The 57282-nt window shown below is 70.0% G+C and carries 46 protein-coding genes, 1 tRNA gene and 8 pseudogenes (1 of these 55 only partly in view); 23 read left to right on the top strand and 32 right to left on the bottom strand.

All coding sequences use genetic code 11. From position 1 onward, the window contains the following. Positions 1-6740 carry the 5' portion of a peroxidase family protein gene (locus ASF41_RS08040; protein WP_056492222.1) on the bottom strand. It extends 3124 nt beyond the left edge of the window, so only the first 6740 of its 9864 coding nucleotides appear in the window; the start codon lies at positions 6738-6740; its stop codon lies beyond the left edge, outside the window. A gap of 625 nt (positions 6741-7365) precedes the next feature. Here ASF41_RS08040 and ASF41_RS08035 point away from each other — a divergent pair. Continuing rightward, entirely contained in the window at positions 7366-8718 is a 1353-nt protein-coding gene (locus ASF41_RS08035) for a TAXI family TRAP transporter solute-binding subunit (protein ID WP_056492219.1), read from the top strand. Between the two features lie 68 nt (positions 8719-8786). On the opposite strand, the pseudogene ASF41_RS23600 reads toward ASF41_RS08035, so the two are convergent. After that, positions 8787-8930 (bottom strand): annotated as a pseudogene (locus ASF41_RS23600) (integrase core domain-containing protein); the annotation flags it as partial. 277 nt (positions 8931-9207) lie between these two features. On the opposite strand from ASF41_RS23600, the pseudogene ASF41_RS08030 reads away from it, so the two are divergent. Next, positions 9208-9521: pseudogene (locus ASF41_RS08030) on the top strand (IS3 family transposase); the annotation flags it as partial. A gap of 33 nt (positions 9522-9554) precedes the next feature. Here ASF41_RS08030 and ASF41_RS08025 read toward each other — a convergent pair. The 14 genes and pseudogenes from ASF41_RS08025 to ASF41_RS24685 form a co-directional block, all read right to left on the bottom strand. Then, positions 9555-10943: an MFS transporter gene (locus ASF41_RS08025; protein WP_082504172.1), complete on the bottom strand. Its 1389-nt coding sequence runs from the start codon at positions 10941-10943 to the stop codon at positions 9555-9557. A 448-nt stretch (positions 10944-11391) separates the two neighbouring features. Next, a complete protein-coding gene (locus tag ASF41_RS08020; protein ID WP_056492213.1) occupies positions 11392-12318 on the bottom strand; it encodes a molybdopterin-dependent oxidoreductase in 927 nt (308 codons plus the stop codon). Further along, entirely contained in the window at positions 12315-13133 is an 819-nt protein-coding gene (locus tag ASF41_RS08015; protein WP_056492210.1) for a cytochrome b/b6 domain-containing protein, read from the bottom strand. The genes ASF41_RS08020 and ASF41_RS08015 overlap by 4 nt, the downstream gene beginning before the upstream one ends. 140 nt (positions 13134-13273) lie before the next feature. Beyond that, a complete protein-coding gene (locus ASF41_RS08010) occupies positions 13274-13507 on the bottom strand; it encodes a hypothetical protein (protein WP_056216462.1) in 234 nt (77 codons plus the stop codon). Between the two features lie 410 nt (positions 13508-13917). Then, positions 13918-14352 (bottom strand): hypothetical protein, encoded by a 435-nt coding sequence (locus tag ASF41_RS24700; protein WP_156653235.1) that lies wholly within the window; start codon positions 14350-14352, stop codon positions 13918-13920. Positions 14353-14427: 75 nt separating this feature from the next. Further along, positions 14428-14763, bottom strand: coding sequence for a DUF6538 domain-containing protein (locus tag ASF41_RS08005; protein WP_348271626.1), 336 nt, complete (start codon positions 14761-14763; stop codon positions 14428-14430). A gap of 115 nt (positions 14764-14878) precedes the next feature. Further along, positions 14879-14952, bottom strand: a tRNA-Gln gene (locus ASF41_RS08000). A gap of 164 nt (positions 14953-15116) precedes the next feature. Continuing rightward, the gene (locus ASF41_RS07995) at positions 15117-15434 is read right to left on the bottom strand and encodes a hypothetical protein (protein ID WP_056216461.1); all 318 of its coding nucleotides are present in this window, start codon (positions 15432-15434) and stop codon (positions 15117-15119) included. Positions 15435-15501: 67 nt separating this feature from the next. Continuing rightward, complete coding sequence (rfbA, locus tag ASF41_RS07990; RefSeq protein WP_056492204.1) at positions 15502-16392, bottom strand: glucose-1-phosphate thymidylyltransferase RfbA; 891 nt, start codon at positions 16390-16392, stop codon at positions 15502-15504. 95 nt (positions 16393-16487) lie between these two features. Continuing rightward, positions 16488-17370: pseudogene (gene rfbD, locus ASF41_RS07985) on the bottom strand (dTDP-4-dehydrorhamnose reductase). Positions 17371-17612: 242 nt separating this feature from the next. Further along, positions 17613-18356: pseudogene (locus ASF41_RS07975) on the bottom strand (dTDP-glucose 4,6-dehydratase); the annotation flags it as partial. Position 18357: 1 nt separating this feature from the next. Beyond that, positions 18358-18754, bottom strand: a pseudogene (locus ASF41_RS25995) (GDP-mannose 4,6-dehydratase); the annotation flags it as partial. 53 nt (positions 18755-18807) lie between these two features. Beyond that, positions 18808-19213, bottom strand: a pseudogene (locus tag ASF41_RS24690) (dTDP-4-dehydrorhamnose 3,5-epimerase family protein); the annotation flags it as partial. Position 19214: 1 nt separating this feature from the next. Then, on the bottom strand, positions 19215-19462 hold a 248-nt coding region (locus ASF41_RS24685; RefSeq protein WP_162242106.1), incomplete at its 3' end, for a dTDP-4-dehydrorhamnose 3,5-epimerase family protein. Between the two features lie 220 nt (positions 19463-19682). Here ASF41_RS24685 and ASF41_RS07965 point away from each other — a divergent pair. Beyond that, entirely contained in the window at positions 19683-20261 is a 579-nt protein-coding gene (locus tag ASF41_RS07965; protein ID WP_056492198.1) for a hypothetical protein, read from the top strand. Positions 20262-20281: 20 nt separating this feature from the next. On the opposite strand, the gene hpxZ is transcribed toward ASF41_RS07965, so the two are convergent. From hpxZ to ASF41_RS07945, 4 genes are all read right to left on the bottom strand, one after another. Further along, entirely contained in the window at positions 20282-20662 is a 381-nt protein-coding gene (gene hpxZ, locus ASF41_RS07960; protein ID WP_056492263.1) for an oxalurate catabolism protein HpxZ, read from the bottom strand. 11 nt (positions 20663-20673) lie between these two features. Then, a complete protein-coding gene (locus tag ASF41_RS07955) occupies positions 20674-22086 on the bottom strand; it encodes an AtzE family amidohydrolase (RefSeq protein WP_407067266.1) in 1413 nt (470 codons plus the stop codon). Then, positions 22083-22283, bottom strand: coding sequence for a DUF4089 domain-containing protein (locus tag ASF41_RS07950; RefSeq protein WP_056270254.1), 201 nt, complete (start codon positions 22281-22283; stop codon positions 22083-22085). The genes ASF41_RS07955 and ASF41_RS07950 overlap by 4 nt, the downstream gene beginning before the upstream one ends. A gap of 246 nt (positions 22284-22529) precedes the next feature. Beyond that, the gene (locus tag ASF41_RS07945) at positions 22530-23204 is read right to left on the bottom strand and encodes a cysteine hydrolase family protein (RefSeq protein WP_056492193.1); all 675 of its coding nucleotides are present in this window, start codon (positions 23202-23204) and stop codon (positions 22530-22532) included. 629 nt (positions 23205-23833) lie between these two features. Between ASF41_RS07945 and ASF41_RS07940 the strand changes: the two genes are divergently transcribed. The 9 genes from ASF41_RS07940 (at position 23834) to xdhC (ending at position 35792) form a co-directional block, all read left to right on the top strand. Next, on the top strand, positions 23834-24832 hold the full coding sequence (locus ASF41_RS07940; RefSeq protein WP_407067265.1) for a hypothetical protein: 999 nt from the start codon (positions 23834-23836) through the stop codon (positions 24830-24832). A gap of 155 nt (positions 24833-24987) precedes the next feature. Then, positions 24988-26349 (top strand): 8-oxoguanine deaminase, encoded by a 1362-nt coding sequence (locus ASF41_RS07935; RefSeq protein WP_056492190.1) that lies wholly within the window; start codon positions 24988-24990, stop codon positions 26347-26349. A 1-nt stretch (position 26350) separates the two neighbouring features. Then, positions 26351-27946, top strand: a complete 1596-nt coding sequence (locus ASF41_RS07930) for an ABC transporter ATP-binding protein (protein ID WP_056492187.1) — start codon at positions 26351-26353, stop codon at positions 27944-27946. After that, positions 27936-29012 carry an ABC transporter permease gene (locus ASF41_RS07925; protein WP_056492184.1) on the top strand — a complete coding sequence of 359 codons (1077 nt, stop codon included), beginning with the start codon at positions 27936-27938 and terminating at the stop codon, positions 29010-29012. Before ASF41_RS07930 ends, ASF41_RS07925 begins: the two co-directional genes overlap by 11 nt. An 11-nt stretch (positions 29013-29023) precedes the next feature. Continuing rightward, positions 29024-29950, top strand: a complete 927-nt coding sequence (locus tag ASF41_RS07920; RefSeq protein ID WP_056216727.1) for an ABC transporter permease — start codon at positions 29024-29026, stop codon at positions 29948-29950. Between the two features lie 28 nt (positions 29951-29978). Continuing rightward, on the top strand, positions 29979-31055 hold the full coding sequence (locus tag ASF41_RS07915) for a BMP family ABC transporter substrate-binding protein (protein WP_056492181.1): 1077 nt from the start codon (positions 29979-29981) through the stop codon (positions 31053-31055). A gap of 60 nt (positions 31056-31115) precedes the next feature. After that, positions 31116-32627 carry a xanthine dehydrogenase small subunit gene (gene xdhA, locus ASF41_RS07910; RefSeq protein ID WP_056492178.1) on the top strand — a complete coding sequence of 504 codons (1512 nt, stop codon included), beginning with the start codon at positions 31116-31118 and terminating at the stop codon, positions 32625-32627. Next, a complete protein-coding gene (gene xdhB, locus ASF41_RS07905) occupies positions 32620-34977 on the top strand; it encodes a xanthine dehydrogenase molybdopterin binding subunit (RefSeq protein WP_056492175.1) in 2358 nt (785 codons plus the stop codon). The genes xdhA and xdhB overlap by 8 nt, the downstream gene beginning before the upstream one ends. Then, on the top strand, positions 34974-35792 hold the full coding sequence (gene xdhC, locus ASF41_RS07900) for a xanthine dehydrogenase accessory protein XdhC (RefSeq protein ID WP_082504169.1): 819 nt from the start codon (positions 34974-34976) through the stop codon (positions 35790-35792). Before xdhB ends, xdhC begins: the two co-directional genes overlap by 4 nt. Before the next feature lie 3 nt (positions 35793-35795). Here the strand turns inward: xdhC and ASF41_RS07895 are convergent, their stop codons facing one another. From ASF41_RS07895 to uraD, 3 genes are all read right to left on the bottom strand, one after another. Further along, positions 35796-36056, bottom strand: a complete 261-nt coding sequence (locus ASF41_RS07895; RefSeq protein ID WP_056492172.1) for a hypothetical protein — start codon at positions 36054-36056, stop codon at positions 35796-35798. 38 nt (positions 36057-36094) lie between these two features. After that, positions 36095-36292: a hypothetical protein gene (locus ASF41_RS07890; protein WP_056492168.1), complete on the bottom strand. Its 198-nt coding sequence runs from the start codon at positions 36290-36292 to the stop codon at positions 36095-36097. A 152-nt stretch (positions 36293-36444) separates the two neighbouring features. Then, on the bottom strand, positions 36445-37326 hold the full coding sequence (gene uraD, locus ASF41_RS07885; protein WP_056492165.1) for a 2-oxo-4-hydroxy-4-carboxy-5-ureidoimidazoline decarboxylase: 882 nt from the start codon (positions 37324-37326) through the stop codon (positions 36445-36447). A 166-nt stretch (positions 37327-37492) separates the two neighbouring features. On the opposite strand from uraD, the gene ASF41_RS07880 reads away from it, so the two are divergent. Beyond that, positions 37493-37861 (top strand): hypothetical protein, encoded by a 369-nt coding sequence (locus ASF41_RS07880; RefSeq protein WP_056492162.1) that lies wholly within the window; start codon positions 37493-37495, stop codon positions 37859-37861. Between the two features lie 267 nt (positions 37862-38128). Next, positions 38129-40684, top strand: coding sequence for an EAL domain-containing protein (locus ASF41_RS07875; RefSeq protein ID WP_056492159.1), 2556 nt, complete (start codon positions 38129-38131; stop codon positions 40682-40684). On the opposite strand, the gene ASF41_RS07870 is transcribed toward ASF41_RS07875, so the two are convergent. Then, positions 40675-42639 carry an alpha/beta hydrolase domain-containing protein gene (locus tag ASF41_RS07870; RefSeq protein WP_056492156.1) on the bottom strand — a complete coding sequence of 655 codons (1965 nt, stop codon included), beginning with the start codon at positions 42637-42639 and terminating at the stop codon, positions 40675-40677. The two genes, ASF41_RS07875 and ASF41_RS07870, sit on opposite strands and share 10 nt — an antisense overlap. Before the next feature lie 175 nt (positions 42640-42814). Between ASF41_RS07870 and ASF41_RS07865 the strand changes: the two genes are divergently transcribed. The 3 genes from ASF41_RS07865 to ASF41_RS07855 all read left to right on the top strand — a co-directional run bounded on the left by ASF41_RS07865 (position 42815) and on the right by ASF41_RS07855 (position 45695). After that, positions 42815-44188, top strand: a complete 1374-nt coding sequence (locus tag ASF41_RS07865) for a nucleobase:cation symporter-2 family protein (protein ID WP_082504166.1) — start codon at positions 42815-42817, stop codon at positions 44186-44188. A gap of 34 nt (positions 44189-44222) precedes the next feature. Further along, on the top strand, positions 44223-45065 hold the full coding sequence (gene pucL, locus ASF41_RS07860) for a factor-independent urate hydroxylase (protein ID WP_056270220.1): 843 nt from the start codon (positions 44223-44225) through the stop codon (positions 45063-45065). A 378-nt stretch (positions 45066-45443) separates the two neighbouring features. Continuing rightward, a complete protein-coding gene (locus tag ASF41_RS07855; protein ID WP_056492154.1) occupies positions 45444-45695 on the top strand; it encodes a hypothetical protein in 252 nt (83 codons plus the stop codon). 168 nt (positions 45696-45863) lie between these two features. Here ASF41_RS07855 and ASF41_RS07850 read toward each other — a convergent pair whose 3' ends face one another. From ASF41_RS07850 to puuE, 7 genes and pseudogenes are all read right to left on the bottom strand, one after another. Further along, on the bottom strand, positions 45864-46343 hold the full coding sequence (locus ASF41_RS07850) for a flavin reductase (RefSeq protein WP_056379327.1): 480 nt from the start codon (positions 46341-46343) through the stop codon (positions 45864-45866). 95 nt (positions 46344-46438) lie between these two features. Next, on the bottom strand, positions 46439-47218 hold the full coding sequence (gene rutD / locus ASF41_RS07845; protein ID WP_056492151.1) for a pyrimidine utilization protein D: 780 nt from the start codon (positions 47216-47218) through the stop codon (positions 46439-46441). A gap of 6 nt (positions 47219-47224) precedes the next feature. After that, positions 47225-47614 carry a pyrimidine utilization protein C gene (rutC, locus tag ASF41_RS07840; RefSeq protein WP_056216684.1) on the bottom strand — a complete coding sequence of 130 codons (390 nt, stop codon included), beginning with the start codon at positions 47612-47614 and terminating at the stop codon, positions 47225-47227. A gap of 126 nt (positions 47615-47740) precedes the next feature. Continuing rightward, positions 47741-48493 (bottom strand): pyrimidine utilization protein B, encoded by a 753-nt coding sequence (gene rutB / locus ASF41_RS07835; protein WP_056216682.1) that lies wholly within the window; start codon positions 48491-48493, stop codon positions 47741-47743. Then, a complete protein-coding gene (gene rutA / locus ASF41_RS07830; RefSeq protein WP_056492148.1) occupies positions 48493-49626 on the bottom strand; it encodes a pyrimidine utilization protein A in 1134 nt (377 codons plus the stop codon). The genes rutB and rutA overlap by 1 nt, the downstream gene beginning before the upstream one ends. A 253-nt stretch (positions 49627-49879) precedes the next feature. Continuing rightward, the gene (rutR, locus tag ASF41_RS07825; RefSeq protein ID WP_056216678.1) at positions 49880-50545 is read right to left on the bottom strand and encodes an HTH-type transcriptional regulator RutR; all 666 of its coding nucleotides are present in this window, start codon (positions 50543-50545) and stop codon (positions 49880-49882) included. A 90-nt stretch (positions 50546-50635) separates the two neighbouring features. Then, positions 50636-51526, bottom strand: a pseudogene (gene puuE, locus ASF41_RS07820) (allantoinase PuuE); the annotation flags it as partial. Positions 51527-51734: 208 nt separating this feature from the next. Between puuE and ASF41_RS07815 the strand changes: the two are divergent. Genes ASF41_RS07815 through ureG form a run of 6 tightly spaced genes read left to right on the top strand, consistent with a single transcriptional unit; the run spans position 51735 to position 56502 of the window. Beyond that, positions 51735-52355, top strand: a complete 621-nt coding sequence (locus tag ASF41_RS07815; protein WP_056216674.1) for an urease subunit gamma — start codon at positions 51735-51737, stop codon at positions 52353-52355. Between the two features lie 4 nt (positions 52356-52359). Continuing rightward, on the top strand, positions 52360-54087 hold the full coding sequence (gene ureC, locus ASF41_RS07810; protein WP_056216672.1) for an urease subunit alpha: 1728 nt from the start codon (positions 52360-52362) through the stop codon (positions 54085-54087). Between the two features lie 53 nt (positions 54088-54140). After that, entirely contained in the window at positions 54141-54623 is a 483-nt protein-coding gene (locus tag ASF41_RS07805; RefSeq protein WP_056492145.1) for a DUF29 domain-containing protein, read from the top strand. 49 nt (positions 54624-54672) lie between these two features. Beyond that, a complete protein-coding gene (locus ASF41_RS07800) occupies positions 54673-55182 on the top strand; it encodes an urease accessory protein UreE (protein WP_056216668.1) in 510 nt (169 codons plus the stop codon). Next, positions 55175-55849, top strand: coding sequence for an urease accessory protein UreF (locus ASF41_RS07795; RefSeq protein WP_056216666.1), 675 nt, complete (start codon positions 55175-55177; stop codon positions 55847-55849). The genes ASF41_RS07800 and ASF41_RS07795 overlap by 8 nt, the downstream gene beginning before the upstream one ends. A 23-nt stretch (positions 55850-55872) precedes the next feature. Then, positions 55873-56502: an urease accessory protein UreG gene (gene ureG, locus ASF41_RS07790; RefSeq protein ID WP_056216663.1), complete on the top strand. Its 630-nt coding sequence runs from the start codon at positions 55873-55875 to the stop codon at positions 56500-56502. 72 nt (positions 56503-56574) lie between these two features. On the opposite strand, the pseudogene ASF41_RS23595 reads toward ureG, so the two are convergent. Beyond that, positions 56575-57282, bottom strand: a pseudogene (locus ASF41_RS23595) (methyl-accepting chemotaxis protein); the annotation flags it as partial.

Raw genomic sequence — 57282 nt, 5'->3', positions numbered from 1 at the left:
GACAGGGTGCGGACACCGGTCGCCCCCTCCGTATCGTCGTCGCCCTCGACGGCGGGACGTCCCTGGATGAGGTTCTTGATGCCGGCGAGATCCGCCGCAGTCAGGGTGAACGCTCCGCCGCCGCCCGGCTGCTCCCCGCCCTGGACTGGTGTGGTGCCGAAGGCCGGCGTACCCGAGCTTGCGTAGGTGATGGTGTGAGACCCGTTGGTCAGGGTCGTCATGCCGTTCGCCTGGGTGGCCGTGTAGTCGGCACGCGTCGTGCCGGGGGCGAGTTCGATGACGTCCTGGGGCCGCAGCGTGCCGATGATGGTGTCGTGTCCGCCGTTCGACCGGAAGACGATGCGGTGGGCCGAGGTGAGCCCGGAGATGTCCACCGTATCGTCGCCGGCAGCGCCGTCGATGGTGATGGTGCTGAAGTTCAGGCTGGTCCCGGTGAAGTTGCCCGATACCGTGACGGTGTCGTTCCCGGCGGCACCCTGGTTCAGGCCGCCCCCATCGTTGGCGGTGACGTTGAGCGTGTTCACCTGGATCTCCTCGACGTTGTCGAGCTCGGCGACCACGGTCGTCGTCGTCCCCACGGTGCGGGTGATCACGATCTCGGTCGCGGCCCCGAAGGTCGTTCCGAGCGTGGCCGCGAGCGTGGCGTTCTGCCCACCGGTGAGCGCGTAGATGCCGAACGCTTCCGCCGCTGCGACCCCGTTCAGCACGTAGGTGTCGGTCCCGGCCCCTCCGTCGACGCGGTCGCGCCCGTCGACGCTGAGTTGTGTGATCCGGTCGTTGCCGGCACGGCCATTGATGATGTCGTTGCCGCCCCGACCATCCATCGTGTCGTTGGAGAACAGGAGGGCGTTGGCACCGTTGGCGATATCGTCGCCCGCCGTGCCGACGAAGTTCAGGCCGATGAGAGGGGCACCGGTAAAGTTGTCTCCCACGATGCCGGTCGGTGCGGAGAAGACTTCTTCTGGGTTGCCCTCGCCATCGGTGAAGCTGACACGGACCCTCAGGACTGCGCCGACTTGGGCCTGGGCGGGTGTGAATCCTTGGCCCGTGGCGCCCGCGATGGCGTTCCAGGTCACGCCGTCGGCGGCCAGGACCTGCCATTGGAAGGCGAAGGCGCCGAGGCCGTTGGCATCCGCGATGCCGACCGTTGAGACGCTGAGGGCCTGGCCCTCGGTCGGCGACACCAGCCCGTTCGTCGGCGTGGGGTCGACGATGGCCGGAACGCCGGTCGCCGCGGTGTTGACCCTGACGGCTTCGACGTTCTTCAGCTCCGCGATCACGACGCCGCCGCGGACCACCACCGACTGTGTGTCGTCGCGGAAGGTCAGGGTCGGGAACTGCGCGCGCGCGGCAGCGAGCCCGAGCTGCTGGACCGGAAGCGCGCCGTCGAGGATCCGGAAGGTGTCGGTCCCTGCGCCGCCATCGACGAAGTCGCGTCCGTCCCCGGGGCGCCACGTCACGGAATCGTTCCCGCCGCCCGCGAAGACGAGGTCGTCCCCTGCGCCGCCCGCGAGCGTCTCCGACGCGACGGTACCCACCACGATGTCGGCCCCGGCCGTCCCGGCCGCCCCGATGGCATAGACGTCGGTGTCGCCGACCTGCAGGAACTCGACCTCGGTCAGCGTATCGCGGCCGTCGCCTTCCAAGCCGAGGTTGTCGGTGACGGTGATGACGGCCCCGGTGCGCTCGAAGGCGTAGGCCTCGACCGGGCCGGTCACGATGGCCGTATCCGTGCCCGCATCGCCGTCGATGGCATCGTTGCCGTGTCCGCCCGAGAGCTGGTCGTCGCCGGCCCCGCCCCGGAGCGTGTTGTCGCCGGTCCGGCCGATGAGGACATCGTCGCCGTCGTTGCCTCGAAGGTCGTCGTCGCCGGCCCCTCCGTCGACCCGATCATTCCCGTCGCCGCCGTCGATGATGTCGTTGCCCACATCGCCTTCGATGTCGTCGTCGCCGGCAAGACCCAGGATGACGTTCGCAGCCGTCGAACCGGGAAGATCGTCGTCGCCGGCGGTGCCGACGAAGGCCGTCTCGACGGACAGCGTTTGCTGGGACTGCGTGACGCCCGGAAGCGTGCTCGTCCAGTTCGCGACGGCCCGGACCTCGACGTTCGGATTGGCCGGCGTGAAACGGTCGCCTGAAGGGCCGCCCAGCGCGTTGCCGACGAGACCGTCCCCGGGTCCGACGTTCCGCCAGGTGCCGTTGGCGTCGAGGACTTGCCACTGGACCGTCACCGGGCGCCCGGCGACGAGGCCGGTGAACACGGCGTCGAACCGGCCGATGTCTCCATCGGATGCGACGATGTTCAAGCGGTCGAAGGGTTGGTTGAGGATGAGCGCGACGGCGACCGGCCCGTCCGCGAACTGAAGGGCTTCGATGTTGCGCAGGGTGTCCGTGCCGTCATCGACCGCCGGATCGCTCAGGGTTACGTGCCGGACCGTGAGCGTCCCCGCTTCCGCACCGGTGCCGCGGGTGATGCTGTAATTGGCCCGCACATCGCTGAACACGGCCGTATCGACATCGGACGCGTTCGCGTCAGGCGACACGATCTCCCGCACGATGTGCATCTGGTCCGGCCGGACGTCCCGCGAGAGCAGGAGCTCGAACAGCGACTTGCCCACCCACGACGCCGGCAGGCCGTCGGTGGTGACCTGGCCCTGGGTGAAGGTGTGGCGCAGGCTGTCGACGGAGGTCAGCTGGTTGGCCTGGGTGTTGGAGGCGGACTCGATGGCCGGGGTCGAGGAATCGTCCGGCCGGGTGATGCGGATGCGGACGTTGAGCCAACGGTCGCCGTCCAGGATGTCGTTGCCGCCATTGCCCTGGAGGACGTCGCTTCCCGCGCCGCCGAGCAGGATGTTGCCGGCCTCGAAGAGCCCGTTCGAGCCGAGCGAGACGATCCGGTTCAATCCGTCGATGCGGGCGAGGCCGTCCGCGTCGAGACCGTCGTTGAAGAACACGCCCTCGTTGGCGCCCACGGTCGCGGCACCGGGTTCCTCCGCAAGCCCGTCAGCGGCGGTCCGGTCGTCGCCGATCAACGTGTCGTTGTTCTTCCACCCCGACAGGGCCTCGACCTTGTCGAAGCGGTTGCGCAGGATGTCGGCTTCCTCGGTCGTGAAGATCGGGATGCGCATGTCGGCGTGGGCGTCGCGGGCGTTGCCCTTGAAGATGGCCCAATCGAAGCCGAACATGCCCTCGTTGCGCATGACGCTCTCGCCCTGCACCATGATGTCGTCGCCGGACTCGCCGTCGAAGTCGTGTTCGTCGCCGCCGGCGAACATCACGTCGTGACCCTTGATGGCGGAGTTGAAGAACAGCTCCGAGTTGTCGCCGGCCGTGGTGTCGAAGCCGCCGCCGGCCTCCAGCCAATCGTCGCCCTCGTTGCCCATCAGCAGGTCGGCGCCGTCGCCGCCGATGACGAAATCGTCGCCGTCACCGGAGAACACCTCCGTGGAGTCCACGCCCACGAAGACCACGTCCTTGCCCGTGCCTCCGATCAGGATGTCGATGCCGTTCGAGTTGGCGATGACGTCGTTGCCGCCTTCGCCCTTGAGGAAGTCGCCGCTGTCGCCGGAATCGGTGATGATGTCGTCGCCGTCGCCCCCGTTGACGAGGTCGACGCCGGCACCGGACTCGATCCGGTCGTTGCCGGCATCGCCCCAGATCCCGTCGTCGCCGAAATCGGTGACGATGGTGTCGTTGCCGTTGGTGCCGCCGACGAGGACGTGCTCGCCGCCGGTGAAGCGGAGATAGTTGGCCTCGACGGCCGCGCTTCCGGGATCGTCCCGCATGACCTTGCCGAGGCCCATCGCCTCCAGGATGGCATCGGCTCCGGTCGGGTCGACACCGGGGGCGGATCCGTTCTGGTCGGATTGGTTGGCGGCGTTGACCTCAAGCTCGAAGTCGTAATCCGCGAAGGCGTCGACGCCGATGTGGCGCGGGACGATGTCGTCCCCGGTGCCGCGGATGCCGTCTGGTCCGGGCTCCGCCAGGTTCGTGTTGGCCATCATCAGCTTGGAGAAGGAGTTCTGCTCCAACTCGACCAGGAAGTTCTGACCCTGGGTGCGGGTGAGATAGTAGAAGCGGTCCGCGTCCTGCAGGTTCTCCATCTGCGCCTCGAACACGGCGTTGAAGGTCGAACCGAGAAGGCCACCGAAGGGCATCTGCTTCTCCGCGAGGCCGCCGATCCAGAGGTCGACCGCGTTGTAGCCGGTTTCCCGGCCCGCCCAGGCCCCCCGGGAATTCAGGTAGTCGAGGCGGTCCTCCGGAGCCCCCACCCCACCCAGGACGAGCGCTAGGGCCGCGTCGCGCTTGCCGTCGAGGGTCGTCGCCGCAACCACGGACGGATGTGTCCCATAGGCCGCCACGAAGTTCACGACCGACATCGCGTTCTTGAGATTGCCGGCCATGTCCGCCCAACTGGTATAGGGCGTCAGGAAGGTCGAGCCGGTGGCGGCGAAGAGCTGCGCGCGCGCCTCGTTCAGGGTGGGCGTCCCGGTCTCGCGACCGCGGGCGATGTTGAGGGCGGCGAGGTCGAGGGGCAATCCGAGCAGGTTGTTGCGCAGGGCGTCGACCACGAATTCGTCGATCTCGCTGCCACGCTCGACCGTCATGCCCCGGATGATGGCGGCCGCGGCCTCGTCGTGGCTCAGCCTTGGTGTGCCCGTGGGCGCGAGGTCGCCGGGGCTGTCAAACAGCACGGGGTTGAGGAAGGCCTCGATCAGCCCGAGGCCATCGTCGAGGGCAGCCCCGTCCACCCCGACGCGCGGCAGGTTTTCCGTGAGCATCGAGTGTCCGAAGCGGTAGACCGTATTGGCGAACTCCGCGAAGATGGCCGGGTTGATCTCCGTCACCGCGTTGAACACGAACGGGTCGATCTGGGGCTGCACCTTCCGGGCGAACTCCTCGAAGACGAGGTGCTGGTACTGCATCTCGGTGGCGAAGCGTCCGGCCTGAAACAGGCGCTCGCCGTCCCAATCGAGGCCGTTCGCAATCGTGGTCTGCTCCAGGGCCGAAAGCTGGGCGAAGCCCGCGGGTAACCCCGCGATGTCCGTCTCCAGCCACGCGTTGATGAAGGCGAGGTCGCCCGAGCGCAGGATGGTCAGCTTGTGGGCCTCGACCTGTCGGTTGTGCTCGGAATGGAAGATGTGGTGGACGGCGGTGAGGCCGATGTTCTCGTTCCCGCGTCCGTCGCCGGTGATGAAGTGCCGGTCGAGGAGCTCGTTGTCGTAAGCCAGATTGCGCCCCTGCGCGGTCAGGCCCGTCGTGGAACCGTCCGCGTTGGCGAAGCCCAGGGCGGTGTCTCCGTCCTGGGGAAGCGCGATCCCCCGCGAGGTGGTCGGCACGGCGTCGTTGGCGATGTCGTCGAGGAAGGCGTTGAAGGTGCGGGCGGCCGCGACCGTTTCGCCCGCCTCGATGGTGTTCTGGGTGCCGTTGGGGCCCGCGAGGACCGTGCCGACCGGCAACTGGATGGCGGAGAGGGAGAGCGGCGCCGCGAGGGTGCCGCTGGCATAGACCGGCTGCCCTCCGGGCGTGATCCCGACCATGACCTGGGGCATGCCGTCGGCGCCGGGGATGAAGGCGCCGTAGGGGTCTGTGAGCAATTGGGGGACCGCCGAGACGTCGGCATCGACGAGGTTGATGCCGAGCATCGTCCGCGCCTGTTCCTTGACGTCGGCCCAGGTCGCGAGCCCGCCGTTCACGCCGCCGAGGAGGAGCCCGGTCGCGACGGGCTTCCCGTCGACCAGCGCGTACTCACGCAGGAAGACCTGGTGGGAGGCGTTGGAGGTGTAGGTCTGGTTCTGGTCGACGAAGGGCGTCGTGACGTTGCGCTGTGAGCCCTCGACGGGGGTCGAACGGGTCAGCACCATGAATTGGGTCTGCGCGGTCACCTCGTCGCTCGTGCCGGGCATTCCGTCGGGGCCCTGGGTGACGAGCGGGTCGTCCGCGGTGAGCGGGATGTAGACCGTGCCGTTGCCGCCCTTGGTGATCAGGTCGAGCCCGTGGTCGAAGAACTGCCCGAAGAACGTCATCCAGGCATTGAAGGGCTTGGACAGGCCCTCGTCCGGAGCGACGTTGAGGACATCGATGGAGCCGTTCGTGACGGTGACGCCCGTCCGCTGGAGAATGGTATCCAGCGCGGATTGCAGCTCTGCATGCTCGCCGGCGGGATCCGCCCCTTGCGCCGTCCGCAGAGCCTCGTAGGCCGCCGTGATGAGTCGCTGGTCGCCGAGGATGTCCGTGGAGCCCGCGAGCCTGAGCGCGGCCGCGATGGCCGCCGGATTGTTGAGCGAGGCGTCGACGACAAGGTTGGAGATGATGCGTGGGTCGGCGTCGGCGACGCTGCCACCGGTGCCGTAGTCGGTGTTGGTGACCGCCGGTGCCGGTCCGGGGCCGTCCGGGTCGAAGGCGTCGCCGTCCTGGTCGTTCACGAAGCTTTTGTCGAGAAGCTGGGGCATGGGCTGGCCGGACGAGCCCCAGGTCTCGCGGCCGGGCACGATGTTGTTGAAGGTCCCGTCCACCGTGCGGAGCCCGTAGGGCACGTGCGGATCGGGGATGGCGCGCGGTGCGTCGGCCGCACCCAGCCAGAGGCCATCCGGGTTGTAGAGGCTGCGATCCGTCAGGATGTCGCCGGTGGCGGGGTCGACCCTGAGTTCCGTCAGGTCGATGCCGCTGGCGTGGGCCTCGGCGATCCTGATCTGCCTCAGGATGAAGGTCAGATCCTGCTGATTGAGATGAACCGCCATGACACCCTCCGCACGACATGGGCGGCGATGGCCGGCCCTGATCGGATGCGAGGAGTTCCCTTGTTTTCCGGGACGCCTCCTCCACTTCCGCGAAGGTTCCATGCCTGTGACCCTGCCGGAAGAGTTAAAAAACCCTTAAGGACATAGGAAATTTCCTCGCGTGTTGGTTTTTCCTACAGGATGCAACTTCGCGGGTACTGCTTAGGAGTTATCTTTTCCTCTTTTGTGCTTTGGTGGTCGACTTGCGTACTGCATTCGAGTCCCGTGGCACGTCAGAGAGCCCATAAAAATCCGCGGCAATAGGGTTTGATGCTCAGTCTATTTTGACCGACGTAACGAGGTCGAACCCCGATCCATGGAGCGATTCGTGAGCTTCGTGCCGCGGACGTGCCATCGGTCGAAACGAAGGGCGGCGGGACCCTACGGGAGTTCGTCGACCTCGGTTTCGACAGCCTGGTCTTCAAAGGACGCGGCCATCGCCTTGGCGGGGCTCCCTGCGTAAACAACCGTCTTGGATGGGCGCCCGAGTGCGTGGGCGGTCGGTCCGGTGCTGTCCTTCGAACAGGAAAGATCCCGCGATGGATTCCCAACCCGCGGGCGAAGCCGTCGGCAACGAGGAGCAGGCGTGTCCAGGATCAAAATCCCCGGTGGCCGTGAACAATGGCTCCTGGTGGGCCTGTTGGCCGTGCTCCTCCTTGTTACTCTGGCCACCTATCACCTGACGCGGCTGACGACGCTGACCGTCGCGGTTGCCCCGAAAGGCGGAAGCGAGCCAGCCTTGCTGCAGGCCTACGCGGACGAGTTGGCCCGAAGAAAGCTCGGGATTCGGCTGAAGGTCATCGCCTTCGACGGCGTTCGCGAGAGCGCCGAGGCTCTGAAGGCCGGTAAGGCCGACCTTGCCGTGGTCCGGCCCGACGTCGCGTTGCCCGGGAACGCCCTGACGCTTGCCGTCCTGCGCGAACTCTCGGCCTTCGTCGCGGCGCCCTCCAACGCGGGCATCAAGGGCTTCTCGGACCTGGCCGGCAAGCGCCTCGGCATGCTCGCGAGCCGCACCGCCGACCGAACCCTCGTCGGCACGCTCGTGGCCCACCACGACCTGGAACTCCTGACGGAGCCACAGACCGGGGCCCTCCCGAAGAAGGCCGTGGCGCTCGTGCCCCTGGAGGAAGCCGACGTCGGCCCTGCCCTGCGCGAGCATCGGATCGACGCGCTGGTGATGGTCACGACACCCACCTCGCCCATCGCCAGGCGGCTTGTCGCGTTCGTCAAGGACGAGAGCGAGGACGACGAGATCGCCCTGTTCGGGGTGCCGGATTCTACGGCCGTCCTGGCGCGCTGGCCACGTCTTCAAGCGGTCACGCTCCCGGCGGCCCTGTTCGGCGGCAATCCCCGGCTCCCCGCCGAGGACGTGGTCACCGTCGGCTCGTCCTATCGGCTCGTGGCCCGGGCCGACCTGTCGCGCAGTCTCGCCGCCGAGGTGACTCAGCATCTGTTCGAGATGCGCAGCGCGCTGGCCGACACGGTGTCGGCGGCCAACGCCATCGACAATCCCGCCTACGAGGACACGGCCGACGCCACCAGCGCGCACCTCCCCATCCATCCCGGGGCGATCGACTATTACGAGCGGGAGCAGGAGACCTTCATCGAGCGCTACGAGAGCTGGATCTACCTCGTGGCCATCCTGGCCGGCGGCGTCGGCTCAACGGTAGCCTGGCTTCGCCAGCGTCTGGGCCGCATCCGGCGGGAGCGGATCGAGGTGGCGACGAGCCGCCTGCTCGAACTGCGTGGGGCGGCGCGGCAGGAGACCGACCGCGCGCGTCTGGAGGCCATGGCGGCCGAGGTGGATGATCTGGCCGCGAGCATCGCCCGACAGGCCCTCAATCGACCGACCGAGCTTCGGATGCTCGGGGCGGCCAACGTGGCCATCGACGCCACGCGCTCGACGGTCAGGCGTGCGATGGTGAGCCGCCCCGATTGAAGGGGGCCGCCGTTTGGTATGGCTTTTGAGCCTGTTCGGAGTTGACTTGGTTTGTGGTCCAGGACCCATGCAAGTTCTCGGGCCGTGACAGCGTGGTTGTCGAAGGCTCGGGGCGTCAAGCCACCCAGGGCCGTGTGGGGTCGATCTTCATTGTCGTGGCACCTCCATTCCTCGATGCGCTCATGAGCATCCGCCAGCGATAGGAACCAAGAGGTGATCCTCTCTCGGTTTCACGGACACCCTCGATACTCTCGTTACGGGCGGGGAAGATGTTCGATGGCGAAGACGAGACAGCAAGTTCAAACGCGAGGCGGTGGCCCTGCTGGACAGCAGCGGCCGGCCGCAGATGTAGGTTGCAGCCGAGCTCGGAATCCAACCCTCGATGCTAAGGCAGTGACGCTCGGCGCTGATGGGTGGCTCTTCCCCACCACGGGCAGCAGGATCACCAGGAGCCACGGCTGCGGGCCCGGTGACTTCCCCCTCCCACCAGGCAGCCAGTACGCCGCCGAGGCCTACCGAACGCATTTCGCCGACATGACGGCGACGCCCTCCATGAGCCGGACGGGCTGCTGCGTCGACAACGCCCCGATGGAGAGTTTCTTCCACACCCTTAAGGTCGAACTCGTCCATCAACGACGATGGGCGACCCGAGACGAGGTCCGAGGCGACTTGTTCGTCGACAGCGAGGGCTATGACATCGGCAGCGCATCCGCGCGGCACTCGGTGACATCACGCCCGAGCAGGTCGAACGGAATGCGGGCCAATCCCGTGTCCGTGAGGTCGGGGGAGGATCGCACCGATAGCTCGCCCTCAGCCGTTCCGCACTCAGACGCCCACTATGTGTGCTGAACGCGCACGGCGAGGCGCAGGAAGCTCACTGCACTCGCGATCCCGGCGAAGGCGCCGCCGAGTCCGAGCGCCAGCGCCGGCCCGCGCGCGTCCGCGATGGCGAAGCATGCTGCCACAAGGGCCGCCCCCGTCGTCTGGCCGAGGAGGCGTGCGGTGGCCACGATCCCGCTCGCGCCTCCGGAACGCGTGGGCGGGGCGCTCGTCATGATCGCGCGTAGGTTCGGCGCCTGAAAGAAACCGAAGCCTGCGCCGCAGATCGCCATGCGCCAGGTGATGTCGAAAACGCTCGGATCCGCCGGCAGCGCTGCCAGGAGCGCCATGCCCAAAGCCAGGACGGCGAGCCCGATCCCGCCGAGCAGGCCAGGAGGATAGCGGTCGGACAGGCGACCCGCGAGGGGCGCCATCAACGCGACCACCACCGGCCACGGCGTCATCAGGAAGCCGGTCTCGACCTGCGAGCGGCCGAGCGCGTGCTGGAACAGGAACGGCAGGGAGACGAAAGCGAGGCCTTGGGCCGCGAAGGAGCAGACTGAGGTCAACGCGGACAGCGCGAAGAGCGGACGCTTCAGAAGGTCGGCTGCGAGCATCGGGGCGGGATGTCCGGCCTGTCGGCGCAGAAGCAGCGTGCCGCAGGCGAGCGCGCCGGCGAACTCCGCCAGGATGCGCCAGACCGGTCCCTCGTGGGCTGCATCCCCGAGTCCCAGGACGAGCAGAGCGAAGGCCACGGCGTTGAGGATGGCGCCGGCTCCGTCGAAGCTGTGGCCGGAGCGACCGGTTTCCGTCAGCGCTGTCCAGGCAAGGGCGAGGGCAGCGAGGCCGATCGGTACGTTGACGGCGAACAGCCACGGCCAAGGCGCGGCGACCAGGATCAGGGAAGCCACGGTCGGCCCCACGGCGAAGCCGACGCCGACGACGAAGGCATTGAGCCCGACCCCGCGCCCGAGCTGAGCGGCCGGATAGATAAAGCGGATGAGCGCGATGTTGACCGCCATCAGGGCGCTCGCCCCGACGCCCTGCAGCACACGCGCAGCCACCAGCGTCGGCAGGGACCAGGCAAGCGCGCAGACCAGGGAGGCGAGCGTGAAGAGGACGAGGCCACCGAGGTAGATCTTTCGCTGGCCGACGATCTCGCCCAGCGCCGCGATCGGCAGCAGCGTCGCCACCACGGCGAGCTGATAGGCGTTGACGATCCAGATGGACGCGCCCGGATCGACACCGAGGTCGGCGGCGATGGTCGGCAAGGCTGTGTTGGCGATCGCGGTATCGAGGGTTGCGAGGGCGACGCCCATCAGCACTGCGATCATCGCGCGCCCGCGCTGGCCCGGCGGCAAGCCGTCGCGCGGCGGCACGTCCGGCGTGAGGATTGGCGTTGGCATCGGAAGACAATCTCGCAGAGAGGCGGGTCTGAATGCGTGCGCTGCAGGCCGATGGCAATCCCAGTTTGTGGCTGGGCTTCACAACAACACTCCGGATGTTATGCCGGTGATCGGACAGGCGCCGTCGCTGCGCGCGGCCTGAAGCTTCCGAATTGAGCTTGACTGAGACGGTGGTGAGCAGCCCTTCCACCGGTTGCCTGAGCAGGTTTCGTAGCGCTCAAACACCGAACCTTCGCTCGCGAGGACGGTCCGGACCGGATTGTCCGGCGAGGTTGGGACGGGACCCATTTGTCCGTTCCATGACCGCTTCGGCTGGAGTTCTGCCCGTCCGCTCCTGGACAGAGAATGAAGCGAACAGCCATTCTTATTCGGCAAGCTTTGATCTTCCGATGGCGCCCGTCAGACGTTGATCGCGTTCACCTCCCGAAGCCGACAGCACACGGACGGCTTAGATGCCGGCATACCAATCGTAGTCCTGGTCTTCCCAGTAGCCGCCCTTGCCCTCGCCAAGACGGGCGAAGCTCTCGACCACCTCGATACGCATCACGTACTTGGCCTGTTTGTAGCCGAGATTGCGTTCGACCCGCAGGCGCAGCGGTGCGCCGTTGGACACCGGTAGCGCCTGCCCGTTCATGTCGTAGGCGAGGATCGTCTGCGGGTGGAACGCGTTCACGAGGTCGATGCTCTCGTAGTACCGGACCGGCGATCCGGCGCTGGCCGCAGACTCGTCCGATGCCTGCTGGCCGCCGGAATCCTTTCTGCTCTCGCCGCCGCCCGACTGCTTGGTCATGGCCGGGTTGGCGTTGCCCGCGGGCGCCGCCTCGTCCGTCTCCGCGTCGTCGCCCCCACCTTCGAGCGGATTGCCCTGGTCCATGGTGTCGGCGCAGTGGAACACCACGTAGCGTGCCTCCGGCTTGAGCTTGGCCCGGATCAGGAGGTCAGCGAGCGGCACCCCGGTCCACTTGCCGATGGCGCTCCAGCCCTCGACGCAATCGTGCCGCGTGATCTGAGTGCGGGCGGGAAGCGTGCGGAGGTCCGCCAGGGACAGCCGGAAAGGTGCCTCCACGAGACCGCCGACCTCCAGGTGGTACTTGACGAACTTGCCCGTCGCCAGGGCCTTGTACGCCCTGTCCGGCGGATCCTCGGTGCCGTTCGGCTTGAACCACGGGGAGATGTCGGCCTCGGCATATTCCGGTGCCAGCGCTTGGTCGGTGAGGAGCAGGCGTTGGACGAACAGGTTGGCATCCTCGCCGGTCTTGAGCATGCGCTGGAACCACGCCGCGTTGCCGAGGCGGTCGCATCCGCCGAGCATGGCCGCAGCGGCCGTCGCGGACGCCCCCGTCAGGAGGGTGCGTCGGCTGGGAAAAGGGCTCATGCCCGACGCTCCTCCGGGGCGCCGGTCGGTTCGATTTGGCGCTCGATGACGAACCAACCGGTGAGCATGCCGCGCATGTTGTTCCAGAAGCCCGAGAGCAGGACCAGGGCGACGTGCACGACGACGAACAGGACCAGCAGTGCCGCCACGACGAAGTGCACCGTGCGGGCCGATTGGCGCCCGTCGAACACCGTCAGCAGGAACGGGAAGGCCGCGTTCATCGCCGGCGACATCGCGAGGCCGGCCAGGACCTGCACCGGCAGGAGCACGAACAGAACGACGAGATAGGTGAGCTTCTGAATGACGTTGTAGCGCTTGGCCTCGTTCCCTTGCGGGAAGCGCAATGTCAGGTGCTCCCACACCGACGCGCCGAAGTGCCGAACCTGATCGCGCGACGGGATCAGGCGGAATCGAAGCTGTCCGCTGACCAGCCCGTAGAGCAGATAGGCGAGGCCGTTCAGGACGAAGGCCCAGGCGAAGAAGAAATGCCAGCTTCGGCCGCCCGTCAGATCCTGGTCGCTCGGCAAGGTCGCCCAGGCGGGAAATCCACGGTCGGCCGACTCGCCGTTGGAGCCCGTCGATGAGCCGAGCCAGCCCGTCGTTTCGAAACCTTGTCCGAAGACCGTCGTCACCCCTTTGGGCGGATCGTCCTCCGTCGACGCCATTGCCATCAGCGGTGTGTCGAAGGTCGAGACGTTGCCCCAGTACAGGGCCGGGTGAGCGTTGAAGATCTGCAAGCCGCTCATGAGCAGGACCAGGAGGCACACCGCATTGACCCAATGCGTGATGCGGATGGCTACGGGATGCCTGAACATCCATCGGCGACGCTCGACCTCACTGATCTCGGGCGTAGAGCGGATGGGGTCAGTGCGCGCCAAACGGTCTTCCTCGAAGTCGTCGCCGTCAGGGTGGAGGCCCCTGCGTCGGGACCTCCGGAAGCGTCAACGGCTTGAAATCACATGCCGCGGTTCATCATGCGCTTCTTCATCATGCGGCGCTTCATCATCTGCTTCCGCATCATGCGCTTCTTCATCATCATCCGCTCACTGCGGTCCATGCGGACCTGGGTGACGCCGCTCTCGGACTGAAGGCCGTTGACGGACATCGGGGCGGCCATGGCCGAACCGGCGGCGAGGGCGATGCCGCCGAGGGCGGTCAAGGCGGTCAGCGCAAGGGTGAACTTCTTCATGTGGAATCTCCTGTAGAGGTGAACATCATATCCAACCCACAGGGTAACAGTATGATTATGTTGTTGTTCCTCGAAAAATAAAGAATTACTTTTATATACTGCAATTTTTTAGCAAGAGACAGCCCGCGCTCACATCAAGGCTTTTGGCCTGGGCACGATTCCTATCCTCGCGTATCGTTACGGAACGGGCCGGCGAAAAGTTTCAGGCCCCCGGCGGGAGGCCGCCGAGTCCGATCTCGACCTTATGCACGCGGGCGACTTCGACCTGACAATATCAATGCTCGCCGTATCGGGGCTCGCTCTTGCACCGGAGGCGGCCCCTCGCCCGCTCGGGGGCAGGACCTGCAGATGTGGCGATGCTGCTCACCTCACGGATCGACGAACGACCGTGTGTGGACGCCCCATCGGATTCAAGGGGGTGTTGGAGAGATTTGTGCGCGCAGGATCAGGGGCTGCCGTGTGTCCGGCCTGTTGATGCAGCCATCATCACGGCTGCTGGCCTGTATGGAGAGCGCGGATCGGGTCCAAGTCGCTTTGGCGCGCTCGAGGCGCTTGGCTATAGTCGACAGGAGGGCAGCTGTCGCCCGGTGCGGCTTCGGGATCGTTGCTTGGCTCATCGGAACCGGCGGCGCCGATGTGATCGACGGCGGGGAAGCTTGTTCAGCGTGAGACGGTGTCAGCGTCTCGTGGAGTAGCTTGTCTTTGGGTTCGTGGTTGAAGTCACCGGCGTAGCGGGCTTGCAGGGCCTCGGCGAGGTCGATGCCGGCGCGTATGACGGCTTGGCGGGCACGCTGCCAGTCATCCGGTGCAAGGTCTGCGCAAATGATACCCTGCTTCTTGAGCATCGCCTCGGTGACGACACGCGCCTCGTCCAGGCGATTGCCGGCGAGCGCCCTGCGGGTCTTGGCAGCGACCTCGCCTTAATAGGCGCCGCGGGTCTCCGAGACGGTATCGTCGTGCGGTGGTGTTCGCAGCCGGATGGCGTTCTCACGCTTCAGCACGGTCGCGTAGAAGTCCTGCACGAGGCGGGCGAGTTGAGCATCAGTGAGCATGGGTGTCGCACGCACGGCGCCGAAGAGGCGCTCCGAGGCGACGTATAGCGTGGCGGTGTGGAGCTTGGCAGTCCGATGATCGACCGTGCCGAGGCTGCGCGTGAGTTCACGTCGTTTGATCAAACCGCGCAGCTCTGGCGGAACGGTCCGCCGGAAGTGCAACGTCCGAGCGCGCCGGACGACGTTCGTGATGGAGGTACCCACGCCGCTTGCCTGCCGCCTGGAGGCGGACTTTGTAGCAGCGGATTGTAGCAACCGGCTCAACCCGCAGGGCAGCGAGACGGAAAGCTGAGTGTTGAGAGTGACTTAGTTCTGGCAGTGGCTGGGGGACCAGGATTCGAACCTGGACTAGAGGAGTCAGAGTCCACTGTTCTACCGTTAAACTATCCCCCAACATCCTCGCGTGGCACGAGGCAGGATCCGGTTGTTCGTTTCAAGCGCTGCTGAGGGCTAGCGGTTGAGACCCGGTCCGTTCCGGTGCAGGGGCGATAGCATGGCTTTCCGGACCGATGCAAGCCCACATCTGAACGCCCGCCCGTGAGGCGATTCGCGCTGCCTCAGGCGCTGCCGGGCGGTTCCAGGCGGGCCTCGATCATGCCGAGGGTGCGCAGGATCGCCAGGGCGACGATCTCGCAATCGGTGTCCCCCTCCGGAGTAGCCGGGAGGATCGCCACGGTGCTGACTTCGTCGTCCGTCAGGAACCCCACCACCACCTTGTAGACATCGCCCTCCGGTGCGCCTTCGTCGTGGACGAGGCAGACCCGGCAGCCATGGGCCTCGCCGTACACGCGCTGGGTCAGGACCTGGACGCGACGGGGATCGGCTGGTTCCGTGCGGCGTGGGGCGCCGAAGGTGGGGCGAATGATGTTGTCCATTCTCGCTCCTATACCCGACCCTCCCCGCTTCGGGGAGGCCCCTGCCCGCTTCGGCCCCGTGCGGGCCTCATCGTACGAGGCGGCCGCTCTGGTCTTCGTGGGCGAGCTTGAGCAGGTTCTGGCCGTAGGCGGTCTTGGCAAAGAGCTTGCCGCGGGCGATGAGCTGGTCCTTGCCGATGAAGCCCTGCAGGTAGGCGATCTCCTCCAGGCAGGCCACCTGCAGGCCCTGGCGGTGCTGGAGCGTGCGGACGAACTCGGCCGCCTCCAGCAGGCTGTCATGGGTGCCCGTGTCGAGCCAGGCATAGCCCCGGCTCATGCGCTCCACGTGCAGCTGCCCGCGTTCGAGATACGCCTCGTTGACGCTGGTGATCTCGAGCTCGCCCCGGGCCGAGGGCGTCACCGCCGCGGCGATGTCGAGGACCTGGTTGTCGTAGAAGTACAGCCCCGTCACCGCCCAGGGGCTCTCGGGCGTGACCGGCTTCTCGACGAGGCGCAGGGGCCGCCCGTCCGGGCCGAGGGTCACCACGCCGTAGGCCGAGGGATCGTCGACGTGGTAGGCGAACACCGTGGCGCCGCTCGCGCGCGCCCGGGCCCTGCGTAGCATCTCGCTCATGCCCGAGCCGAAGAACAGGTTGTCGCCCAGCACCAGGGCCACGCTGTCCGCGCCCACGAACTCGCGCCCGATCAGGAAGGCCTGGGCCAGGCCCTCCGGCCGGGGCTGGATCGCGTAGCTGAAGGACAGCCCGAACTGCTCGCCGGTGCCGAACAGGCGCTGGTAGTTGTCCAGGTGCTCGGGGCTGGAGATGATCAGGATCTCGCGGATGCCCGCCAGCATCAGCACCGAGACCGGGTAGTAGATCATCGGCTTGTCGTAGACCGGCAGCAGCTGCTTGTTGATCGACAGGGTGGCCGGGTGCAGGCGCGTGCCCGTGCCGCCGGCCAGAACGATCCCCTTCATGCCTGTGTCTCCGTCGTTGTCCGTTCAGGGCCGACCAGCCGGTCGNGTGGCCGGGTGCAGGCGCGTGCCCGTGCCGCCGGCCAGAACGATCCCCTTCATGCCTGTGTCTCCGTCGTTGTCCGTTCAGGGCCGACCAGCCGGTCGAGGATGTCGTCGAGGGCCTGTTCCCAGGGGCGCGGCCTCAGGCCGTAGGCGGCCGTCAGGCTCGCGGTCGACAGCACCGAATGGGCCGGGCGCCGCGCCGGGGTCGGGAAGGCGCTGGTGGGAATGGCGTCCACCGGCACGGAATGGCCGCCGCGCCGCGCCGCGCCYGCCACGATGGCGCGGGCAAAGCCGCACCAGGTGGTGGCGCCCGCATTGACGAAGTGGTGCGTGCCGGTGGGGGCGGTGGGATCGCGCGCCAGCGCCTGRGCGATCRCCGCCAGGCCCGCGGCGAGGTCGCCCGCGCTGGTCGGGTTGCCGTGCTGGTCGTCGACCACGCTGAGGCGTTCGCGCTCGTTCGACAGGCGCAGCATCGTCTTGACGAAGTTGCCCCGGTGCGGGCTCACCACCCAGGCGGTGCGGAGGATGGCGTGGCGGGGGTTGGCGCTGCGCACCGCGATCTCGCCGGCCGCCTTGCTGGCGCCGTAGACGCTCCGCGGGTCGACCGGCGTGTCGGGGGTGCAGGGCGTGGACGAGGGGGATGCCGGCCCGGGCGGTGGCGGCGGCCAGGAGCGCCGGCGCCACCGCGTTCAGGGCCCAGGCCGCGGCGATCTCGCTCTCGGCCCGGTCCACGGCGGTGTAGGCGGCCGCGTTGACCACCGCCGCGTAGGGGCGCGCGCTCAGGGCGGCGTCGATCGCGGCGGCGTCSGTGACGTCGAGCGCCGTGCGGCTCGGGGCGTGCAGGCGGGTGCCGGCGTCCCAGAGCGCCGGGTTCTGCAGCTCGGTGCCGACCTGGCCGGCACCACCGAGGATGAGGATGTCGCGCGTCTCGGGCATCGGCTCAGGCGCGGCCGGTGGGGGCKGTGCCCAGGCCGAGGCGCTCGCCGGTGTAGCGGCCCTCGCGGATCGGGCGCCACCAGGCTTCGTTGGCCAGATACCAGCGCACGGTCTCCTCCAGGGCCCGCTCGAAGTCCTGGGTCGGGTGCCAGCCATCCGAGGTCTGGCGCCTCCTGACCGAACAATTCACCGTCNCCCACCAGGGCATAGCCGAGGAGCGTCGCCGGCCATCGGGCATCGGCTCAGGCGCGGCCGGTGGGGGCKGTGCCCAGGCCGAGGCGCTCGCCGGTGTAGCGGCCCTCGCGGATCGGGCGCCACCAGGCTTCGTTGGCCAGATACCAGCGCACGGTCTCCTCCAGGGCCCGCTCGAAGTCCTGGGTCGGGTGCCAGCCGAGCTCGGCCTCGGCCTTGGACGGGTCGATGGCGTAGCGCCGGTCGTGGCCGGGCCGGTCGGCCACGGAGGTGATCAGCCGGTCGTGGGGGGCGTGGTCCGGGCGCAGGCGGTCGAAGGCGGCGCAGAGCGCGTGGACGACGCTGAGGTTGTTGCGCACCGCGCGCCCGCCSAGCAGGTAGGTCTCGCCGACCCGGCCCCTCTCGAGCACSGCCACGAGGCCGCGGGCATGGTCCTCCACGTGGATCCAGTCGCGCTCGTTCAGGCCGTCGCCGTAGACGGGCAGCGGCTTGCCCTCCAGGGCGTTGAGGATCATCAGCGGGATGAGCTTCTCGGGGAAGTGGCGCGGGCCGTARTTGTTCGAGCAGTTCGTCACYAGGACCGGCAGGCCGTAGGTCTCGTGCCAGGCSCGGGCCAGGTGGTCGGAGGCGGCCTTGGAGGCCGAGTAGGGCGAGCGCGGGTCGTAGCGGCTGGCTTCGGTGAAGAAGCCGTCGGGCGGCAGCGAGCCGTAGACCTCGTCGGTGGAGACGTGCAGGAAGCGGAAGGCCGCCTTCTCGGCGCCTGCGAGCCCGTCCCAGTGGCTGCGGGCCCCGTCNGGCAGCGAGCCGTAGACCTCGTCGGTGGAGACGTGCAGGAAGCGGAAGGCCGCCTTCTCGGCGCCTGCGAGCCCGTCCCAGTGGCTGCGGGCCCCGTCGAGCATGACCTGGGTGCCGACGACGTTGGTGCGGATGAAGGCGCCCGGGCCGGTGATCGAGCGGTCGACATGGCTCTCGGCGGCCAGGTGCATCACCGCCTCGGGCCGGAAGTCGGCGTAGAGGGCGTGCACGGCCCCCGGGTCGCAGATGGATTGTCCGCCAGCGGCTGGAGCGAGATCGGGTTGGCCGCGTAGGTCAGCGCGTCGAGCGTCGCCACCTCGTGTCCGAGGTCCTGCACCAGGTGCAGAACCAGAGCCGATCCGATGAAGCCGCAACCGCCCGTCACCAAGATGCGCATGGGATGAAAGATCTCTCGAGAAATCGGATCGGGCCGAGCCCGGTGGAGAAGCCTCAGAACAGTGGCGGAAGATCGGCCAGGCGCGGGGCGACCCGGTCCTTGGCCGAGAGCTGGGCGTCGGCCTCGCTCACCGGCCAGGCGATGCCGAGCGCCGGATCGTTCCAGAGCAGGCCGCCATCGTGCTCGGGGCTGTAGACCCCGCCGGCCACCTTGTAGGCCACCATCGTGTCGGGCTCCAGGGTGCAGAAGCCGTGCCCGAAGCCGACTGGGATGTAGAGCTGCTCGCCGCCCTCGGCATCGAGCCGCACGGCCACGTGCCGGCCATAGGTGGGCGAGGCGCGCCGCAGGTCGACGGCCACGTCCAGGATGGCACCCGCGAGCACCCGGATGAGCTTGGCCTGGGCCATGGGCGCGCGCTGGAAGTGCAGCCCGCGCACGGTGCCGCGCGGGGCGGAGAAGNTCCAGGATGGCACCCGCGAGCACCCGGATGAGCTTGGCCTGGGCCATGGGCGCGCGCTGGAAGTGCAGCCCGCGCACGGTGCCGCGCGGGGCGGAGAAGGACTGGTTGTCCTGGATGAAGACATCCGCGATGCCGGCGCGCGCCAGGATGTCCGCCCGGTAGGTCTCCGAGAACCAGCCCCGCGCATCGCCGAAGCGCGTGGGAACCACCCGCCGGACCGCCGGAATCTCCGTCTCAATCACCTGCATGCCCGGAAGACCTCAAGATCACGAATCTGTCCCGTCCTTGACGAGCCTGAATCCCAGGCTGTCAAGGATCGGAGGGGGATTTTCAAAGGGGCCGCGATGCGTCGGAGCCGTCCCGAGCCCGCGGCCCTGTTTCCGACACAGGACTTCGCGACAGGAGACGGCGTTTGATGTTGACGGACCTCCTCCTCAGCGCGGGGGATGGTCCGGACGGAAAGTATCGATGATCGCCATTCAGATCATATCCGGAACGTTCGGCGCTGGGCCGGGATCTTACGAATTCGGCGTCTTCGGGCTGCCCGATGGAAGCCTGCGCGGAGTCGAGGACTTGGAGGCCTTGACGCTCGCGCCGCCGGAGCAGGCGGTGCCACGGCGCACCGGTATCGTCCAGGGATTGCGGCAGGCCCTGACGGCCACCGGTCCCCTGCCGAATCCGCTCGGCCTCGCCGCCTCCTTCATGCATGCCGGCCTCGACGTCCTCGGGTGCAACGCGCGGCCGGCCTGGTCCGTCGAGCTTCGATTCCGGGACGGGGTCCACGCTCTGGTCCGGACCGATGCCGAGACGGCCGCGCAGATCGAGCGGGACCGGGAGGTGGTGCAGCGCGCCAGCCTGCGCCTGCCTCCATCCCGCCCGGCAGTACCGCCGGCCGAGACCCAGCCCCAGATGCCCGAAGAGGCGGAGGGCGAGGCCGCCTCGATCGACGCGTCCGTCCCCGATGGGCAGACCCTGGCCTCCCTCTTCGCCTATGAGAAGCGCGGAGGCCGCGTGCGCCGCCTGTCCAAGGCACTCGACGGCGCCTGATCCGCCGCGAGGGAAGGAGATCAGCCCGTGATGATGCTCACATGGGCCGCAACGACCCTCCAGCCGTCGGGGAAGCGGATCCATGTCTGGCTCTGGCGTCCGATGCGCCCCGGGGTGCTCGACCGGGTGAACAGCGTCATGGCGATTCCGGTATCGGATCCGTAGGTGGTTATCACCGTGTCCCTCAGGTCGCGGGCCAGGCCCTCGGGTGACCGCGCCCGACGGAAGGCGCGGATTGCCTCCATGCCGTACAGGTTCTCGGCCCCGCCGTAGCGGATCGTGCGCGGATCATCGTGGAACAGGGCCTCCAGCGTCGGCACGTCGTTGCCCACCAGGGCCGCCTCGTAGGCCGCGAAGGCGGCCTCCACCTCGGCCTTCACGGCCGGATCGTCGATGATCATCGCGGTCTCGCTCACAGGTTCGCCACGGGGGCGCGGACGACGCCGTCCCGCTCCAACTGGTGCGCCACGCGCAGGGCGTGGTCCTCGCGCCAGGGGGCGGCGATGACCTGAACGCCGAGGGGCAGGCCGTCGTCCAGGCGCACGGGCACCGCCACCACCGGCAGGCCGATGAAGGATATCGGCTGGGTGAACACCCCGATATTGGCCCGCACCGGCAGGGTCACCCCGTCGAGGACGAAGGTGGCCTGGCCCGAACGGGGCGCGCGGCAAGGCGTGGCGGGGGCCAGGATCACGTCGACCTCGCGGAACAGATCGAGGACGGCGGACCGGTACCAGCGGCGGAAGCGCTGCGCACGCTCGACCAGCGGGGCCGGGATCATCGCCCCGGCGATCAGCCGGTCGCGTACGGCCGGATCAAAATCCTCCCCCCGGGTCCGGAGGCGGTCGAGATGGAGCGCGGCTCCTTCGGCTGCCGTGATGAGGTAGGCCGCCGCCCGGGCGCGGGCCGCCTCCGGAATCGCGACGCTGCGCGTGACGCCGAGGGCCCGGGCGATGGCGGCCACCGCCGCGAACGCCTCGGCGTCGCCACCGCGCGCGAAGTAGCCGCCCGCCACCGCGACGCGCAGGTTCCCGAGCCCGTTGGTGAGGTGAGACAGGGCCGGCTCTGCGGGGCGCGTCGTGGCCACCGGGTCGTCCGGGTCCGGCCCCTGCATGGCGTCGTAGCTCAGGGCGAGGTCCGTGACGCTGCGCGCCATGGGCCCGACATGGTCGAGGCTGCCCACGAAGGGAAAGCTGCCCGCCCGGGTCAGGCGGCCGTAGGTGGGTTTGAGGCCGAAGCAGCCGCAGAAGGTGGAGGGGACACGGATCGAGCCGTTGGTGTCGGAGCCGAGGGCGATCGGCACCAGCCCGGCCCCGACGGCCCCTCCCGAGCCTCCGGACGAGCCGCCGGACATGTGGCCGAGATCGTGCGGGTTCCGGGTCGGTCCGTCATGGACGTTCTCGCCGGTGAAATCGTAGGCGTACTCGCCCATGTTGAGGCCGCCGACGAGGATCGCGCCCGCCGCCTCCATGCGGCGCACCAGGGCGGCATCGCGCTCCGCCGGGGCCCGATCGCGGTTGATCTTCGCGCCGGCCCGGGTCGGCAGACCGGCGATGTCGAACAGATTCTTGACCGCAAAGGGAACGCCAGCCAGCGGCCCCAGGGGCTCACCCCGGCCCCGGGCCGCATCCAGGGCCTCGGCGCGGGCCTGGGCGCGCGCGGCGAGAATGTCCGTGAAGGCGTTCACCGCGCCGTCGACCCGCGCGATGCGCGCCAGGGTCGCGGCGACGTTCGCGCAGGCGCTGGTGGTCCCATCCCGAAACGCCGTCGCCAGCGCCTCAGCCGTCATCGTGCTCGGATCGTGCATCGTGTCCGGACCGCTCATGCTTCGTAGACCGGGGCGGCTTCCGCCTCGTCGGGCAGGGAAAACTCGGCCACATGCGCGGCGGCCGTGCGCAGGACGGCGAGATTGCTGCCGATGGCGCCGATCCAGGCCGGGTCGAGGGGAATCGCGAGCAGCCCGGCTGCCGCTTCGATGTAGGCGTCGAGGCCGCCGGTGGACGGGTCGTTGCGCTCCGACATGGGTTTTCTCCCAGTGATGTCCCTCCGCGCGACCGGAACGCCGGCGGCGTGGCGGGGAGTTCTTCTGCCGGCAGGGCGGCGTGGGTCGAGGGCGGGATTCGCGGCGCGATGGCCGCCGCCCGCGCGGCCCCAACGAGCTGCCCGGCAACCCGGGTGTAAGCAAGCGCCAGGCCGGGCGTCACCGCGGGCCTGTGCGGAAAGCCGGAAACGATGGGGGCCGAACAGCGCAGGCCGCGGCACCCGCCCTTAGCGTGCGCCGCCGAGGGCTTCGACCTCCGCCGCCGAGGAGGAGACCCAGCCGAAGATGCCGCCCTGGGCGGCGATCATCGCGAGGCCGACCCGGTGGAACTCGGGGCGGTAGGAGGCGCAGCCATCCCCGATCGCCACGCAGCGGTAGCCGCGGTCGTTGGCCTCGCGGATCGTCGTGTGCACGCAGACCTCGGTGGTCACCCCGCAGACCAGCAGGGTCGCGATGCGGCGGGCGGAGAGGACCGCGCCGAGATCGGTGGCGTAGAAGGCGCCCTTCCCGGGCTTGTCGATGACTACCTCGCCCCGGATCGGCGCCAGTTCGGGAACGATGGCGTGGCCCGGTTCGCCGCGGATCAGGATGCGCCCCATCGGACCCGGCGCGCCGATGCGCGCGGTGGGCGTCCCTCGCTCCAGCTTGGCCGGCGGCGCATCGGAGAGGTCGGGCTTGTGGCCTTCCCGCGTATGCACGATGAGGAGGCCGGCACTCCGCGCCGCCGCCAGCACCGCCCGGATCGGGGGCACCGCCGTCTGCAGCAGGGTGACGTCGTTGCCGAGGGTCTCGCCGAAGCCGCCCGGCTCCAGGAAGTCGCGCTGCATGTCGATGATGACCAGCGCGGTGGTCGCCGGATCGAAGGTCAGAGGGGCGGGGTCGGCCGCGATGACGGGAAGCATGCTCGGGGCACCGGGCCGGAGGGCGCGCGACCCGGGAGGGACGGCGTCGCGTTCCGCCCCGATCCCGAATCTTCGGTAATCATGGATGCAGGGTCCGCCGGAGACACGCCCAAATGATGCGCGGCGCTGCATCCTTCCCATGCAGGTTGGGCCGGCCCGCGCCTCGGCGCCTCAGGCGCAACGAGGCTTGCCCGCCGGGAGGCAGGACCGATTTCCGGACGGGACGCACCCACGTCGCGTTTCCCAAGCGGTCGCGTCCCGTCGGACGCGAGAGACCAGGCGGCGTATGGCCGCCAAGACCACTCGGCCGCGAAGGCGCGGAATCGGCGGTCCGGGGCGCGTGACCCGGGGCAGCGGCGCCGTGGGAGATGGACGCCGCGATGCCCAACAACGATGCAACCCTGGCTAGAAATTAGACCATATGGTCTAACTCGTATTCGTCCTGTGGCGCTTCCCCGTCGCGCGCCTGCCGATGTTCGAGCCCGCGAAGGGTCGTTCCCGCAGGGCGAACCAAGGCAATGTTGCGTCCATGCATCACCCCGTCTGGTTGTGCGGGAAGGCCGGGCGGGTGGCACATCGGTTGCGGTCAATTGCCCCAACGGGTGCTTAAACCCGGGGGGACTTTATCGATGATCGCGACATTCACACGACCGCTGGTGGCCGCCGCTCTGGGCCTTGCTACCCTGATGCCGGCCCTGGCCGCTGACCTCGCCAAGGAGAAGGCGCCGGTCGCACCCGCGGAGGTGCCCTCCGGGTTCTTCCTGTTCTCCGACACGCAGATCAGCTACCGTTACCAGTTCCCGACGGCCAGGCCCGGCTCCCAGGTCCAGCGGGCCGACGGCAGCTTCCGCAACCAGGACGCGCCCAAGAACATCCTCAACATCTCGCATGCGGATGCCTGGGCCTACGGCACCAACTTCTTCACCCTCGACATCCTCAAGTCGGGATCGCAGTTCTCGGCGGGCACCACCGACGGAACCGGTGCGCCGACCTTCTACGATTACGGGAACACCGAGGCCTACGGCCTCTATCGCGGAACCCTGAGCCTGAACGCCCTGACGGGGACGAAGGCCTTCGTGGTGCCCGGCATCATCAAGGACGTGTCGCTCGCCTACGGCTTCGACGCCAATGCCCAGAACGATGCCTTCGGCTCCAAGAAGCGCGACGTGGTCGGCGGTCTGAACTTTGCATTCGACGTCCCGGCCGGGTTCCTCAGCGCCTCGGTCCATGCCTACAAGGAGTGGAATCGCAACGGCTTCAACGTCGCTCCGAACCGGGATACCAGTTTCAACACGGTCCCGGAATTCGAGATCGTCTACAGCTTCCCGCTCGCCTTCACGGGTCTGCCGCTCAGCATCGCGGGCTTCAACAACATCGTCCTGCCCAAGGGGCGCGGTGTGAACGATCCGTCCGCCTTCGCCACCAACCCGAAGACGGGTCTCGAATTCCTGTCGCGGACCAACCTCGTCCTCGATGTCGGCAAGCTGATCTACGACCAGCCGAACCGGGTCGACGTCTTCATCGGCTTCCAGTACTGGCTCAACAAGTTCGGCAACATCGAGCGCGCCAACTTCAAGGGGACCGAAGAGAAGAGCTTCCTGGCCGGCGTCTCCTTCCACGTCTTCTGAGGGCTGGCACCTGTTCTCACGACGGGCCCCTTGCCCGGAACGACCATCCACGCAAGCGATGGTCTGCATGACGAGGCCGGATTTCCATCCGGCCTCCGGATTTCCGGACGGGCCATGGTGATGGCCGGTCCACATCGAGGGAACACCGGATCAGCATGGTCGAGACCCCCGCGACGCGACGTCTCTGGATCCGCAACCCGCTGGCGATCCTGGCGCCGGATTCCGCCGGGGGCCTCGTCGTCGCGGGCTCCCGCATCGTCGAGCGGGTGCCCGCGGGAGGCATGCCCGCCGCGCCCGTCGACGAGATCTTCGACGCCGGCCGCCACGTGGTCGTCCCGGGCCTCGTCAACACCCATCACCACTTCTTCCAGACGCTCACCCGCGCCCATCCGGCGGCGATCAACAAGCCGCTCTTTCCCTGGCTGAAGGCGCTCTACACGGTCTGGGATAGGATCACCCCCGAGGCGTTCCGGCTGGCGACGCGTCTCGCCTACACCGAGCTGCTGCTCTCCGGCTGCACCACGGCCGGCGATCACCATTACCTCTTCCCGAAGGGGCTGGAATCCTCCGTCGACATCCAGGTGGAGGAGGCCGGGCCTGTCGGGATCCGCGCCTTCGTCACCCGCGGCTCGATGAGCCTGTCCGAGCGCGACGGCGGCCTGCCGCCCGAATGCCTGACCCAGGACGACGACACCATCCTGGCCGACAGCGAACGGGTGCTGCGCCTGTTCCACGACCCCAAGCCCGGCGCGATGGTGCAGATCGGGCTGGCCCCCTGCTCGCCCTTCAACGTGACGAAGCGGCTGATGCGCGAGAGCGCGGCGCTGGCCGAGCGCCACGATTGCCGCCTGCACACCCATCTCGGCGAGACGCTGGACGAGGACCGCTACTGCGTCGAAATGTTTGGCCAGCGCCCGGTCGATTACCTCGAGGAGGTCGGCTGGATGGGCCCGCGCACCTGGCTCGCCCATGGCATCCACTTCAACGACGCCGAGGTGAAGCGTCTCGGCGCGGCCGGCGTCGGCGTCTGCCACTGCCCGACCTCGAACATGACCCTGGCCTCCGGCCAGTGCCGGACCTGCGAATTGGAGGCGGCCGGCTCGCCCGTCGGCCTCGGGGTCGACGGCTCGGCCTCAAACGACAGCTCGAACCTGATGGAGGGCGTCCGTCACGCCCTGATGATCAACCGTCTGACCTACGGCGCCGAGGCCGTGACCCATCTCGACGCCCTGCGCTGGGCGACGGAGGGGTCCGCGGCCTGTCTCGGGCGGAGCGACATCGGCCGGATCGCGGAGGGCTGCGAGGCGGACCTGGCTCTTTTCACCCTCGACGAACTGCGCTTCTCCGGCGCGCACGATCCGCTGGCCGCCCTGGTGCTCTGCGGCGCTCACCGGGCCGACCGGGTGATGGTGGCGGGGTCGTGGCGCGTGGTCGACGGCCAGCCTCTCGGGATGGAGACCGGCCAGCTGCGCGAGGCCCATACCCGCCTCGCCCACGCGCTGTTCGGGACGCTCTAGCGTGGCCCCCGTCGTCCCCCCTGCCCGCACGCAGGGGCCGACGCCTCTCTTCGGCGCGTACGGCATCGTCAAGCGCTTCGGCGCCTTCACGGCCAATGACGGGGTCGATCTCGAGATCCGGGCCGGCGAGATTCACGCCCTGCTGGGCGAGAACGGCGCCGGCAAGTCGACCCTGATGAAGATCCTCTACGGGCTCCTGGAGCCCACCGAAGGGGTCGTCACCCATCGGGGCGATGTCGTGCGCCTCGCCCATCCGGAGGCCGCCCGCGCCCTCGGCATCGGCATGGTGTTCCAGCATTTTTCGCTCTGCGAGAACCTGACGGTCGCCGAGAACATCGCCCTGGTGATGCCCAAGGGCCTGGGCGGCCGAGCCCTGAAGGCCCGGATCGCGGCGGTCGGGACGACCTACGGCCTGCACCTCGACCCCGACCGGCCAGTCTGGTCGCTCTCGGCCGGCGAGCGCCAGCGCATCGAGATCATCCGCTGCCTGCTGCAGGACCCCAAGCTCGTGATCCTCGACGAGCCGACCTCGGTGCTCACCCCAGGCGAGGCCGAATTGCTGTTCACCGTTCTGGAGCGCCTGCGCGACGAGGGCCGGGCGCTGCTCTACATCTCGCACCGCCTCGACGAGGTGCGCCGGCTGTGCTCGCGCGCCACCATCCTGCGTGGCGGCCGGGTGGTGGGGGCCTGCGATCCCCGCGCCGAGACCGCCCGCTCTCTCGCCGCCCTGATGGTGGGGGCACAGGTAGGCGCGGTGACGGCGCCCGCCGGCGTGGCGACCGGGCCGGAGCGCTTGGTCCTGTCCGGGCTCACCCTCCCCGCCCCCGGCCTGCACGGCACCGCCCTCGATGGCATCTCGCTGAGCGTGCGCGGCGGCGAGATCGTCGGCCTCGCCGGGATCGCCGGCAACGGGCAGGCGGAGCTGTTCGACGCCCTTTCGGGCGAGACCCTGGCGCCGGAACCCGGCATGGTGCGGTTCGACGGCGTCGAATCCGGGCGCCTCGGCATCACCGCCCGGCGGCGGGGCGGCGCCGGCTTCGTGCCCGAGGAGCGCAACGGCCATGGCGCCGTGCCGACCCTGAGCCTGTCCGACAACGCGATCCTGTCGCGCCACGCCACGGCGCGCCTGAGCCGCTTCGGCGTCCTGCGCCGCGCGGCCGCCAAGGCCCTGGCCCGGGACGTGGTCGCGGCCTTCGACGTGCGCAAGGCGGGCCCCGATCCCGCCGCCGGCACCCTGTCGGGCGGCAACCTGCAGAAATACCTGATGGGACGCGAGATCCTGGCCGAGCCCGGCATCCTCGTGGTCAACCAGCCGACCTGGGGCGTCGACGCCCTGGCGGCCGCCCATATCCGGCAGGCGCTGCTCGACCTCGCGGCCCGCGGCGCCGCCGTGCTGGTGATCAGCCAGGACCTCGACGAACTGTTCGCGATCACCGGCCGCATCGCCGTGCTGCATCACGGCACCCTGTCGCCGGCGGCGCCGGCCGCCGAGACCACCCGCGAGGCCCTGGGGCTGCGCATGGGCGGGGCGGCGCCGGCCGAGGATCCGGTGACGGGCGCGCCGGACCACGCCCGGGAGGCGGCCCATGCGCATTGACCTGACGCCGCGCATCGGCCGGTCGGCCCTGATGGACGCGCTCTCGCCTATCCTGGCCTTCCTGGCCGCGCTGGCGATCGGCGGGCTCGTCGTGGCCGCCCTGGGCCGCTCGCCGGCCGCCGCCTTCGTCACCTACTTCGTGGCGCCCCTGAGCGAGGTCTGGTCGCTGCAGGAGGTGGCCATCAAGGCCGCGCCGCTCGCCCTCATCGCCACCGGCCTCGCCTTCTGCTACCGCGCCAACATCTGGAATATCGGGGCCGAAGGGCAGTTCGTCGTCGGCGGCCTGTTCGGCGGCTGGATCGGCGTCGCCGCGCACGGGATCCCCGGCGACCCCCTCTGGGTGCTGCCCCTGATGCTTCTCGTCGGCACGGGGGCCGGCATGGTCTACGGGCTGATCCCCGCCCTCCTCAAGGTGCGCCTCGGCGTCTCCGAGATCCTCACCAGCCTGATGCTGGTCTACGTGGCCGAACTGCTGCTCGACTACATGGCGCGCGGCCCCTTGCGCGATCCGGCGGGCTTCAACTTCCCCCAGAGCGTCACCTTCGACGACGCTGCCCGCCTGCCCTACCTGATGGAGGGCGGCACCCTGCATGCCGGCGTCGCCCTCGCGCTGGCGGTCGTGGTCCTCGCCACCCTGGTGCTCGGCCGCACCCTGTTCGGCTTCGCCGTGCGGGTGGTGGGGGCGAGCCCGCGCGCGGCCCGCTTCGCCGGCTTCGGCGACGCACGCCTGACGCTCGCGGTCTTCGCCGTCTCCGGCGCCGCCGCGGGGCTGGCCGGCATCAGCGAGGTGGCGGGCCGGATCGGCCAGCTCCAGCCCTCGATCTCGCCGGGCTACGGCTTCACCGCCATCATCGTGGCCTTCCTGGGACGGCTCTCGCCGATGGGGATCCTGGTGGCGGCCCTGGTCATCGCCCTGACCACCATCGGGGGCGAGGGCGCGCAGATCGACCTGAAACTCCCCCTCGACCTGACCCGGGCCTTCCAGGGCCTGCTGCTCGCCCTGGTGCTCGGGGCCGACGCGCTGTCGCGCTACAGGGTCCGCTTCGTGCCGGGAGCGACCGCGTGACCGTTCATGGCCTGACCCTCGACATCGTCCAGATGGTGCTCGTCACCATCGTGGCCGCCGCCACCCCGCTGATGATCGCGGCGCTCGGCGAACTCGTGGCCGAGCGCGCGGGCGTGCTCAACCTCGGCGTCGAGGGCATGATGGTGCTGGGCGCCGCCGCCGGTTTCGCGGTGGCGGTGGAGACCGGCTCGACCTTCGTCGGCGCGGTGGCCGGCGCCGGGGCGGGCCTCGCCCTCTCGGCCCTGTTCGGCCTCCTCACGGTGGTGCTGAGCGCCAACCAGGTCGCCTCCGGACTCGCCATGACGATCCTGGGTCTCGGGCTCTCGGGCCTCGTCGGGGCCTCCTATGTCGGCCTCAAGCGCGATCCGGCGCCGCATCTCGCCCTGCCCGGCCTCACTGACCTGCCCGGCCTCGGCCGCCTGCTCTTCGGGCAGGACGGCTTCGTCTATCTCGCCTTCGCGCTGGCGGCCGGGGTGTCGTGGTTCCTGTGGCGCACCCGCGCCGGCCTGATCCTGCGGGCCATCGGCGACGACCACACCGCCACCCACGCGCTGGGCCTGCAGGTGCGCAGGGTGCGCTTCCGCGCGGTGCTGTTCGGCGGCGCCTGCGCGGGTCTGGCCGGGGCCTACCTGTCGCTGTCCTACACCCCGTTCTGGGCGCCCGCGATGACGGCTGGGCGCGGCTGGATCGCCCTGGCCCTCGTGGTCTTCGCCTCGTGGCGCCCGTTCCGGGTGCTGGCCGGCGCCCTGCTGTTCGGCGGCGCCACGGTGCTTCAACTCAACGCCCAGGCCGCCGGCCTCGGCCTGCCGGGGCAGGCGCTCTCCGCGCTGCCCTACCTTGCCACCATCCTGGCCCTGGTCTTGCTCTCCCTCGGCAGGCGCCGGGGCGGCTCCCTCGCCCCGGCGGCCCTCGGCCGGGTCTTCACCCCGCACCGGTAGGCGCGCACTCTCGAAGGATCTTTGAACGATGCGGATCGTGCAGGGGGCCCTGGTGGCCGTTCTCGCCCTCGGACTCGGGGGCGCGCAGGCGCAGGAGAAGAAGCCCGGCGAGAAGCTGAAGGTCGGCTTCGTCTATGTCGGCCCGGTGGCCGATTACGGCTACTCGTACCAGCACGACCAGAGCCGCAAGGCGCTCGCCGCGGCGCTGGGCGACAAGGTCGAGACCAGCTTCCTCGAGAACGTACCGGAGGCCGACAGCGAGCGCTCCATCGAGAGTTTCGCGCGCTCCGGCTACGGCCTGATCTTCACCACCTCGTTCGGCTTCATGGAGCCGACCCTCAAGGTCGCCAAGAAATTCCCGAAGGTGAAGTTCGAGCACGCCACCGGCTACAAGCGGGCGCCCAACGTCTCGACCTACTCGGCCCGCTTCTACGAGGGCCGCTACGTCTGCGGCGTGATCGCCGGGCGCCTCTCGAAGACGGGCACGCTGGGCTACATCGCCTCGTTCCCGATCCCCGAGGTGGTGAGCGGCATCAACGCCTTCATGCTCGGCGCCCAGTCGGTGAACCCCGACATCAAGATCAAGATCGTCTGGGTGAACACCTGGTTCGACCCGGGCAAGGAGGCGGAGGCCGCCAAGGCGCTGCTGGCCCAGGGCGCCGACATCCTGTCGCAGCACACCGATTCCGCCGCGCCGTTGCAGGAGGCGGAGAAGCAGGGCAAGCTCGCCTTCGGACAATCCTCGGACCAGATGCGCTTCGCCCCCAAGGCCCAGCTCACCTCCATCGTCGACGACTGGGACGGCTACGTCGTCGGCGAGGCCAAGGCCGTCCTCGACGGCACCTGGAAGAGCCACGACACTTGGGGCGGCATCAAGGACGGCATGGTCGTGCTGGCGCCCTTCGCCAACATGCCCGACGACGTGAAGGCCCAGGCCGAGGCCACCAAGAAGGCGATCGCGGACGGCACGCTCCTGCCCTTCCACGGCCCCGTCTTCAAGCAGGACGGCAGCGAGGCGGTGAAGGCCGGCGAGAACGCTCCCGATCCGATGATCCTCGGCATGAACTGGTACGTGAAGGGCATCAGCGACACGCTGCCGCGATAGGGGGTTCGAGAGCCCTCTCCCACCGCGGGGAGAGGGACCGGTGTTCGACGAAGAGGTCGCATGAGACACGCCATCCGCTTCCTCCTCGGGCCCGACGCGCGCACGATCGAGGCCTGCGACCCGACTCTGACGGTGCTCGACTGGCTGCGCGGTCCCGAGCAACTGATCGGGACCAAGGAGGGCTGCAACGAGGGGGATTGCGGGGCCTGCACCGTGGTGGTGGTCCGCCCCGAGGGGCCGTCCGGCGCCGAGCGCCTGCGCTACCGCGCGGTGGATGCCTGCATCACCTTCCTGGGGATGCTCGACGGCTGCCAGCTCCTCACCGTGGAGCACCTGCGTGGGGCCGACGGCACCCTCCATCCGGTCCAGCGCCTGATGGTGGAGGAGCACGGCTCGCAATGCGGCTTCTGCACGCCGGGCTTCGTCATGTCGCTGTTCGCGATGACCAAGGATTCTCCTACCAAGGACCTGCTCGCCGAGACCGGCCCGCTCCGAACCTCGGCGAGCCCCATCGACGACGCGCTCGCGGGCAACCTCTGCCGCTGCACCGGCTACGCTCCCATCGTGCGCGCGGCCGAGCGTGCGTTGGCCGCACCGGAAGCGGATACCTTCGATGCCGCCCACGACGCCACCCTCGCCCGGCTGCTGGCCCTGCGCGACGACGAGACCGTGGCGGTCTCCGGGCCGAAGGGCCGCTTCTTCGCCCCCGCCACCCTTCCGGCGCTCGTCGATCTCATGGCCGAGCACCCCCAGGCGACGATCGTGGCCGGGGCCACCGACGTCGCCCTCTGGGTGACCAAGGGCCTGCGCGTCCTCGACCCGGTGATCTGGCTCGGGCGGGTGCGAAGCCTGCGCGTCGTGGGCGAGGGCCCCGATCACCTGTATCTCGGAGCCGGCGTGAGCCTCTCCGAGGCCGGCACGCACCTCGCCGGCCTGCACCCAGATCTCGGGGAGCTCTTCCGCCGCCACGGCGCCGCCCAGACCCGCAATGCCGGCACCCTCGGCGGTAACATCGCCAACGGCTCGCCCATCGGCGACGCGGCGCCGGCCCTGATCGCCCTCGGGGCGAGCCTCCATCTCATCGGCCGTGGCAGCGAGCGCGAGATTCCCCTCGAAGACTTCTTCGTCGCCTATGGCCGGCAGGACCTGCGTCCGGGCGAGTTCGTCGCCGGGGTGCGGGTGCCGAAGCTCGGCCCGGAGACGGTCTTTCGCGCCTACAAGATCTCGAAGCGCTTCGACGAGGACATCTCCGCCGTCCTCGGCGCCTTCCGGCTGACCGTCGACGCTGGCACGACCCGGCAGGCCCGCATCGCCTACGGCGGCATGGCGGGCACCCCGAAGCGGGCCGTCCAGGCCGAGGCCGCGCTCATGGGCCAGTCCCTCGACCCGGCCGTCATCCCCGCCTTCAAGGCGGCGGTGGCCCGGGATTTTACGCCCCTCTCGGACATGCGGGCCTCGGCCGCCTACCGCCTCAAGGTCGCCGGCAACCTCATCGAGCGGCTGATCCACGAGGCCGCGCCGGAGGCCCCGGAAACCCGCCTTGCCACCGTCGGAGCGCCGGCCCATGCTTGATCGCACGCCTCCGGCCCCGAAGGTGGACGACCGGATCGCGGGCGGCGCCCACACGCCGCGCATCCACGACAGCGCCGCCCGACACGTCAGTGGCTCGGCCCTCTACATCGACGACATGGCCGAGCCGGCCGGCCTACTCCACGTCTGCCTGGGGCTGAGCGAACGCGCTCATGCCCGCCTCGTCTCGGTGGATCTGGCGCCCGTGCGGGGCGCCGAGGGCGTGGTCGCGGTGTTCACCGGCGCCGACGTGCCGGGCGTCAACGAGATCTCCTCCTCGCACCGGGACGACGAGCCGATGCTGGCCGAGGACACGGTGTCGTATGTCGGCCAGCCGATCTTCGCGGTGGCGGCCCTGACCCGCGATGCGGCCCGCCGCGCCGCCCGCCTTGCCGTGATCGCCTACGAGGATTTCGACCCCGTCCTCACCTACCGGCAAGCGCGGGCGGACGGAAAACTTGTCTGGCCGCCCATGACCCTGAAGCGCGGCGATTCCGACGCGGGGCTCGCCGAGGCCCCGGGTATCGTCCGCGGCCGGATGGCGATCGGCGGCCAGGAACACTTCTACCTCGAGGGCCAGATCGCCCTGGCGATCCCGGGTGAGGACGACGAGGTCACGGTCCACACCTCGACCCAGCACCCTTCCGAGGCCCAGGCCCTCGCCGCCAAGGTGCTGGGCACGGTGAATTCGGCCGTGACCGCCGAGGTCCGTCGGATGGGCGGCGGCTTCGGCGGCAAGGAGAGCCAGTCGAACCTGTTCGCCTGCGTGGCGGCCCTGGTGGCCAAGACGACCGGCCGCGCCGCCAAGATCCGGCCCGACCGCGACGACGACATGGTCATCACCGGCAAGCGCCACGATTTCGAGGTCGACTACCTCGTGGGGCACGACGCGGACGGGAAGATTCTCGCCGTCGACATGCAGCTCGCCGCCCGCTGCGGCTGGGCCGCCGACCTGTCGGGGCCGGTCACCGACCGGGCCCTGTTCCACGCCGACAACTGCTACCACTACCCGGCGGTGCACCTGACCTCGCGGCCCTACCGCACGAACACTCAGTCCAACACCGCCTTCCGGGGCTTCGGCGGGCCCCAGGGCATGGTGGCGGCCGAGCGGGTGATCGAGGAGGTGGCCTATGCCTGCGGCCTCGACCCGCTGGAGGTGCGTAAGCGCAACTTCTACGGCACCGAGACCGACAACGTCACGCCGTACCACCAGACCATTGCCGACAATTGCATCCGGGATCTGGTGGCCAAGCTGGAAGCGGACTGCGATTACGCCGCCCGCCGCGCGGCTTTGCATGCGGCGAACGAAACCAGCCCGGTGATCAAGCGCGGCCTCGCCCTGACGCCGGTGAAGTTCGGCATCTCCTTCACCTCCACCGCCTACAACCAGGCCGGCGCCCTGGTGCACATCTACAACGACGGCTCGGTCGGCTTGAATCACGGCGGCACCGAGATGGGCCAGGGGCTCTACGTCAAGGTCGCGCAGGTGGTGGCGGAGGAATTCCAGATCGATGCCGACCGGGTCCGCATCACCGCGACCACGACGGGCAAGGTGCCCAACACCTCGGCCACGGCCGCCTCGTCGGGGGCCGACCTCAACGGCATGGCGGCCCGCGCCGCCGCCCAGACCCTGAAGGGCCGCCTCGTGGCCTTCGCAGCCGAGGCCTGGAGCGTCGCGCCCGAGACGGTGCTGTTCCTGCCGAATCGGGTCCGGGTCGGCAACCAGGAGATCGCCTGGGCCACGCTGATCCACAAGGCCTACCTCGCCCGCATCCAGCTCTCGGCCACGGGCTTCTACAAGACGCCGACCATCCATTGGGACCGCGAGGCCGGCCGGGGCCACCCGTTCTACTACTTCGCCTACGGCGCGGCCTGCGTGCAGGCGGCGGTGGACACCCTGACCGGCGAGTACCGGATCGAGCGGGCCGACATCCTGCACGATTGCGGCCGTTCCCTGAACCCGGCGGTGGATCGGGGCCAGATCGAGGGCGGCTTCATCCAGGGGCTCGGCTGGCTCACCACCGAGGAGCTGTGGTGGGACGGCAAGGGCGCTTTGGGCACCCACGCCCCCTCCACCTACAAGATCCCGGCCTGCGGCGACCGCCCGCGCATCTTCAACGTGGCGCTCTACGAGAACCAGAACCGAGAGGCGACGATCTACCGTTCGAAAGCGGTGGGCGAGCCTCCGCTGATGCTCGGCATCGCCGGCCTGCACGCCCTCTCGGATGCGGTGGCGAGCGTCGCCGGCCACCGGTACTGCCCCCGCCTCGATGCCCCGGCGACCCCGGAGCGCGTCCTCGACGCCGTCGACCGGATGCGGGCGCTGGCAGACGCGCAATCTGCGCAGCCGTGAGCGCCGATTCGTCGGAGGCGCTGGCGGAAGCTCTGGCGACCGCCCTCGCGGCGGGCGAGCCGGCGGCCCTCGTCGCCCTGTCGGAGGCGCGGGGCTCGACGCCGCGCGGGGCGGGCACCGCCATGCTGGTGATGCCCGAACGGGTCGCCGGCACCATCGGGGGCGGCACCTATGAATGGGCGGGCATCGCCCGCGCCCGGGCGCTTCTGGCGGCGGGCGAGGCCGAGGCGATCCTGCGCAGGCCCCTGGGACCCGAGACCGGCCAGTGCTGCGGCGGGCACGTGACCCTGGTGATCCACCGGGCCGATGCCGGTACGCTTGCCGCCCTCCGGGCTTCGGAGGCCGAATCCGCCGCACGGGCGCCCCTGGTGATGATCTACGGCGCGGGCCATGTCGGGCGCGCCCTGGCCCTGGCGCTCGATCCGCTGCCCCTCCGTACGCGGATCATCGATGACCGGCCCGAGGAGATCGCACGGGTGTCGGGCGCGCGCGTCGCGCGGATCGTCGGCTCGGCCAGCGCCGCGGCGGAAGCCGCACTGCCCGGAGCCGCCCACGTGGTGGTCACCCACAGCCACGCCCTCGACAGCCTGATCTGCGCCAGCCTGCTGGAGGCGAACACCTTCGCGTATCTCGGTCTGATCGGGTCCGCCACGAAGCGGGCAACCTTCCTCGGCGCCTTTCGGGCGATGGGCCTGGACGAGGCAGCGCTGGCTCGCCTCGTCTGCCCGATCGGCGGGACGCCGGTCCGCGATAAGCGCCCCGCGGTCATCGCCGCCCTGGTGGCGGCCGAACTCCTCGCCGCCTTCGCGTCCTGAGCTTCAGGGACGTCCGGGCGGCGTCGAAGGCGCCTCGGTGCCGTGCACCGGCCGCTCCTCGATCGGAATGCCGCCGGCCCGGGGCGGAACCGGGATCGCATCGCCGCTGCGGATCGCCTCCGCCTCGTTGCGGGGGCCGGCCCGCCCCTCGGTTCCCCCCGGGGCGGTGGCAGCCTCCATGCCGGCGGGCGCGCCGGCGCCCTGGGCCAGGACCGGTCCGGCAAGGCCGAGGGAGAGGCTGAGAAGGCTGAGCATACGGATCATGCGGTCTGGTTTCCTGGAAGCGGATGGTCAAGGCCGTTTCAACGGTGGCGGCGGGTGAGCGCCGGCTGGTGGCGGGTCTTGTGCCGGTGTCGGAAGGCGGAGCGGCCGCGCAGGCCGCCTGGGGCGGTGACCCGGGGCTGGCCCCCCGGCGCGATCAGGGTGCCCTGGGCCCGGGCGGCCGGGGCAAACATCAGGGGACCCGTCAGGAGCAGCGCCGCGGCAAGACCGCGCGCCATCAGGGTCCGAACCGAAAGCCGATGCGTCAAATCCCATCCTCCCTGCGCCCCACGTGACCGGGGGCGATCAAGTTGCACGCAAAGGACATGCCGGAGCGGACTGAAATTCCAAGGCTTTGTCACATCGTGCCGATGCCGCGGTCTCGGACCGCTCAGCTGCCGCGATAGGTCTGGTAGCTCCACGGGCTCGCCACCAGGGGCACGTGGTAATGCCCTTCCGGATCGGCGACCCCGAAGCGCAGCGTGACGATGTCGAGGAAGGGCGGTTCGGGCAGGCCCGGACAGGTGGCGCGGAAGTGATCGCCGATGCGGAAACGCAGCTCGTAGGCGGCCACCGGAACGGGGCGTCCGCCGATCAGCGGCGCATCGGTGCGCCCGTCGGCATTCGTCACCGTCCGGGCGACCAGCACGGTCTCGGTCTCCGACACCCATTCGTGGAGCTCCACCGGGATCCCCGGCGCCGGCCGGCCCGCCACGGTGTCGAGGACGTGGGTGGAGATCCGGCCCGTGACGCGCGGCGCGCCCGGCCCGCTCACCAGGGTGCCGAGGCGAAGGGCGGCGATGCGGAACACCTCTGCGAGGGCGGTCCGGCGCTCGCTCTCCGGGTCGGCGGCGAGGCGTGCCTGAAAGGTGCGCAGCAACGAGGCGCGACCGTGGCGCTTGACGCAGAGGATGAAGGGAAACCCGAAGGTCCGGCCATAGGCCGCATTCAGCGCCGCGAACCGCGCGTCTTCCGCCTCCGAGAGCCGATCGAGGCCGGCGGCCGCCTGCTCGGCGATGGAGTCGGGGGCGATCGTGCCGGCGTGGGCCCCACGCCCGGCCAACTTGGGATGGTTGGTGAGAAGGGCGTGGCGGGCCGCCTCGGGCGCGGCGTCGACCGCCTCCTGCAGAGCGGCGAGCAGGGCCTCGACCGTGGAGAACGGCCGCTGCGCGGCGGCGGCCTCGGCGACCCAGGGCGCGTGCTCGAACACCGCCCCGAGGGCGGCGACGAAATCGCCGTGCGAGGCTTGGTTCAGGGCGTCGAGGGTCGGCATCGCGGATCCATCCTGCGTAAGGTCGGAGGGCCGTGGAAGCCATAGCAGGCAGCGGGCCATCCGGCGCGGGCGCGTCGCCGCGCAAGGATCGCCAGGCGCATGAAAATGTGGTCTGGCCGGCGCTCCCGCTCGATCGATGAATGCCGGACGGGCAGCGAGGCCAGCCATGATCCGCAAGACGCACCTTCCGCCCGACGCGACGCTGATCCAAGTCGCCGGTGAGCTCGCCGAGCCCGAGGAGTACCTGCGCCGGCTCCTCGGGAACATGCGATTCTGCCAGAAACGGCACGGCGACGCCCTGGTGCGGATCGGGGTGACCGGGAAGGGCAAGGGCCGGGGTCTCAGCCCCTCTTACCGGATCGACTACCGGGTGGACGGGGTCGAGACGGTCTTCAACGGATTCGGCGGCACCTCGCACAGCGCCTTCACCGAAACCAACGTGCGCGAGACGAACTGGAGCCGGTCCCACGCGACGATCCAGGAGGTCCAGCGCCTCTACGACGACCTGCGCAAGGGCCCTCCCCGCGCACCGTGAGCCTGCCGGAGACTCCCGTCCGTCGCCTGCCGATCCGGCTTCAGGCGAAGAAGGGATCGGCATTTGGCGGCACTGTATGACTTCATACGGTCGAAAGTCCGCTGTGTGAGATGAAGGAAGGCTCGATGCTCGATTCTAGACCAAGCGATCGGCTGTTTCGGGTCGATTAAAGGTTGCATGTCAGATCTCACGGACCAGAAACCCGTGGGTGTGATGAGAATGGCCGGAGTGTCGCCGTCTCGGAGTGAGCCAGTAGCTGTCGAGGTCTTGAGCCAACCTGCGCCGGACCCGCAGCTGGACGCCGTATGCCGGACAGCGGCCGCGCTCTTCGGCGTTCGCTACGCCTTCGTCTCGCAACTGGACGGCGCCTGTCAGTGGTTCCTCGGCCGCGAGGGCCTGATCCTTCCGGGCACGCAGCGGGAGATCGCGTTCTGCGCCCACACGATTCGCGGCGAAGCCCATGCGCCCCTGATCGTGCTCGATACCCGTCGCGATCGACGTTTCGCCGCCAATCCGCTGGTCACGGGAGCCCCGTTCCTGCGCTTCTATGCCGGCGTGTCGATCGCTCTGGGTGACGGCCGCCATGCCGGCACCGTCTGCATTGCCGACACCGTTCCGCGCACCGGCTTCAGTGCGGCCCAGGTCCGGCGCCTGTCCGACCTTGCCCTCTTCGTCGAGGCGACCCTGCGCGGGCGCGCCGCCGAGTCGGAGGCCTGTCAGGCGCGCCATCGGGCCGAGGCCTCGGACACCCTCCTCCGCACCACCCTGGAACGCATGGATCAGGGCCTCCTGATGACCGATGCCGCGGACCGGATCCGGATCTTCAACCGCCGCGTGGCGACTCTGATAGGTGTGCCGGAGGAACTCCTCTACGATGGTGCGCCCTTCGCGGCCGTCCGGGCCCACCAGGCGGCGACCGGCGAGTTCGCCCACCTGCCCGACGCCTTGCGAGCCTGGCTGGAGTACGGTGCACCGGAGGCCCGCATCTACGATTACGAGCGCGTCCGCCCCGACGGGACCGTGCTTCAGGTCCGCACCCTGCCCCTGCCGCGGGGCGGGCTCGTGCGGACCTTCACCGACATGACGGCGCGCCGGGCGGCCGAGAGCGCCCTGCGCGCGAGCGAAGGCCGCTATCGGCTCCTCGCCGAGAATGCCAACGACGTCATCGTCCTCGGCGATATCGCCATGCGCTGCCTCTACGTCTCGCCCGCCGTGCGGACGGTCCTCGGTTACGAGCCGGAGGACCTCATCGGAACCACCGCGGCCGAGTTCTGCCACCCCGATGACGCAGCGGACCTTACGGAGCACTGGTCTCAGCTGAAGGCCGGTCGGGAGGGGCGGTTCGTCACCTGCCTGCGGCATCGTCACAAGGCTGGTCACTACGTCTGGATCGAGGCCTCCGTCCGCGTTCTGCCGGATGCGCAGGCCGAGGACCGGATCACCTACGTGGCGACCCTGCGCGACGTCAGCGCCCGTCGTGAGGCCGAGGAGCGGGTCCGTCACATGGCGCTGCACGACGCCCTGACCGGATTGCCGAACAGGACGCTGTTCCGCGACCGCCTGGATCAGGCGATCGCCCATGCGCGCCGGGTTCGGACCGGCTTCGCTGTGCTGGCCTGCGACCTCGATCGCTTCAAGGCCGTCAACGACAGTCTCGGCCATCCGGCCGGCGACGCGTTGCTGCGCATCGTCGCCGAGCGGATGCGCGCGGCTCTGCGACCCTACGATACCATCGCTCGCCTCGGCGGCGACGAATTTGCCATCGTGCTCACTTATCTCGATGACGCGCGGGAAGCGGCCTGCCTCGCGGAGCGGCTGATCGCGGCGGTGAGCGAACCGATCGATCTCGACGGGCAGAGCGTCGAAGTCGGCGTCAGTATCGGCCTGACCGTCGCGACGGAGCAGGACTGTGACCCGGACGAGCTGTTCAAGCGCGCCGACATCGCCCTTTACGAGGCCAAGGCGGCGGGGCGGAACACCCATCGGGAGTTCGAGCCGGATGCGGGGGCGCGCATCGCCACGCGCGGTCTCCTCGCCCTCGACATGAAGGAAGCGATCCGCCGCGATGCCTTCCATCTCGCCTACCAGCCCGTGGTCGATGCCGCGACGGGGACGGTGGTGGGCTTCGAGGCCCTGATGCGCTGGCGCCATCCCGTGCAGGGCGATCTCGCGCCCGGCGCCTTCATTCCCCTCGCCGAGGAGACGGGGCTCATCGTGCCTCTCGGCGCCTGGGCCCTGCAGGAGGCTTGCCGGGAGGCGGCGGGCTGGCCCGCGCCGATCCGCGTCGCGGTGAACGTCTCGGCGGTGCAATTGCGGCGCCCGGGCCTCGAGGCCACGGTGCTGTCGGCCCTGGCCGCGAGCGGCCTCCCGGCGAACCGCCTCAAGCTGGAGGTGACCGAGAGCGTGCTGATGCAGGATGCCGAGGCGGTCCTCGCCTGCCTGCACCGTTTGCGGGGCCGCGGCGTCCGGATCGCCCTCGACGATTTCGGCACCGGCTACTCCTCGCTGAGCTACCTGCGCCGCTTTCCTTTCGACCAGATCAAGATCGACCGTTCCTTCATCCGCGACATTGCCGATCCTGATGCCGCCGCGATCGTGCGGGCGGTGGTCGGCATCGGCGAGCGCCTCGGCATGGGCATCGTCGCCGAGGGCGTCGAGACCCCGGAGCAGCTCGACCTCGTGCGCCGGGAAGGCTGCACGCAGGTCCAGGGCTTCCTGTTCAGCCCGCCGCTGCCGCCGCGGGAGGCGTCCGCCTACATCGCGGCCCGTGCCGACCGGGCCGGAGCCTCACGGGGTCCGCGCGTGGCCGCCGGTCAAGGCTGAGCCTCCGCCGCGCGGGCGGCCGCGACGAGGCGTTCCGCGTCCTCCTTCAGGAGCAGCCGCTCCGCCACCAGGCCGTCCGCCGCGCGGGCAACCGCCGCCGTCCGGTCGCCTCGGGTCGGGTAGCGCTCGGCCAGGGAGCGGCGCGGGTCCCCCTTCGCCTCGCGCTCGGCCCGGGTCTCGGCCAGGGGCAGCCGACTGCCCTCCCGGTCGCAGAGCTCGCCCGCCGGGAAGGGCTCGGCGTAGAGGTTCCAGCCGGTCTGGGTCGCGAGCGGGGCAGCGACGTCGGGCAGGCGGATGCCGGCGATCTCGTGGCCGTCGGCATCGACTTTCGGCACTAGGGGGCGGTACTGCGAACCGCCCTCCGGACGGGGATCGACGGCGCTGGCGAAGCGCGCGATCGCGTTCGGGGCATCCGGCAGGCGCAAGCCCGGGATGTAGGGAAACCCGGTCTCCGCGGCGGGCACCAGCGTCCCGTCCGCGAGATTCGGCACGCGGCTCGGCGGCGGCGCGACCCCGCGGGCGACCCAGTCCTCCAGGGCGATCAAGAGGGCGCGCAGGGCCGGGGCGGGGCTCAGGGTGTTGCGCGGATGGAGGCACGGCCCGCGGGCCGCACTCAGGCCGGCGCGCCCGTAATGGAATCCGCTGGAGACGAGATAGGCCCGGGCGGTGTCCGGCAGGGCGACGTCGGTTTGGCCCAGGGAATCGGTGGTGAGGAGCGAGGCCCCCTTCTGCCAGTACTCGGTGCTGGTGTTGACCTCCATCAGCAGCGGGTCGAACCCGTCCCCGCGCAGCAGCGAGCCGGTCCGGCCGGTGACGGGATCGTGCTGGGGAGCGGCCGAGAACGGGAACGCGTTCTCGGGGTAGAGGTGGTCCTCGTGCTGGGTGTTGGTGCGCGAGGGCTGGCCGAAACGGGCATTGAGGTACACCCCGCCGATGCCGGAGATGTGCAGCAGCATCCCGTCGAAGACGCGCCGGCCGTCCTCGTCCTGATTGAAGCCCTGGTGGATGTAGTCCCGCAGGAAGCGCCCGCTCTGGGAGATGCCGAGGGCGACCGCGTGGCGGATCGCGCCGCCCGCCGGGTTCTCGGACGAGGCCGGTCCGCGGAGATGGGCGACGACGTCCCGGGTGGCGGCGAAGCCGATGCCGAGCACCTTCGGGTTCGCGGCCGGATAGGTCAGGGTGTAGAGTGTGCCCGGCTCCGGCTTGACGGTGGCGGGCAGGAGGCGGAGCTCGCCGGGCCCGGCGAAGGTCCAGGCACCGTCCGGGACGGGGCGCGGCGTGTCCGCCTCCCGGCGGCGCACGGTGAGGCGGGCGCCGGCCTTGTCGGGGTTCGCCGCCTTGAAGGTGAGGAAGAACGGCGCCTCGGGCGGCCCCCGGGTGGCGCTCACGAGTTCGTCCCGCACGGTCTCGACGATGGGCGCCCCGCCTTGCGTGGCCACCGGTACGTCGATCGCCATGCCGCCCAGCTGACGCAGGGCCTCCGCCTCCCAGCCCGACCAGACCACGGTGTCACCCCGGCGCAGGATCAGGGCGGTGCCCGCATCCTGGGCGGTGCGCGGATCGTTCACCGCCTGGGCCGCCTGCGGGGGCGCGTCGAGGACCCAGTTGAACAGGAACTTCCGGCCGCGGTTCAGCGCCTCGTAGAGCAGCGTGCCGCTGGCGCGGGCCGGATCCTTCGGCCGGAGCATGAACAGGTCGGTGCTGTATTCCACGAGCCCGCGCGTGTTTCGGGGCGCCCGTATGAGGTCGACAATGCCGGCGTTGCGCGGGTCGGCCGGGTCGAGCTCCCCGCGCACGACGCCGATCACCCGTTCGTAGGCGCCCGCCTCGCCGAAGCTCTGGCCGTCGGCGAAGGGCTCGACGGTCCGGATCTCGACGGCGGTGACCCGGGCCAGGGCCGGCTGGGCGAGGCCCGCGCAGAGGAGCGCGCCCACGAGAGCGGTGGTCCTGACCATGTGCCTGTTCCTCGCCCGACCAGCGTCAAGCTGCGCTGTTGGTCCGGATCTTACACCGGACCGCCCCACGGTCGAGGGCGTGCGCGCCGCCGGGTGAGGATCGGCCGGATGGCACGTGGTTTGCGGACCTCGGGACCGGCAGCCCGGCGGGGCTCGCGGGACGGGGGACCGACGCGTGGATCACGGTTCTGCTCAGACCAGCCCGGCCCGGATCGTCCCGGCCACCCGGGTTCCTCCGGTGGCGCTCGGCCTGCTCGCCCTCCAGCACGTCCTGGTGATGTATGCCGGGGCCGTGGCGGTGCCGCTCATCGTCGGGCGCGCCCTCGGGCTGCCGCCCGAGCAGGTGGCGATGCTGGTGAGCGCCGACCTGTTCGCCTGCGGCCTCGCCACCCTGATCCAGAGCTGGGGCCTGCCCGGCATCGGCATCCGCATGCCGGTGATGATGGGCGTGACCTTCGCGGCGGTGACGCCGATGATCGCCCTGGGCACCAACCCGGCCCTCGGGCTCGCGGGCATCTACGGCGCCGTCATCGTCGCGGGCCTGTTCGCGCTCCTCGCCGCGCCCCTGGTGGGGCGTCTCCTGCCCCTGTTCCCGCCGGTGGTGACCGGCACGGTGATCCTCGTCATCGGCATCTCGCTGATGCGGGTGGGCGTGAACTGGGCCGCCGGCGGCCTCGGCAACCCGCGCTACGGGGCCCTGCTCTATCTCGGCCTCGCGCTGTTCGTCCTCCTCGTCATCCTGGGCCTGACCCGGTACGCCCGCGGCTTCGTCGCCTCGGCCTCCGTGCTGATCGGCATCGTGGTCGGCATGGCGGCGGCGGGAGCCTTCGGCCTCGTCGACCTGTCGCGGGTGGCCACGGCGCCGTGGTTCGACGTGGTGCGGCCCTTCGCCTTCGGGGCGCCGACCTTCGACCTCGTCGCCAGCCTCACCCTGTGCCTCGTCATGGTGGTGGTGATGATCGAATCCACCGGCATGTTCCTGGCGCTCGCCGAGATCACCGGCGAGACCGTGGACGCGGCGCGCCTGATCCGGGGCCTGCGCGCCGATGGCCTCGGCACCGTGCTGGGCGGGGTCTTCAACACCTTCCCGTACACCGCGTTCTCGCAGAACATCGGCCTCGTCGGCGTCACCGGCGTGCGCTCGCGCTGGGTCGCGGTGATCGGCGGCGTGGTGATGCTGGTCCTCGGCCTGATCCCGAAGCTCGCCGCCCTGGTGGAGGCCGTGCCGCCCTGCATCCTCGGCGGGGCCGGGCTCGTCATGTTCGGCATGGTGGCGGCCACCGGCACCCGCATCCTCGGGGCGGTGGATTTCGCCGCCAACCGCAACAACCTGTTCGTCGTCGCGGTGTCGGTGGGCTTCGGCCTGATCCCCCTGGTGGCGCCCGCCTTCTTCAAGCAGATGCCCGACGTGCTGCATCCGCTGCTGGAATCCGGCATCCTCCTCGCCGCCCTGTCGGCCGTGAGCCTGAACCTGTTCTTCAACGGGCTCGGCAGTCGGGCGGACGCCCGGGCCGCGGCGGCCCGCCTCGCCCACGCCGCCGAGGCGTGAGACCCGCGCGTCCCATCACCGGAGGAGACCCATCATGGCCCTGACGAAGGCACGCTACGGCAAGGGTCGGGTGCGGGTGCTCCGGCTCGCCCGGGAGAGCGCCCGCCACGCGGTGCGCGAACTCACCCTGACGGTGCTGCTGGAGGGCGATTTCGGCGCGGCCTGGACGGCGGGCGACAACCGGCAGGTGATCGCCACCGACAGCATCAAGAACATCGTCAACGTCACGGCCGCCCAATACGTCGAGGCCGAGACCGAGGCCTTCGTCGGCCACGTCGCCGCCCTGTTCCTGGAACGCTACGCGCAGGTCGCCGCCGTCACCATCGAGGCCCTGGAGACCCGCTGGCTGCGCCGGACCGTCGACGGGGTGCCGCACGCCCACACCTTCACCCTCGACGGCAACGGCGCGCCCTTCGTCCGCCTCGTCGCCGACCGGACCGGCGCGGTGCTGCAATCGGGCCTGCGCGGCTACACCCTGATGAAGACCACCGAATCCGGCTGGGCCGATTTCGTCGACGACGCCTTCCGGACCCTGCCCGACACCCACGACCGCATCTGCGCCACCAGCATGGACGCGACCTGGACCTGGACCGCGCCGCCCACCGACCCGGTGGCGACCAACGCGACGGTGCTCGACACGCTGATCACGGTCTTCGCCACCACCTACAGCGCCGGCGTGCAGGACAGCATGTACCGCATGGGCGAGGCGGTGCTGGCGGCCCGGCCGGACATCGCCGAGATCCACTTCGCGATGCCCAACAAGCACTACCTCCCGATGAACCTCGCGCCCTTCGGCATCGCCCACGGGGGCCAGGTCTTCCTGCCCACCGACGAGCCGCACGGCCAGATCGAGGCCACCCTCACGCGCGGCGCCTGACGCCGCGACGCGGTCCCGGACGGATCGGATCACGGCGATTCCGCCTCCGGGCGGGCCGGCGCGCCACAACCCGCATCCCGAAAATCCGGCCGTCGGCGTGCCGATCTGCACACGGCGTCCAGAATCGTGCCAAGGCAGCTGCGTTGCCGAAAAGACGGGCGGTCTCCGCCCAAGGCATAGAAATCACTGACGATTCCGAAGCTTTCCGTTGCTTCCGTCGGGGGATAGGCGCCGGACCGCATGCCGCTTTGCTCATCCTTGATGCACGCGCATCGAGCAGTCCGTGTTGTTTTTGGTGGCATACGCGCACAGATTGCAGGAACTCGAACACACCCCCTCGCGTCTTTGCGAGACGTGTTCCGATCAAGGATCCCTGCCATGCGCCATCGTCACCTCACCGCCGCCCTCGCCATCGCCCTGGGCCTGTCCGCGTCCGGAGCCCTCGCCCAGAGCTACACCGCGCCTGCCGGCATCCCGGCGGCCGTGGCGCCCGCTGGTCTCGAAGGGCGTGCCGCCGCCCACAACCTGAACGCGTTGCGCCGGAGCCATGGCCAGCCCGTCGCGCAGCGGCACCTCACCGATGACCTCACCACCGGTTCGGTGCGCGCCCCCCGCACCGACCGCTGGTAAGTCCCGGGTCCGATCCGCCCGCCGCCTTCGGGATGCCGAGCGGCACGCGATCTCGCGGGCAAGCCTGCGCGGTCCGATCCCGACGACGGCCGGTGTTCCCAGGCGGGGGCGCCGGCCGTCGTCGTTCCGGGAGCCCCCGTTTCCGGAGGGGTCCGGGGCGGATGGCGTTCAGGCCGCCGCTTCGCGCGGGGCCACGACGCCGAGCGGCACGGTGTGATAGCGTCGATCGGCGTAGACGAGGCCGTGCCCGTCGCCGGGTTCGGCCAGGCCCACCACCTCGCAATAGAGCACGTCGTGGGTGCCGACCGCGTGACGCCCGACGATGCGGCAATCGAAGGCGGAGAGCGCCCCGGGGAGGGCCGGCGCTCCGGTCACCAGGGTGGTCCAGGTGGCCGCGGCGAAGCGCGTCTCCATCGGGGTGCGCCCGCCGAAGGCCGCCGCGATCTCGGATTGCTCCGCCGCCAGGGTGTTGACGCAGAGCACGTCGTTGGCGCTCACGGCCGCGTAGGCCGAGGACGACCGGTTGATGCAGACCAGCAGCGTCGGCGGCCCGTCGCTCACGCTGCACACCGCCGAGGCGGTGAAACCGGCCCGGCCGCCCGGCCCGTCGGTGGTGACGAGATGGACCGCGCCGGCCACGCGCGCCATGGCGCCGCGGAAGGCGTCGGCCTCGACGGGAAGGGTGTCGGCCTCGACGGATGATGGGTGCGCCGCGTCGCTCGGCCTCGTCTGGCTCACGGTGATCACTCCTGTCGGTCGAGGAACGCCACGAGCGTCCGGTTGAAGGCGTCGGCGCGGGTGACGCTGTGCGCGTGGCCGCCGCTGGGGACCCGGTCGAGCTGCGCGTTCGGCAGGCCGCGCGCAAGGTCTTCCGAACACAGATAGGGCACCAGGACGTCGTCGTCCGCCGCCATCACCAGGGTCTCGTGCGGGATGTGCGGGAGATCCGCCGTCAGGTCGAAGGCCTCGAGGGCGGCGATCCGGGCCAGGACGGTCTCGCGCCCGGGGAACTGCGCCAGGGCGTGCGCCTCGTCCTCGGCCACCCGGGCCGCGTTCCGGGACAGCCATTCCGCCGGGTAGAGGAAGATCGCCTGGGCGCGGACATAGGCCTCGGGGCTCTCGGCCAACAGCACCTTCCGGGCAGCAAAGCAGCGCTTCGTGGCGGAATCCGCCCGGGCCCAGCCGTTGACCACGGCGAGGCGACCGACGCGCTCCGGGGCGGTCCGGGCGAGTTCGAGGCCGATCAGGCCGCCGAGGGCGTGGCCGACGACGTCGCAGCGTTCGACCCCGCAGGCTTCCATCACCGCGAGGGCGTCCCGGGCCATGGCGGCGATGTCGTGGCCGGGCTCCAGGCTCCCGCCCGAGCGGCCGGTGCCGCGATGGTCGTAGGTGATGACGCGGAACCGCTGGGTCAGCGCCGCCATCTGCGGCGCGAAGTAGGCGGCCGAGCCGCCGAGGCCCGGCGAGAGCAGGACCGTGCGGTCGCCGATGCCGTGGACGGCATGGTGGAGCGATCCGGCCATGCCGCCTCAGGCCCCGCCCACATGCGCCACCGAGGCGATCTCCACCAGGGCGTCGGGCTTTACCAGGCCGCACTGGATGCAGTAGCGCGCCGGCTTCTCGCCGGGGAAATACTCGGCATAGACCCCGTTGATGGCAGCGTAGTCGGCCCAGTCCTTAAGGAAGACGTGGTTGAAGGTGACGTCGTCCATGCTGCCCCCGGCGGCGGCGACCACGCCCTTGATCGTCTCCAGCACGTGCCGGGTCTGGGCGGCGGCGTCGCCCACGTGCACGACGTTGGCCTCGGCATCGAGGGGCAGCGTGCCCGAGACGTAGAGGACGCCGTCCGCCAGGGTGCCGGGAACGTAGGGGGCCAGCGGCTTGCCGGTGCCGGGCGGGATGATCGCGGTCTTGGGCATCTTCGGGGGCTCCTCGGGGATATCTGAATCGGGGCGACTCCGCGCAGGAGGCGCCGACGTGTCTTCCTGCCCGCATGGGGAGGGGGAACGCGGTCCGGCACGGGTTCCGGCTTCGCGCCGGCGGCCCTATGCGGCGGCCTCCGTGCGATCGAGGTCCGGTGCGACGGCCGCTTCGAAGGCGGCGACGTCCGAGACCCAGCCGAAGAAGGTCTCGATGTTGGCGAGCGCCCCCGCCTGCAGGGCCGGCGGGCCGGCCTGGTGGGTGGCGTCGGCCAGCACGATGCCGAAATATTCGAGGAAGAAGCCGTCGCGCAGGGTCGATTCCACGCAGACGTTGGTGGCGATGCCGGTGAAGACCAGGGTGCGGATGCCGGCCGCGCGCAGCAGGCTGTCGAGCTGGGTGTTGTAGAAGCCGCTGTAGCGCGGCTTGCCCAGTACGATGTCGCCGGGCTCGGGCCGGAGGGCGTCGACCAGGGCGTAGTCCCAGGTTCCCTTGGCCAGCAGGCGTTCGTTCATGCCCGGCTGGGCCCGCATGGTCTTGAGGGCGTTGGACTTGTGCCAGTTCGGCGAACCCGGTCCGCCGGCCTCGACGTAGTCCGGGTCCCAGCCGTTCTGGAACCAGACGATCCGGATCCCGGCGGACCGCGCCGCCGTCACCGCGCGTGCGATCTGCGCCACCACCGGTCCGGTGCCCGAGACGTCGAAGCCGGCGAGATCGAGGTAGCCGCCCGGGCTGGTGTAGGCGTTCTGCATGTCGACGACGATGAGCGCGGTGGCGGATCCGTCGAAGGCGATGGGTTCGGGCCGGGCCGCCAGGGTGATGCCGCCCTGGCGCCCCTCTGCGTCGGTGTAGCCGGCCGGTCTTGCGCTCTGGTCCATCACGCCACCTTGACCATGGTCTCGGCGTCCCCTGCGGCGGGGGCGTCGTCCGCGATGTGGGCGCGGCTCTTCATCAGGGGCTGGATGCGGGTGCCGTAGGCGTCGAGCCCCTTGAGGAAGTCGTCGAACACCAGGAGCACGCCCTCGGTGCCCGGCACGGTGGCGACCTCGTCGAGCATCCGCGCCACCTCGGCGTAGGAGCCGACCAGCGTGCCCATGTTGATGTTCACCGCGGAGGTCGGGTCCGCCATCTGGCGCACGTTGGTGTCGGTGCCGGACTTGGTGTCGGCGGCCCCCTGGACCCCGAGCCAGGCGATGGCCTCCTGGTCGGCGCCGGCCTTGTAGTGCTCCCAGGTGGCGCGGGCGGCCTCGTCGGTCTCGTCGGCGATGACCATGAACAGCACGTAGGAGGAGACGTCGCGGCCGGTGGCGGCCATCCCCATCGTGGCCTTGGCCTCCTCCAGCCGCGCCACCGTGGGGGCGAAGGCCGTGGGCGTGTTCACGCCCTTGCCGAAGCAGAAATTGTAGTCGGCGTACCTCGCCGTGAACGCCATGCCGGCGCTGGACTGGCCGGCGCAGATGATCTTCATCGCGGCCTGCGGGCGCGGGCTCAGGCGGCAATCGTCCATCTGGAAGAATTCGCCCTTGCGGTCGCAGACCCCCGTCTCCCACAGGTCGCGCAGCACCTGTGCGTATTCCGAGAGGTACTCGTACCGGCGGGAGAAGTATTCGTCCCCGGGCCACAGGCCCATCTGCGCGTATTCCGGCCGCTGCCAGCCGGTGACGAGGTTGAGGCCGAAGCGCCCGTTCGAGATCGAGTCGATGGTCGCGGCCATGCGGGCCGTGATGGCGGGGGGCATGCACAGGGTGGCGGCCGTGGCGAACAGCTTGATCCGGCTGGTGACGGCCGCCAGGCCCGCCATCAGGGTGAAGGATTCGAGGTTGTGGTCCCAGAACTCGGTCTTGCCGCCGAAGCCCCGCAGCTTGATCATCGACAGCGCGAAGTCGAGGCCGTAGCCCTCGGCCTTGAGCACGATCTGCTTGTTCAGCTCGAAGCTCGGCTTGTACTGCGGCGCGTTCTCCGACAGGAGCCAGCCGTTGTTTCCGATCGGTATGAAGACGCCGACGTTCATGGCAACCTCGCTCGCACGGGCAGGACCCGGCTGAAGGACAAGACTTCGCAACAGGCACGGACTGGACAAAGCAAGACGAGGGCCTGTCGGGACCGGACGGGAGACTGGAATCACCCCCGGCACCGACGATCCAACTCTATTCAGACCAAATGGTCAAACTCCATTCGGCGTTTTTCCGGCGGTTGCATAAAGTCTCTTCGGTTTGCCCAGCGGTTGAGCGCTTCTTGCCCAGATCGGCGGCGGATTCCGCCCCCTACGGTCTCGGATTCAGGCCGAGGCCGGCCAGGATCAGCTCCTGCGTGCTGCCGACGACCGCTTCGAAGAAGGCCGGATCGTCGAGGCTTCGCCCGGTGACGGCATCCACCTGCACGGCGAAGTCGGCATAGTGCTGGGTGATCGCCCAGATCGAGAAGATCAGGTGATGGGGGTCGTGCGGGCCGATCCGTCCCTGCGCGCTCCAGCTCCGGATGACGGTGGCCTTGGCCTCGACGAGGTCGCGCAAGGGGCCTTCCAGCTCCGGCCGCAGCAGCGGCGCCCCCTGCACGATCTCCAGGCAGAACAGGCGCGAGGCCTGGGGCGCGTCGCGCGACAGGGTCAGCTTGGCGCGGATGTAGTGCCGGAAGGCCTCGGCCGGCTCGCTGTCGGCGTCGAAGGCCTGGAGCGGATCGAGCCAGACCGCGAGCACCCGGCGCAGGACCGCAACGTAGAGCGCCTCCTTGGAGGGGAAGTAGTAGAGCAGGTTGGTCTTCGAGAGGCCGGCCCGCTCGGCGATGCCCTCGACGCTGGCGCCGTGCAGCCCGACGCTCGAAAACAGGGCGAGCCCCGCATCGAGGATCATCACGCGGCGCGCCTCGCCGTCCTTGCGGCGCCGGCGCGCGGGCGGGGGGGCGACGGCGGCGTCCGGGCTGGTCTCTGTCATGGCCCGCATCGAAGCCCGCGGCGGCGGCGCCTGGCAAGGGGGGCGAGCCGGCATGTCCCGCGCTATTGCGGCGCGCCGCCCTCAGGCGGGCGGGTGCGTCCGCATCCAGTGCTCGGCGATGTCGATGCGCCGGGCGATCCAGACCCGGTCGTGGGCGGCGATGTGGTCGAGGAAGCGGACCAGGGCGCCGATCCGCCCGGGCCGGCCGACGAGCCGGCAATGCAGGCCCACCGACATCATCTTGGGTGCCTCCGCCCCCTCGGCGTAGAGCGCGTCGAAGGTGTCGCGCAGGTAGGTGAAGAGGTGGTCGCCCGTGTTGAAGCCCTGGATCGCCGCGCATTTCATGTCGTTGGCGTCCAGCGTGTAGGGCACCACCAGGCCCCGGCCGCTGGGCTCGTCGATCCAGTACGGCAGGTCGTCGGCGTAGGAATCGGCCAGATAGGTCATCCCGGCCTCGATCCCGAGGTCGAGGGTGTGGGGCGAGGAGCGCCCGGTGTACCAGCCGCGCGGGCGGGCGCCCGTGATCTCGGTGTGGATGCGGATCGCCTCCTCCATGTGCGCCTTCTCCTCGGCGCGGGTGAAGTCGCGGTAGTCGATCCACTTGAGGCCGTGGCAGGCGATCTCCCAGTCGGCCTCCCGCATCGCCGCGGCGACGTCCGGGTGGCGGGCGAGCGCGGTGGCGACCGCGAAGGCGGTGACGGGAATTTTTCGCGATTGGAACAGCCGCCAGAGGCGCCAGAACCCGGCCCGCGAGCCGTACTCGAACAGGGATTCCAGGCTCATGTGGCGCTGGCCCGGCCAGGGCTGCGCCCCGACGATCTCCGACAGGAAGGCCTCGGAGGCCGCATCCCCGTGCAGGATGCAGTTCTCGCCCCCCTCCTCGTAGTTCAGCACGATCTGCACCGCGATGCGCGCGCCGTCGGGCCAATGCGGGTGCGGCGGGGTGCGGCCGTAGCCGACGAGGTCGCGGGGATAGGTCAACGGCCGGCCCTCGGGACGGAGAGAAGGATCGCCCCCGCTGTTCGGCCGGGGACCCGCATCCTGTCAACCGGAGGGCGGGCCGCGGCCCGCTTGCGCTCGCTGCCCAGGGATGCATCCATGCGCGCCGCGTTCCCGGCGCGCGGCTCCGCCGCGCACGGTCCTTGCCTTCCCGGGCCCGAGACGTCCGCGCCCAACCTCCGAGGTCCCCGTGCTCCTGACCCCACGCGAAAAGGACAAGCTCCTCCTCGCCATGGCCGCGCAGGTGGCCCGCAACCGGCTCGGCCGCGGCGTGAAGCTGAACTACCCGGAGGCGGTGGCGCTGATCAGCGACTTCGTGGTCGAGGGCGCCCGGGACGGGCGCTCGGTCTCGGAGCTGATGCAGGCCGGCGGGCACGTGCTCACCGCCGAGCAGTGCATGGACGGCATCCCCGAGATGATCCACGACATCCAGGTCGAGGCGACCTTCCCGGACGGGACCAAGCTCGTCACCGTGCACCACCCGATCCGGGGCGCGGCCTCGGCGGAGGTGCCCGGCACCGTGACCACGCAGCCCGGCGAGATCGTCTTCAACGCCGATCTGCCCCGCACGGTCGTGACGGTGTCCAACGTCGGCGACCGGCCGATCCAGGTCGGCTCGCATTACCACTTCTACGAGGTCAATCCCGGCCTGACCTTCGACCGCGCGGCGGCGCGCGGCCAGCGCCTCGACATCGCCCCCGGCACGGCGGTGCGCTTCGAGCCCGGCGTGACCCGGGAGGTGGTGCTGGTGCCGCTCGGTGGAGGCCGCACCGTGTACGGCTTCCGCGGCGACGTGATGGGAGCACTCTGACGCCATGGCCAACATGCCCCCCCGCGCCGCCCTGCCCCGGGCCGCCTATGCCGACATGTTCGGCCCCACCACCGGCGACCGCATCCGCCTCGCCGACACGTCGCTGGTGATCGAGGTGGAGCGGGACCACACCACCTACGGCGAGGAGGTGAAGTTCGGCGGCGGCAAGGTCATCCGCGACGGCATGGGGCAATCCCAGGTCACCAACCAGGACGGCGCCGTCGACACCGTCATCACCAACGCGGTGGTCCTCGACCATTGGGGCGTGGTGAAGTGCGACGTCGGCCTCGTGAAGGGCCGGATTGCCAGGCTCGGCAAGGCCGGCAACCCGGACATCCAGCCCGGCGTGGACATCGTGGTCGGCCCCGGCACCGAAGTGATCGCCGGAGAAGGCAAGATCCTCACGGCCGGCGGGTTCGACAGTCACATCCACTACATCTGCCCGCAGCAGATCGACGAGGCCCTGTGCTCGGGCATCACCACGATGCTCGGCGGCGGCACCGGGCCGGCGCACGGCACCTTCGCCACCACCTGCACCCCCGGCCCCTGGCACCTCGCCCGGATGATCGAGGCGGCGGATGCCTTCCCGATGAACCTCGCCTTCGCGGGCAAGGGCAACGCCGCCCGGCCCGAGAGCCTGGTGGAGATGATCCGCGCCGGCGCCTGCGCCCTCAAGCTCCACGAGGACTGGGGCACCACCCCCGCGGCCATCGACACCTGCCTCACGGTCGCCGACCTCCACGACGTGCAGGTGATGATCCACTCCGACACCCTCAACGAATCCGGCTTCGTCGAGGACACGATCCGGGCCTTCGCGGGGCGGACCATCCACGCCTTCCACACCGAGGGGGCGGGCGGCGGCCACGCACCGGACATCATCAAGGTGGCGGGGCTCGCCAACGTGCTGCCCTCCTCCACCAATCCGACGCGCCCCTATACGAAAAACACCATCGACGAGCATCTCGACATGCTGATGGTGTGCCATCACCTCGACCCGGCGATCCCCGAGGATCTGGCCTTCGCGGAGAGCCGCATCCGCCGCGAGACCATCGCGGCCGAGGACATCCTGCACGACATCGGCGCCCTCTCGATGATGTCGTCGGACAGCCAGGCCATGGGCCGGGTCGGCGAGGTCGTCATCCGCACCTGGCAGACGGCCGACAAGATGAAGCGCCAGCGCGGCGCCCTGCCCGGGGACACCTCCGGCAACGACAACCTGCGCGCCCGCCGCTACGTGGCGAAGTACACCATCAACCCCGCCATCGCGCACGGCGTCTCGGCCCATATCGGCTCGGTGGAGCCGGGCAAGCTCGCCGACCTCGTCCTGTGGAATCCGGCTTTCTTCGGGGTGAAGCCCGATCTCGTCATCAAGGGCGGCGCCATCGCCACCGCCCCGATGGGCGACCCCAACGCCTCGATCCCGACGCCGCAGCCGGTACATTACAGACCGATGTTCGGGGCTTACGGCCGGGTGCCCTTCGCCACCGCCCTGACCTTCGTGTCGAAGGCGGCGATCGAGGACGGGCTCGGCGACCGCCTCGGCGTGCAGAAGCGCCTCGTCGCCGTCGAGAACGTGCGCGGCGGCATCTCGAAGAAGAGCATGATCCTCAACGACGCCACCCCCGACATCGAGGTCGACCCCGAGACCTACGACGTCCGCGCCGACGGCGAATTGCTGGTCTGCGAGCCCGCCGACGTCCTGCCGATGGCGCAGCGGTACTTCCTGTTTTGAGGCGATGCGTTCCGTTTTGCGGTAGGATGCGGCCGACGCCCGCGGAGCTTTCCATGTCCAAGGCTGCCCTCAGCCCATCCCAGGGGCACGAACTCTACGAGACTGACCTCTATCTGTGGACGCAGGATCAGGCCGCCCTGCTGCGGGCGGGGCGACGGCAGGACATCGACTGGCACCACATCGCCGAGGAGATCGAGAGCTTGGGCGGATCGCAGAAATCCGAGATCCGGAATCGGCTCGCCGTGCTGTTGCAGCACCTGCTGAAGTGGGAGCTTCAACCGGAACAGCGGAAATACGGCTGGCGTGCCTCGATCGTCGAACAGCGCCTTCAGATCGAGGGGCTCCTCGAGGTCAGCCCGAGTCTCCGGGCTTGGCCGGAGACGGTCCTGACCAAGGCCTATCAGCTCGGGCGCGTCCGCGCGGCGAGCGAGACCGGGCTGGCGGAACAGACCTTTCCGTCGCCGTGCCCCTACACCCTGGCGCAGATCCTGGACGATGACTTCTATCCCGGCCCCATCGAGCCCCGCTTCACCTGATGAAACCCGCCGCTCCCGTGATCCCCCGCACCGCATCGTCCCACGCCCCATGATCCGCGCCACGAAAGTCCTGCGTCGCGACGCGCTCGCCGGCGAGATCGTCGACCGCATCGTCCTCGACCACGGCGACCGGCACCGCCGGCGCGTGGCGATGCGCAGCGCGGGCGGGCTGCGCTTCCTGCTCGACCTGCCGGAGCCCACCGTGCTCGACGACGGCGACGCCCTGGTGCTGCAGGACGGCCGGCTGGTCTGGGTCGAGGCCGCGCCGGAGCCGCTGCTGGAGATCCGGGCCCCCGACGACCACGCCCTCAAGCGCCTGATCTGGCACATCGGCAACCGGCACATCCCCGCCGAGATCGGCGCCGACGCCGTCTATATCGGTTTCGACCACGTGCTCGCCGAGATGGTGCGGGGCTTAGGCGGCAGCGCCGAGCCGGTGGAACGCCCGTTCCGGCCGGAGGGCGGCGCCTATGCGGGCGCGGGCGCAGTCCACCCCCATCACGGCCACTCCCATCACCACGACGGCCATCACCACGACCATCCGCACGACCATGATTGAGGCCCTGCGCCTGATGGCGTGGCTGTCGCCGGGCTACCCGGTGGGGGCCTATGCCTACTCGCACGGGCTCGAGGGCGCGGTGGAGAGCGGTGAGGTCGGCGACGAGGCCTCGCTGACGGCCTGGCTCGCCGACGTGCTCGAACACGGCTCGGGCCGCAACGACCTGATCCTGGCGGCGCACGCCCATGCGGCGGCGCGCGCGGACGACGCCGCCGGGCTCAGCGAGGTCAACGACCTCGCCCTGGCCCTCGCCCCATCGCGAGAGCTGCACCTCGAGACGAGCCAGCAGGGCCGCAGTTTCCTCGACGCCACCGTGGCGGCCTGGGGCACGCCCGGCCTCGACCGGCTCGCCGCGGGCCTGACCGGTGCGGTCGCCTACCCGGTGGCCGTCGGGCTCGCGGCCGGGGCCCACCGCATGGCGTTGGTCCCGGTGCTCGCCGGCTTCGGCCTCGCCTTCCTGCAGAACCTCGTCTCGGCGGCCCTGCGCTGCGCGCCCATCGGCCAGAGCGCGGGCACCCGGATCATCGCCGCCTTGACGCCGCGGGTGACGGCGCTCGCCGCCACGATTCCGGCCCTCTCGCTCGACGATCTCGGCAGCGCCACCCTGAACCTCGACCTCGGCTCGTTCCGGCACGAGACCCAGTATTCCCGGATCTTCCGCTCCTGAGGCCCCCTCTTGAGGATCGTGTCATGAACTCCGCCAACGGCTCCGCTCTCAACGGCCCGCTCCGCGTCGGCATCGGTGGCCCCGTCGGCTCCGGCAAGACCGCCCTGATGGAGCAGCTCTGCAAGCGTTTTCGCGATACCTACGAGATCTGCGCGATCACCAACGACATCTATACGAAGGAGGATGCCCGCCTCCTCACCGTGGCCGGCGCCCTGCCGGAGGAGCGGATCATGGGCGTCGAGACGGGGGGGTGCCCGCACACGGCGATCCGCGAGGACGCCTCGATCAACCTCGCGGCGGTGGCGGAGATGCGCCGGCGCTTCCCGAAGCTCGACCTCATCCTGATCGAGTCCGGCGGCGACAACCTTGCGGCCACCTTCTCGCCGGAGCTCGCCGACCTGACCCTCTACGTCATCGACGTGGCGGGCGGCGAGAAGATCCCCCGCAAGGGCGGCCCCGGCATCACCCGCTCGGACCTCCTCATCGTCAACAAGACCGACCTCGCGCCCCTGGTGGGCGCCGATCTCGGCATCATGGAATCCGACACCAAGCGCATGCGCGGCGCCCGGCCCTACGTGTTCTCGTCGCTCCGCGACGGCCACGGGGCGGACGCCATCGCGCGCTTCGTGGTGGAGGCGGGCGGCCTGAGCTAGCTGCTGAGCCGGACACCGAGAAGGGCCCGGATCGCTCCGGGCCCTTTTTCATCCGATCGTTCGCGTCGCCGCTCAGGCGGCGCGCACGGTGGCCAGGAAGCGCTGGACCTCGGCGCTGAGGTGCTCGGACTGGCGCGAGAGCTCGGAGGAGGCGCCCAGCACCTGGGCGGCGGCCGCGCCGGTCTCCTCGGCCGCGCCCGCCACGCCCGCGATGTTGGCCGTCACCGCCCCCGTCCCCATCGCCGCCTGCGCCACGTTGCGCACGATCTCCTGGGTGGCCGCCCCCTGCTCCTCCACCGCCGCCGAGATCGAGGTGGCGACACCGCTGATCTCGCGGATGCGCGCCGCGATCCCGTCGATGGCTGCCCGGCGATCGAGGTGATCATCGTGACCACGTCGCCGATGCGCGCCACGGCCGTGTTCAGGGTCTGCACGAAGGTGGCGGTCTGAGCGGCCTCCGCCACGGCGGTCTGGGCCATGGCGGCCGAGCTGCCGACCTGGCGGCCGATCTCCTGCACCGAGGAGCCGAGTTCCTCGGCCGCGGCCGCCACGGTGTTGACGTTGGCGGCGGCCTCGTCGGCGGCCGCGGCCACGCTGCTGGACTGGTTGGCGGTCTGGGTGGCGGTGCCGGCCATGCTCTGGGCGGTGGCCTGCAGCTCGGTGGCCGAACTCGTCACCATGYCGATGATGCCGCCCACCGCCCCTTCGAAGCTGTCGGCCATCGCCCGCATCGCCGCCTGGCGCTGCGCCTCCGCCCCCGCCCGCGCCAGGACCGTCTCC

Source organism: Methylobacterium sp. Leaf111 (assembly GCF_001423285.1).
Classification (GTDB): Bacteria; Pseudomonadota; Alphaproteobacteria; order Rhizobiales; family Beijerinckiaceae; genus Methylobacterium.
The sequence above is the reverse complement of the archived record's forward strand: the minus strand, read 5'-3'. Positions and strand labels throughout refer to the sequence as shown.

Excerpts from the sequence above, each read along its gene's own strand:
- ASF41_RS08025 (WP_082504172.1), bottom strand. The coding sequence starts at position 10,943 with ATGCCAACGCCAATCCTCACGCCGGACGTGCCGCCGCGCGACGGCTTG.
- ASF41_RS08020 (WP_056492213.1), bottom strand. The coding sequence starts at position 12,318 with ATGAGCCCTTTTCCCAGCCGACGCACCCTCCTGACGGGGGCGTCCGCG.
- ASF41_RS08015 (WP_056492210.1), bottom strand. The coding sequence starts at position 13,133 with ATGTTCAGGCATCCCGTAGCCATCCGCATCACGCATTGGGTCAATGCG.
- ASF41_RS08010 (WP_056216462.1), bottom strand. The coding sequence starts at position 13,507 with ATGAAGAAGTTCACCCTTGCGCTGACCGCCTTGACCGCCCTCGGCGGC.
- ASF41_RS24700 (WP_156653235.1), bottom strand. The coding sequence starts at position 14,352 with ATGCTCAAGAAGCAGGGTATCATTTGCGCAGACCTTGCACCGGATGAC.
- ASF41_RS07995 (WP_056216461.1), bottom strand. The coding sequence starts at position 15,434 with ATGGACAACATCATTCGCCCCACCTTCGGCGCCCCACGCCGCACGGAA.
- rfbA (WP_056492204.1), bottom strand. The coding sequence starts at position 16,392 with ATGAAGGGGATCGTTCTGGCCGGCGGCACGGGCACGCGCCTGCACCCG.
- ASF41_RS07965 (WP_056492198.1), top strand. The coding sequence starts at position 19,683 with ATGATCGCCATTCAGATCATATCCGGAACGTTCGGCGCTGGGCCGGGA.
- hpxZ (WP_056492263.1), bottom strand. The coding sequence starts at position 20,662 with ATGATCATCGACGATCCGGCCGTGAAGGCCGAGGTGGAGGCCGCCTTC.
- ASF41_RS07955 (WP_407067266.1), bottom strand. The coding sequence starts at position 22,086 with ATGAGCGGTCCGGACACGATGCACGATCCGAGCACGATGACGGCTGAG.
- ASF41_RS07950 (WP_056270254.1), bottom strand. The coding sequence starts at position 22,283 with ATGTCGGAGCGCAACGACCCGTCCACCGGCGGCCTCGACGCCTACATC.
- ASF41_RS07945 (WP_056492193.1), bottom strand. The coding sequence starts at position 23,204 with ATGCTTCCCGTCATCGCGGCCGACCCCGCCCCTCTGACCTTCGATCCG.
- ASF41_RS07940 (WP_407067265.1), top strand. The coding sequence starts at position 23,834 with ATGATCGCGACATTCACACGACCGCTGGTGGCCGCCGCTCTGGGCCTT.
- ASF41_RS07935 (WP_056492190.1), top strand. The coding sequence starts at position 24,988 with ATGGTCGAGACCCCCGCGACGCGACGTCTCTGGATCCGCAACCCGCTG.
- ASF41_RS07925 (WP_056492184.1), top strand. The coding sequence starts at position 27,936 with ATGCGCATTGACCTGACGCCGCGCATCGGCCGGTCGGCCCTGATGGAC.
- ASF41_RS07915 (WP_056492181.1), top strand. The coding sequence starts at position 29,979 with ATGCGGATCGTGCAGGGGGCCCTGGTGGCCGTTCTCGCCCTCGGACTC.
- xdhA (WP_056492178.1), top strand. The coding sequence starts at position 31,116 with ATGAGACACGCCATCCGCTTCCTCCTCGGGCCCGACGCGCGCACGATC.
- xdhB (WP_056492175.1), top strand. The coding sequence starts at position 32,620 with ATGCTTGATCGCACGCCTCCGGCCCCGAAGGTGGACGACCGGATCGCG.
- ASF41_RS07895 (WP_056492172.1), bottom strand. The coding sequence starts at position 36,056 with ATGATCCGTATGCTCAGCCTTCTCAGCCTCTCCCTCGGCCTTGCCGGA.
- ASF41_RS07890 (WP_056492168.1), bottom strand. The coding sequence starts at position 36,292 with ATGGCGCGCGGTCTTGCCGCGGCGCTGCTCCTGACGGGTCCCCTGATG.
- uraD (WP_056492165.1), bottom strand. The coding sequence starts at position 37,326 with ATGCCGACCCTCGACGCCCTGAACCAAGCCTCGCACGGCGATTTCGTC.
- ASF41_RS07880 (WP_056492162.1), top strand. The coding sequence starts at position 37,493 with ATGATCCGCAAGACGCACCTTCCGCCCGACGCGACGCTGATCCAAGTC.
- ASF41_RS07870 (WP_056492156.1), bottom strand. The coding sequence starts at position 42,639 with ATGGTCAGGACCACCGCTCTCGTGGGCGCGCTCCTCTGCGCGGGCCTC.
- pucL (WP_056270220.1), top strand. The coding sequence starts at position 44,223 with ATGGCCCTGACGAAGGCACGCTACGGCAAGGGTCGGGTGCGGGTGCTC.
- ASF41_RS07855 (WP_056492154.1), top strand. The coding sequence starts at position 45,444 with ATGCGCCATCGTCACCTCACCGCCGCCCTCGCCATCGCCCTGGGCCTG.
- ASF41_RS07850 (WP_056379327.1), bottom strand. The coding sequence starts at position 46,343 with ATGGCGCGCGTGGCCGGCGCGGTCCATCTCGTCACCACCGACGGGCCG.
- rutD (WP_056492151.1), bottom strand. The coding sequence starts at position 47,218 with ATGGCCGGATCGCTCCACCATGCCGTCCACGGCATCGGCGACCGCACG.
- rutC (WP_056216684.1), bottom strand. The coding sequence starts at position 47,614 with ATGCCCAAGACCGCGATCATCCCGCCCGGCACCGGCAAGCCGCTGGCC.
- rutB (WP_056216682.1), bottom strand. The coding sequence starts at position 48,493 with ATGGACCAGAGCGCAAGACCGGCCGGCTACACCGACGCAGAGGGGCGC.
- rutA (WP_056492148.1), bottom strand. The coding sequence starts at position 49,626 with ATGAACGTCGGCGTCTTCATACCGATCGGAAACAACGGCTGGCTCCTG.
- rutR (WP_056216678.1), bottom strand. The coding sequence starts at position 50,545 with ATGACAGAGACCAGCCCGGACGCCGCCGTCGCCCCCCCGCCCGCGCGC.
- ureC (WP_056216672.1), top strand. The coding sequence starts at position 52,360 with ATGGCCAACATGCCCCCCCGCGCCGCCCTGCCCCGGGCCGCCTATGCC.
- ASF41_RS07805 (WP_056492145.1), top strand. The coding sequence starts at position 54,141 with ATGTCCAAGGCTGCCCTCAGCCCATCCCAGGGGCACGAACTCTACGAG.
- ASF41_RS07800 (WP_056216668.1), top strand. The coding sequence starts at position 54,673 with ATGATCCGCGCCACGAAAGTCCTGCGTCGCGACGCGCTCGCCGGCGAG.
- ASF41_RS07795 (WP_056216666.1), top strand. The coding sequence starts at position 55,175 with ATGATTGAGGCCCTGCGCCTGATGGCGTGGCTGTCGCCGGGCTACCCG.
- ureG (WP_056216663.1), top strand. The coding sequence starts at position 55,873 with ATGAACTCCGCCAACGGCTCCGCTCTCAACGGCCCGCTCCGCGTCGGC.